The sequence below is a fragment of the Polaribacter pacificus genome (genome assembly GCF_038024035.1).
GTDB classification, from domain to species: Bacteria; Bacteroidota; Bacteroidia; order Flavobacteriales; family Flavobacteriaceae; genus Polaribacter; species Polaribacter pacificus.
Genome location: NZ_CP150664.1, coordinates 403,699 through 461,369, shown reverse-complemented (window position 1 = coordinate 461,369; position 57,671 = coordinate 403,699). Strand labels below are relative to the sequence as shown.

At 32.6% G+C, this 57,671-nt stretch carries 59 protein-coding genes (2 of these 59 only partly in view); 52 read left to right on the top strand and 7 right to left on the bottom strand.

Annotated features, from left to right (window positions below; genetic code table 11):
* From WHC90_RS02050 to WHC90_RS02020, 7 genes are all read left to right on the top strand, one after another.
* Nucleotides 1-154, top strand: partial view of a hypothetical protein gene (locus WHC90_RS02050; RefSeq protein WP_188598661.1) — the 3' portion only. Its footprint begins 32 nt before the window's first position; only the last 154 of its 186 coding nucleotides appear in the window; the start codon falls outside the window, past its left edge; its stop codon occupies nt 152-154.
* Between the two features lie 29 nt (nt 155-183).
* Entirely contained in the window at nt 184-768 is a 585-nt protein-coding gene (locus WHC90_RS02045) for a hypothetical protein (protein ID WP_188598662.1), read from the top strand.
* A gap of 142 nt (nt 769-910) precedes the next feature.
* Complete coding sequence (locus WHC90_RS02040) at nt 911-1,696, top strand: SGNH/GDSL hydrolase family protein (RefSeq protein WP_188598663.1); 786 nt, start codon at nt 911-913, stop codon at nt 1,694-1,696.
* A gap of 162 nt (nt 1,697-1,858) precedes the next feature.
* A complete protein-coding gene (locus WHC90_RS02035; RefSeq protein WP_188598664.1) occupies nt 1,859-3,172 on the top strand; it encodes an APC family permease in 1,314 nt (437 codons plus the stop codon).
* A gap of 117 nt (nt 3,173-3,289) precedes the next feature.
* On the top strand, nt 3,290-3,922 hold the full coding sequence (locus tag WHC90_RS02030) for a LysE family translocator (protein WP_188598665.1): 633 nt from the start codon (nt 3,290-3,292) through the stop codon (nt 3,920-3,922).
* 263 nt (nt 3,923-4,185) lie between these two features.
* Nucleotides 4,186-5,025, top strand: coding sequence for a class I SAM-dependent methyltransferase (locus tag WHC90_RS02025; RefSeq protein WP_188598666.1), 840 nt, complete (start codon nt 4,186-4,188; stop codon nt 5,023-5,025).
* Entirely contained in the window at nt 5,015-5,221 is a 207-nt protein-coding gene (locus WHC90_RS02020; protein WP_188598667.1) for a hypothetical protein, read from the top strand. The genes WHC90_RS02025 and WHC90_RS02020 overlap by 11 nt, the downstream gene beginning before the upstream one ends.
* A gap of 92 nt (nt 5,222-5,313) precedes the next feature.
* Here WHC90_RS02020 and WHC90_RS02015 read toward each other — a convergent pair whose 3' ends face one another.
* Together WHC90_RS02015 and WHC90_RS02010 are read right to left on the bottom strand one after the other, a co-directional pair.
* Complete coding sequence (locus WHC90_RS02015) at nt 5,314-5,874, bottom strand: carboxymuconolactone decarboxylase family protein (RefSeq protein ID WP_188598668.1); 561 nt, start codon at nt 5,872-5,874, stop codon at nt 5,314-5,316.
* A gap of 65 nt (nt 5,875-5,939) precedes the next feature.
* Nucleotides 5,940-6,503: a TetR/AcrR family transcriptional regulator gene (locus WHC90_RS02010; RefSeq protein ID WP_188598669.1), complete on the bottom strand. Its 564-nt coding sequence runs from the start codon at nt 6,501-6,503 to the stop codon at nt 5,940-5,942.
* Between the two features lie 221 nt (nt 6,504-6,724).
* On the opposite strand from WHC90_RS02010, the gene WHC90_RS02005 reads away from it, so the two are divergent.
* The 11 genes from WHC90_RS02005 to WHC90_RS01955 all read left to right on the top strand — a co-directional run bounded on the left by WHC90_RS02005 (nt 6,725) and on the right by WHC90_RS01955 (nt 19,593).
* Nucleotides 6,725-7,069, top strand: coding sequence for a hypothetical protein (locus WHC90_RS02005; RefSeq protein ID WP_188598670.1), 345 nt, complete (start codon nt 6,725-6,727; stop codon nt 7,067-7,069).
* Between the two features lie 85 nt (nt 7,070-7,154).
* Nucleotides 7,155-8,387 (top strand): hypothetical protein, encoded by a 1,233-nt coding sequence (locus tag WHC90_RS02000; RefSeq protein ID WP_188598671.1) that lies wholly within the window; start codon nt 7,155-7,157, stop codon nt 8,385-8,387.
* Between the two features lie 81 nt (nt 8,388-8,468).
* A complete protein-coding gene (locus tag WHC90_RS01995; RefSeq protein ID WP_188598672.1) occupies nt 8,469-8,831 on the top strand; it encodes a bleomycin resistance protein in 363 nt (120 codons plus the stop codon).
* Nucleotides 8,832-9,013: 182 nt separating this feature from the next.
* A complete protein-coding gene (locus WHC90_RS01990) occupies nt 9,014-10,624 on the top strand; it encodes a M28 family metallopeptidase (RefSeq protein ID WP_188598673.1) in 1,611 nt (536 codons plus the stop codon).
* A gap of 71 nt (nt 10,625-10,695) precedes the next feature.
* Nucleotides 10,696-11,742: a serine hydrolase domain-containing protein gene (locus WHC90_RS01985; protein ID WP_188598674.1), complete on the top strand. Its 1,047-nt coding sequence runs from the start codon at nt 10,696-10,698 to the stop codon at nt 11,740-11,742.
* A 46-nt stretch (nt 11,743-11,788) separates the two neighbouring features.
* Complete coding sequence (locus WHC90_RS01980) at nt 11,789-12,754, top strand: DUF3887 domain-containing protein (protein ID WP_188598675.1); 966 nt, start codon at nt 11,789-11,791, stop codon at nt 12,752-12,754.
* A 118-nt stretch (nt 12,755-12,872) separates the two neighbouring features.
* Nucleotides 12,873-13,787, top strand: coding sequence for a glutaminase (locus WHC90_RS01975; protein WP_188598676.1), 915 nt, complete (start codon nt 12,873-12,875; stop codon nt 13,785-13,787).
* Nucleotides 13,788-13,974: 187 nt separating this feature from the next.
* Nucleotides 13,975-14,730, top strand: coding sequence for a glycerophosphodiester phosphodiesterase (locus WHC90_RS01970; RefSeq protein ID WP_229664922.1), 756 nt, complete (start codon nt 13,975-13,977; stop codon nt 14,728-14,730).
* Between the two features lie 193 nt (nt 14,731-14,923).
* The gene (locus WHC90_RS01965; protein ID WP_188598678.1) at nt 14,924-15,799 is read left to right on the top strand and encodes an aldose 1-epimerase family protein; all 876 of its coding nucleotides are present in this window, start codon (nt 14,924-14,926) and stop codon (nt 15,797-15,799) included.
* 87 nt (nt 15,800-15,886) lie between these two features.
* Complete coding sequence (locus WHC90_RS01960) at nt 15,887-17,656, top strand: amidohydrolase (protein ID WP_188598679.1); 1,770 nt, start codon at nt 15,887-15,889, stop codon at nt 17,654-17,656.
* Nucleotides 17,657-17,748: 92 nt separating this feature from the next.
* Nucleotides 17,749-19,593, top strand: coding sequence for a PLP-dependent transferase (locus tag WHC90_RS01955; protein ID WP_188598680.1), 1,845 nt, complete (start codon nt 17,749-17,751; stop codon nt 19,591-19,593).
* Nucleotides 19,594-19,683: 90 nt separating this feature from the next.
* Here the strand turns inward: WHC90_RS01955 and WHC90_RS01950 are convergent, their stop codons facing one another.
* Nucleotides 19,684-20,130, bottom strand: a complete 447-nt coding sequence (locus tag WHC90_RS01950; protein ID WP_188598681.1) for an FKBP-type peptidyl-prolyl cis-trans isomerase — start codon at nt 20,128-20,130, stop codon at nt 19,684-19,686.
* A gap of 508 nt (nt 20,131-20,638) precedes the next feature.
* On the opposite strand from WHC90_RS01950, the gene WHC90_RS01945 reads away from it, so the two are divergent.
* The 33 genes from WHC90_RS01945 to WHC90_RS01785 all read left to right on the top strand — a co-directional run bounded on the left by WHC90_RS01945 (nt 20,639) and on the right by WHC90_RS01785 (nt 52,622).
* Nucleotides 20,639-21,529: a DnaJ C-terminal domain-containing protein gene (locus tag WHC90_RS01945; protein WP_188598682.1), complete on the top strand. Its 891-nt coding sequence runs from the start codon at nt 20,639-20,641 to the stop codon at nt 21,527-21,529.
* Complete coding sequence (locus WHC90_RS01940) at nt 21,526-21,819, top strand: chaperone modulator CbpM (RefSeq protein ID WP_188598683.1); 294 nt, start codon at nt 21,526-21,528, stop codon at nt 21,817-21,819. Before WHC90_RS01945 ends, WHC90_RS01940 begins: the two co-directional genes overlap by 4 nt.
* Before the next feature lie 70 nt (nt 21,820-21,889).
* Nucleotides 21,890-22,447, top strand: a complete 558-nt coding sequence (locus tag WHC90_RS01935; RefSeq protein WP_188598684.1) for a hypothetical protein — start codon at nt 21,890-21,892, stop codon at nt 22,445-22,447.
* 87 nt (nt 22,448-22,534) lie between these two features.
* Nucleotides 22,535-23,137 carry a YkgJ family cysteine cluster protein gene (locus tag WHC90_RS01930; RefSeq protein ID WP_188598685.1) on the top strand — a complete coding sequence of 201 codons (603 nt, stop codon included), beginning with the start codon at nt 22,535-22,537 and terminating at the stop codon, nt 23,135-23,137.
* Between the two features lie 185 nt (nt 23,138-23,322).
* The gene (locus WHC90_RS01925; RefSeq protein ID WP_188598686.1) at nt 23,323-24,087 is read left to right on the top strand and encodes an NYN domain-containing protein; all 765 of its coding nucleotides are present in this window, start codon (nt 23,323-23,325) and stop codon (nt 24,085-24,087) included.
* Between the two features lie 97 nt (nt 24,088-24,184).
* Nucleotides 24,185-25,180 carry a UDP-3-O-(3-hydroxymyristoyl)glucosamine N-acyltransferase gene (gene lpxD / locus WHC90_RS01920; RefSeq protein WP_188598687.1) on the top strand — a complete coding sequence of 332 codons (996 nt, stop codon included), beginning with the start codon at nt 24,185-24,187 and terminating at the stop codon, nt 25,178-25,180.
* Between the two features lie 292 nt (nt 25,181-25,472).
* A complete protein-coding gene (locus WHC90_RS01915; protein WP_188598688.1) occupies nt 25,473-26,339 on the top strand; it encodes a TraB/GumN family protein in 867 nt (288 codons plus the stop codon).
* A gap of 10 nt (nt 26,340-26,349) precedes the next feature.
* Complete coding sequence (locus WHC90_RS01910; RefSeq protein ID WP_188598689.1) at nt 26,350-26,853, top strand: RNA polymerase sigma factor; 504 nt, start codon at nt 26,350-26,352, stop codon at nt 26,851-26,853.
* Nucleotides 26,843-27,466, top strand: coding sequence for a hypothetical protein (locus tag WHC90_RS01905; protein ID WP_188598690.1), 624 nt, complete (start codon nt 26,843-26,845; stop codon nt 27,464-27,466). The genes WHC90_RS01910 and WHC90_RS01905 overlap by 11 nt, the downstream gene beginning before the upstream one ends.
* 279 nt (nt 27,467-27,745) lie before the next feature.
* The gene (locus WHC90_RS01900; RefSeq protein WP_188598691.1) at nt 27,746-29,299 is read left to right on the top strand and encodes a M28 family peptidase; all 1,554 of its coding nucleotides are present in this window, start codon (nt 27,746-27,748) and stop codon (nt 29,297-29,299) included.
* Between the two features lie 231 nt (nt 29,300-29,530).
* The gene (locus WHC90_RS01895) at nt 29,531-30,613 is read left to right on the top strand and encodes an efflux RND transporter periplasmic adaptor subunit (protein ID WP_188598692.1); all 1,083 of its coding nucleotides are present in this window, start codon (nt 29,531-29,533) and stop codon (nt 30,611-30,613) included.
* Nucleotides 30,613-31,872, top strand: a complete 1,260-nt coding sequence (locus WHC90_RS01890; protein WP_188598693.1) for an ABC transporter permease — start codon at nt 30,613-30,615, stop codon at nt 31,870-31,872. The genes WHC90_RS01895 and WHC90_RS01890 overlap by 1 nt, the downstream gene beginning before the upstream one ends.
* Entirely contained in the window at nt 31,873-32,556 is a 684-nt protein-coding gene (locus WHC90_RS01885; RefSeq protein WP_188598694.1) for an ABC transporter ATP-binding protein, read from the top strand.
* 266 nt (nt 32,557-32,822) lie between these two features.
* Nucleotides 32,823-33,044, top strand: coding sequence for a hypothetical protein (locus WHC90_RS01880; protein WP_188598695.1), 222 nt, complete (start codon nt 32,823-32,825; stop codon nt 33,042-33,044).
* A 22-nt stretch (nt 33,045-33,066) separates the two neighbouring features.
* Complete coding sequence (locus WHC90_RS01875; protein ID WP_188598696.1) at nt 33,067-33,447, top strand: hypothetical protein; 381 nt, start codon at nt 33,067-33,069, stop codon at nt 33,445-33,447.
* Between the two features lie 82 nt (nt 33,448-33,529).
* A complete protein-coding gene (locus tag WHC90_RS01870; protein ID WP_188598697.1) occupies nt 33,530-35,002 on the top strand; it encodes a potassium/proton antiporter in 1,473 nt (490 codons plus the stop codon).
* Nucleotides 35,003-35,004: 2 nt separating this feature from the next.
* Entirely contained in the window at nt 35,005-35,382 is a 378-nt protein-coding gene (locus WHC90_RS01865) for a hypothetical protein (RefSeq protein WP_188598698.1), read from the top strand.
* 103 nt (nt 35,383-35,485) lie between these two features.
* On the top strand, nt 35,486-35,965 hold the full coding sequence (locus WHC90_RS01860) for a hypothetical protein (protein WP_188598699.1): 480 nt from the start codon (nt 35,486-35,488) through the stop codon (nt 35,963-35,965).
* A 235-nt stretch (nt 35,966-36,200) separates the two neighbouring features.
* The gene (locus tag WHC90_RS01855; protein WP_188598700.1) at nt 36,201-37,121 is read left to right on the top strand and encodes an AraC family transcriptional regulator; all 921 of its coding nucleotides are present in this window, start codon (nt 36,201-36,203) and stop codon (nt 37,119-37,121) included.
* 71 nt (nt 37,122-37,192) lie between these two features.
* A complete protein-coding gene (locus WHC90_RS01850; RefSeq protein WP_188598701.1) occupies nt 37,193-37,711 on the top strand; it encodes a Crp/Fnr family transcriptional regulator in 519 nt (172 codons plus the stop codon).
* Nucleotides 37,712-37,798: 87 nt separating this feature from the next.
* Nucleotides 37,799-38,209 (top strand): DoxX family protein, encoded by a 411-nt coding sequence (locus WHC90_RS01845; protein ID WP_188598702.1) that lies wholly within the window; start codon nt 37,799-37,801, stop codon nt 38,207-38,209.
* Between the two features lie 43 nt (nt 38,210-38,252).
* The gene (locus WHC90_RS01840; protein ID WP_188598703.1) at nt 38,253-39,131 is read left to right on the top strand and encodes a VOC family protein; all 879 of its coding nucleotides are present in this window, start codon (nt 38,253-38,255) and stop codon (nt 39,129-39,131) included.
* Between the two features lie 216 nt (nt 39,132-39,347).
* Nucleotides 39,348-40,106 carry a YoaK family protein gene (locus WHC90_RS01835; protein ID WP_188598704.1) on the top strand — a complete coding sequence of 253 codons (759 nt, stop codon included), beginning with the start codon at nt 39,348-39,350 and terminating at the stop codon, nt 40,104-40,106.
* A gap of 176 nt (nt 40,107-40,282) precedes the next feature.
* Nucleotides 40,283-41,206, top strand: coding sequence for a mechanosensitive ion channel family protein (locus WHC90_RS01830; protein WP_188598705.1), 924 nt, complete (start codon nt 40,283-40,285; stop codon nt 41,204-41,206).
* Between the two features lie 12 nt (nt 41,207-41,218).
* The gene (locus WHC90_RS01825; protein ID WP_188598706.1) at nt 41,219-41,761 is read left to right on the top strand and encodes a GNAT family N-acetyltransferase; all 543 of its coding nucleotides are present in this window, start codon (nt 41,219-41,221) and stop codon (nt 41,759-41,761) included.
* Nucleotides 41,762-41,782: 21 nt separating this feature from the next.
* Entirely contained in the window at nt 41,783-42,520 is a 738-nt protein-coding gene (locus WHC90_RS01820) for a sulfite exporter TauE/SafE family protein (protein ID WP_188598707.1), read from the top strand.
* A 49-nt stretch (nt 42,521-42,569) separates the two neighbouring features.
* A complete protein-coding gene (locus WHC90_RS01815; protein WP_188598708.1) occupies nt 42,570-43,985 on the top strand; it encodes an SDR family oxidoreductase in 1,416 nt (471 codons plus the stop codon).
* 229 nt (nt 43,986-44,214) lie between these two features.
* On the top strand, nt 44,215-45,747 hold the full coding sequence (locus WHC90_RS01810; protein WP_188598709.1) for a bifunctional GNAT family N-acetyltransferase/carbon-nitrogen hydrolase family protein: 1,533 nt from the start codon (nt 44,215-44,217) through the stop codon (nt 45,745-45,747).
* Entirely contained in the window at nt 45,744-46,193 is a 450-nt protein-coding gene (locus WHC90_RS01805) for a YhcH/YjgK/YiaL family protein (RefSeq protein ID WP_188598710.1), read from the top strand. The genes WHC90_RS01810 and WHC90_RS01805 overlap by 4 nt, the downstream gene beginning before the upstream one ends.
* A gap of 229 nt (nt 46,194-46,422) precedes the next feature.
* Complete coding sequence (locus WHC90_RS01800; protein WP_188598711.1) at nt 46,423-47,310, top strand: dienelactone hydrolase family protein; 888 nt, start codon at nt 46,423-46,425, stop codon at nt 47,308-47,310.
* A 119-nt stretch (nt 47,311-47,429) separates the two neighbouring features.
* Nucleotides 47,430-48,917, top strand: a complete 1,488-nt coding sequence (locus WHC90_RS01795; RefSeq protein WP_188598712.1) for an alpha-L-fucosidase — start codon at nt 47,430-47,432, stop codon at nt 48,915-48,917.
* A 10-nt stretch (nt 48,918-48,927) separates the two neighbouring features.
* A complete protein-coding gene (locus tag WHC90_RS01790) occupies nt 48,928-51,630 on the top strand; it encodes a glycoside hydrolase family 3 C-terminal domain-containing protein (protein WP_188598713.1) in 2,703 nt (900 codons plus the stop codon).
* Between the two features lie 230 nt (nt 51,631-51,860).
* A complete protein-coding gene (locus WHC90_RS01785; RefSeq protein ID WP_188598714.1) occupies nt 51,861-52,622 on the top strand; it encodes a hypothetical protein in 762 nt (253 codons plus the stop codon).
* A gap of 2 nt (nt 52,623-52,624) precedes the next feature.
* Here the strand turns inward: WHC90_RS01785 and WHC90_RS01780 are convergent, their stop codons facing one another.
* From WHC90_RS01780 to WHC90_RS01765, 4 genes are all read right to left on the bottom strand, one after another.
* Entirely contained in the window at nt 52,625-52,996 is a 372-nt protein-coding gene (locus WHC90_RS01780) for a DUF4258 domain-containing protein (protein WP_188598715.1), read from the bottom strand.
* A 40-nt stretch (nt 52,997-53,036) separates the two neighbouring features.
* Nucleotides 53,037-54,233 (bottom strand): alanine dehydrogenase, encoded by a 1,197-nt coding sequence (locus WHC90_RS01775; RefSeq protein WP_188598716.1) that lies wholly within the window; start codon nt 54,231-54,233, stop codon nt 53,037-53,039.
* A complete protein-coding gene (gene tsaE, locus WHC90_RS01770) occupies nt 54,230-54,646 on the bottom strand; it encodes a tRNA (adenosine(37)-N6)-threonylcarbamoyltransferase complex ATPase subunit type 1 TsaE (protein ID WP_188598717.1) in 417 nt (138 codons plus the stop codon). Before tsaE ends, WHC90_RS01775 begins: the two co-directional genes overlap by 4 nt.
* A 70-nt stretch (nt 54,647-54,716) precedes the next feature.
* Nucleotides 54,717-56,264 (bottom strand): response regulator, encoded by a 1,548-nt coding sequence (locus WHC90_RS01765; RefSeq protein WP_188598718.1) that lies wholly within the window; start codon nt 56,262-56,264, stop codon nt 54,717-54,719.
* 166 nt (nt 56,265-56,430) lie between these two features.
* On the opposite strand from WHC90_RS01765, the gene WHC90_RS01760 reads away from it, so the two are divergent.
* Nucleotides 56,431-57,671: the 5' portion of an HD domain-containing protein gene (locus WHC90_RS01760; RefSeq protein WP_188598719.1), read on the top strand. The gene runs 4 nt beyond the window's last position; 1,241 of the gene's 1,245 nt are visible here — the first part of the coding sequence; its start codon is at nt 56,431-56,433; the stop codon falls past the right edge of the window.

Genomic DNA, 57,671 nt, shown 5'->3' with positions numbered 1-57,671 from the left:
AATTCTATTTTCTATAGGATTGTTTGTAATTGCTAGTTCTCAACTACTTTCTCAATTTACAGAAATTACTGATATGATGAAAGGATCACTTATGGGGTTTGCAATCGGATTATTACTTACTTCTTTAATGTTTGGAAACTTTAAGACTGCTTAAGGAACTTAATCTGTTACTAAACAATAACCATGACTAAAATATCAACAATTAAAGCTAGTAGGACCCATAAAATTTTGTTTTTATCCGGCCTCTTTTTCTTCTTAATTGGTCAGCTGCTATTAGCTAAAGGAAATGATTTTGTTTACAGCCAAAAACCTATTGATTTTGCGCATTGGTTTTTATTAATAGGGGTTGTTCTTCTAATTCCACAAACAGTCTCATTCCCTCGTAAGTTTTTTAGTTTGATTGGCACTCCTTTAACACTTATCGGGATTGTCTGTATTATTGGTATGTGTGTCATTGATTTTATTTGGTGGAGTTTTCCTACAGATGAACTGCGAAATGAATTTACCAAGCATATTGGTCAAGTTCCTTCTATTTGGAAGCCTTTTATGAGTATTGGCCCAAGCTCAAAAATATTTAACCTTGGCTTACTTATTTTAAGTTTAAATTATTTTGAAAAAGGAAAGCTTGGAATTCTACTAATTTTAGTAGCAAATCTAATCTTATGGCATCTGATACCATTGCCTTATCGATTGGTTTTTGGGTATGTACTTACACTCATAGGCTTTGCTATCTTACTAACACCTAAAATAGGTAAGTCTATAGACTAAGAGTTGGGTATACCAAACAAAAAGAAGGCTGATGTATATTATAAAAAAGCGAAAGAATTGGAGATAAGTAAAGCAAACTAAATATCGTTAAAACCAAAAGAAAGCCTCCCTAAGAACTAATTTTACTGCATTTAAAGCAAAGATGAACACAAAATATATTTTAGGCGCCCTTATCACATTTCCTCTTTTACCTTTGATGTATTTTCAAGGTAAAAAAATTAAAGCAAGCGTACCAAGATTGCCCGAAGCAACAGGGACAGAAGGTGTTGTATCAGTTGGATCAAATAAAACAATTAGAATGCTTGCCATAGGAGAGAGTACCATTGCGGGTGTTGGCGTTGCTACCCACAAAGAGGGCTTTACCGGAACCTTAGCCACTGAACTCGCAAATACATTTAAAACAAACATAGACTGGAAGGTTTATGCAAAAAGTGGATACACTGCAAAAAGAGTCAATGAAAGGCTGATTGATCAAATAAAGAATACATCTGTTAACCTTATTGTTATTGGTCTTGGCGGAAATGATGCCTTTGAATTAAATTCTCCAAAAAAATGGAATAAACACATAAGGCAACTAATTAAGCACATCCAAGAAAAATTTGTTGGAGTACCCATACTCTTTATCAATATGCCACCCATTAAAGAGTTTCCAGCTTTTACTTCACTTATTAAATTTTCAATCGGTAACCTTGTGATACTATTGGGCAAAGAATTAGAGAAAATAGTAAAAGACTATGATCAGGTGTATTATTATGGACGTCAAATGAACTCTGAGGATCTTATTAAACGGCTAGAGCTTAAGATAGATCCTTCTGATTTTTTTAGTGATGGTGTCCATCCTTCTAAAGTTACTTACCAAGTTTGGGCTAAAGATGTTTCTAATTATATTGCTCAATCTAAAGAGATATTGATGGAATTTAAAATTTAATACAGCTAAATTATTATTTATAGGAAGACTAATAACGCTAGCGATCCTATTGACCTTTTCTAGCTTTTTTTTAAAAAAATTAAAAAGAAGAAGGATGAGTTTCATGTAGTTTCATTAAATTTAATGTAATGAAACATGAACAAATCTTATATAATAAAAAAAATGAGCCAGCATAGAAAAAGGAATAAGAATTTAGGACTTGCAGAACTCATAGCTATAGCCCTTGGTGGCATGGTAGGAGGTGGGATTTTCACGATTCTTGGAATCTCAGTTTCATTAATTGGTAACCTTACACCAATTGCCATAATAATAGGGGGGATTATAGCTTCTTTGGCAGCCTATTCATACGTAAAATTAGGTTTGTTTTACAAAGATGAAGGAGCAACTTATTCTTTTTTTAAAAAAACCTATCCAAAATCCAATTTTTCTGCTTCGGCAATCGGTTGGTTTATTATTTTTGGTTATATAAGTACTTTGGCTCTGTATGCCTATACTTTTTCTTCTTATGCCATTAGCAGTACTGATTTTGCTGATAATATTTGGATTCGAAAAGGAATTGCCATTGGGGTCATCGGTATTTTCACCACGATAAACATTTGGAGTGTAAATGGAATGGGAAAAATTGAAGATATAATGGTGTATACAAAGCTTGTTGTTTTAACGATTATTTCGATTGTATTAATGACTCACGGAACGACTAATTTTAATACGTTTATAGAAAATATGACTTTAGATTTAGAACAATCAAGTGTGTTTTCAATATTGATAGTTTCATCCTTAACCTTTGTTGCTTTTGAAGGTTTTCAATTGGTGATTAACGCTGTTAATGAAATGAGTAACCCTGAAAAAAATATTCCTAGAGCAATTTATAGCGCAATTACTTTAGCTGTAATTATATATGTGGTTATAGCTATGGGGGCTTTGTTTGCAATACCAACTGAAGAAATCATTAAAAATAAAGAATTTGCACTTGCATCAGGGGCAGGTAATATTTTAGGCTCCTTAGGTACAAACTTGGTTATTTTAGGAGCAATTTTAGCTTCAAGTAGTGCCATAAGCGGTACCGTTTTTGGATCTTCTCGTCAAATGTCAGTTATTGCTCAAGATGGTTATTTTCCTCGAATTTTAGCAATTAGAAAAAACAGTAGCCCACAAAATGCAATTGTGGCTATGGCGTTTATTTCTAGTCTTTTGATCACTATTGGAGGATTGGAATTAATTCTTGAGTTTGGAAGTGTTACTTTTCTTTTAGTATCATTACTTATGGCAATTGCTAATTTCAAAATTAGAAAAAAAACCAATTCATCAACCTTTTTAACACTCCTTTCAATAGTTGGATTGAGTATGGGCGGATTTTTAATTCTTTATTACGAGTTGACAAATAATTGGCAACAAATGCTGGCAATTATTGTGATATATATATTACTCGCTCTTGGAGCTTGGAAGTTTTCTTCTGGCAAAATAACTTCTGCATAATATTGCTAGTATTCTTATAGAAAAGAGGAACTTAATATTATTAAATTAACACCTAAAAAAGTTTAAATGTCTTAAATTAACATTTTGTAAATCAATAAAAATAAATTTTAAATAAGAATGTTTGGAATCATAAATTTTGAAACCTTTTTAATCGCTGGATTAATTTTAAACTTGACACCTGGTGCTGATACCATGTATATACTTGGAAGAAGTATAGCACAAGGAAAAAAAGCGGGAATATTATCAGCATTAGGAATCTCAACTGGGGCTGTTTTTCATATCATTTTTGCAACTTTAGGATTATCGATAGTGCTTGCCAAATCTGCAATAGCTTTTGAAATTGTTAAGTATTTAGGAGCTGCCTATCTGGTGTTTTTAGGACTAAAGGCAATTTTTAATAAAGAGGCTGACAAGTTTGAGTTGAATACTGCAAACGATACTACCAATTATAAAAAGATTTACTTTTCTGGAATTCTAACGAATATTTTAAATCCGAAAGTAGCCTTGTTCTTTCTTGCTTTTCTACCACAATTTATAGATCCTAATTATACACAGAGTTCGATTTCTTTTTTAATTCTCGGAATTACATTTTTACTTACAGGAACGATTTGGTGTTTAATTTTAGCCGTATTTGCTTCAAAACTATCTAATAGAATTAGAAAAAATTATAAAATAAAACTGTGGTTAAATAAAATTACCGGCGGTGTTTTTATTGCCCTAGGAATAAAACTTGCACTGATAAAAAAGTAAGTAGGTGATTCTTATTTATAAAAATATTCTATTTTTGTAGTCTGTTATATTAATTTTTACATAGTATCTGAGTCTTACTCAAAGAGACAAGCTCTAGAAAAGAGTTTTAAACGCATGAAATCTTCTGATTTTAAATGCACAGATAAGTACACCCAAATTATTTAAAGAGTTTAAACAAAACACAATTGATTTAAAAATCAATTGGAGGCTGGTATTTTAATGTTTTGCATTTAGAAATACTATCCTATTTTAATGAGAATAGCATGAGTAACAAGCAATTAATAAACAGAAATATAGAGGTGTTTTACAATAAAGCATCCGAAGAAACAAGGCTTAATAAAGGCATGGGTATCTTTGAATTTGAAAGAATTAAGCAGCTTATAGAAAAACATCTTAAATCAACAGCCTCCATAATCATTGATGTTGGAGGGGGTACGGGAAAATATTCAGAATGGTTAGCAAAAAAAGGGCATCAGGTACATCTAGTAGAACCTGTTTTAAAACATATTAAAATAGCACAAAACAGATCAGATAGGTTAAAGAATAAGTTTTCTGTTGCTTTGGGAGAGTCTCGAAACCTTAGTTTTAAAAATAATTTTGCAGATTTAGTAATATTACACGGTCCTTTGTATCATCTCCAAAAAGAAGAAGATAGAGAATTGACTATCCTTGAAGCTAAACGGGTACTTAAAAAAGATGGAATTATTTTGGGCTTTGCTATTAACTATACAGCATCTACCTTGACAGGACTTTTAAATGGTTTGATTCATAAAAATTCCTTTTTTGAAATGTGTAAAGTAGAGTTAAGCACCGGAATACACAATCCGCCTGATGATTTCCCGTGGCTCTTAGTAGAAGCATATTATCATAAACCCGAACAGCTTAAAGATGAATTTATAAGACATAATTTATTTTATTTAAATACCTATGCTGTAGAGGGTATGTCTTGGTTAGATAAGGCTTATTTTGAAAATATGCTCAATGATAAGAAAAAGAAAATATTATTAGAATTGATAAGTATTACAGAGAACGATCCTTATCTTTTGCCCTTTAGTCCACATATGATGATCGCTGTAAAAAAACAAACTAACTATGGAAAATAAAAATAGATATTTAAAAGCTTTGGCCGAAGATAATGGACAGTTGAATGAAATTGATCTTGGTGAAAAATATGGATTAGATGAAGATGAAACACGATCAATACTTGCTCAGCTTTTAGCTGAACACAGCATTGAATATATAGAAAACAAGGCCTGTAATTACAGTCTTATAAAGAATAGAAAAAGGAAAACTATTTAAATCAATAACACCTTATTGGTAGCTGTTTTTTTTGACAATTGATTTAAAGTAGCTAAGTTCAAGCAGCCTGCTTGAACTTAGCTTTTTGTTTATTATGAAACAGTTTCTGCTTTCCAAGCAAATTTTTGAAAAGGTGCATCTACAGGAGTGTTGGCAATATGATTGGTATAGTTGCTAATTACTTTTTGTGATAAGCCTAAAATTATTTCTAACACCTGTCTTTCTTCATAGCCTGCATCGTAAAAGTTAATTAAGTCTTCTTGTGTTACTTGTCCACGATTTCTTACCATTTTTAGTGTAAAATCATGCAAAGCTTGAAGTTTTTCTGTTGGCATTGCAGTGCTGTTTCTCAATGCTTCAGTTAGTGATTCATCTACCTTCATCATGTTTGCTATTCCTGTATGTGCTGGCACACAATAATGGCATTGATGTTCTACATTAATAGTTTGCCAAACTACTGTTAACTCTTCTTTATTAAAAGATGTTTGCGTAAAGAGTTTGTGTAAGGTTTGATAACCTTCTAATAAGCCTGGCGCACCTGCTAATACTCCGTGTAAGCCAGGAATCATTCCATTTGATTTAAGTGATTGCTCTAATAATGCTTTGCTACCTTCTGGTGCAGTTTCGATGTTGTGAATTTTTAATGTTGTCATAATTATAATATTTAGGTACTATTAAATAACTAAACAATCGTTTAGTTATTGATTAAAAAAAAGGATTATAAATTGTGAAAAGTCATTTCTATATAATCTTCTATCTCTTGTTGATTGTTAACTTTTGAAGCAGCGGCTAGACCGTGCTTTGCGATTAATAAATAATTGGCTTGTTGCACTATTGTTTTTTTATCTTTAGAAGTATCCATACTTAACTTTTGGATGAATAGTTCTTTTAGATTATTCATAAAAGAACTCATTTGTTCTTGTATTTGCTGATCTTCTTTTTCTGAAAATTCATTGTAAGTATTGGTAAGCAAACAGCCTTTTTGATTGCCTTTAACAGAACAAAATTTTACAGAATTATAGAAAAAATCTTTAATGTCTTGTAAACCCTGATTTGCTTTTTTAAATTCTTCAAAAATACAGTTTACCTTTTTCTTGTAAGTTTTTAAACTTTCTAGAAAAAGACCGTGTTTGTTTCCAAAACTCGAATAGATAGAAAACTTATTGATGCCCATTTCTTTTTCAAGCATTTGCATTGAAGTGTTTTCATAACCGTTCTTCCAAAAAACAGTCATTGCTTTCTCGATTACAGCCTCTTCTATATATTCTTTTTTTCTTGCCATGATTAACGAGTACAAAACTAAACAATCGGTTAGAAATAAAAAAATATTTTAAAGTAATTTTTAATTAGTTGATTAATTAGTTGATTTACAGTGGTTAATAATTAAATACAAGTAAAGTAGGAGTGTGCCAATTGTGAGAGTTTATAATTATTCACTAAATTGTCATCAGTAAAAACTAAAGAAAAGAGGTACTTTGGACTCGGTTTGTTTAATAAAATAGAATGAAAAGAAAACTATTTATATTGTTTAGAGTTTTGTTGGTCTTAATTTTAATTGGAAAAGTATCCAATTGGTTTTTAAATTACAGTGATGAAACCAACCAGTTTTTAAGTACATCAATGTTCACCTGTATTGGTTTTTCTTACCTAGCAGGAGGGTTTATTTGGGATAATAGACTGACGAATATAATTTTTATTTGCTGTGGTTTATACCTTATAATAATGAATTTTGTTCCAGATTTTTATAGTAAACCCATTATTGGTATTGTCTGTATCTTGACACCCTTGATCATTGCACGATTTACCCCAGAAGAATCAGAAGATGCTTCTTTGATTCAAGACGAATAACATTTTCTTATTTTCAATATTTAATCAGAAGTTTTTATAACTAAAAATTTAGTTATATTTGAATTTCCAAAAATTAGATATTCAGATGAATTCAAAAAAAAAATCAATAATACTGCTAATAGCAAGCTTACTACTTACCTTATTATTCTCGTGTAAAGAATCTAAAATTGAATTCAAAAAAATAGATTTTGTCAGCGATTATAAATTCTCTCATGAGATAGAGGAGAAGCTGTTAAAAGATACCATTCCGTGGAAACATCAATTGTCTGCAGCTGATTATGCAACCAAAGGAGATTATAAAAATGCTTTAGTGCAATGGGATTTGGCTATGGGAGCAAGAGAAAGTAACTATACCTCTAGCCAGATAGACTCGATCAACAACAAGTATACAAAAGTAAATGCTCTTGATTATATTGTAGAGCAGGCTAAAAAAACTCAGGTTGTTATCATTAACGAGGCGCATCACAATTCATATCATCGTGTGTTTACAAAGTCTTTGCTTCAACAATTATATGATAACGGATATACAAATTTAGGCTTAGAAGCCTTAGGAACTGGAGCGTATCTAGATAATGGACTTCAGCAGAGAAAATATCCAATTTTAGAGACAGGTTTTTATACTAAAGACCCTCAGTTTGGCGATATGATTAGAACAGCCTTAGAAATTGGCTATACATTGTTTGCATATGAAGATATGGGAAAAGGTAACGGTAAACCTAGAGAGATTGCACAGGCAAAAAATATTCAAAAAGTAATTGATTCTAAGCCCGGAGAAAAGTTTTTAATTCACTGTGGATTTGATCATGCCTTAGAAGGTGTTCATAGATCTTGGGAAAAAGCGATGGCTGGTCGATTAACAGAATATACAGGAATCAATCCATTAACGATCAATCAGGTTTTGTATAGTGAGAAAAGTGACCCTAAATTTAACCATCCTTTTTTAAAAGCAGTTTCTAACAGTGAATCATCTGTTTTAATCGATCAAAACAATCAAGTATTTAAGTATGATCGAGGAGATGCTTGGTCTGATATCGCTGTTTTTCACCCCAATACTACCTACACTAATAACCGCCCAAATTGGCTCTTTACTACTAGTTCTAGACCAGTTTCTGTTACTTTAAAAGATCTTCAGATTGCTTTTCCTGTGATGGTTTTAGCGTTTAAAAAAGGAGAGGATCTTAATAAGGCAGTTCCTATGGATATTACAGAAGTAGAAAATAAAACAGTTTCTTGGGCTCTTGGATTAAAGGGTGGAGATTATACAATTGTGCTTACAAACGGCGAAGAATCTGTTAAGTTTGAGTACACAGTAAATTAACGTCTATACAACAATTAGTAAGGTAACTAATAAAAGTATCGTTATATTTAAACAAGTTTTAAACGAATAAAAAATAGTCATATGCTTTCTCAAATCTGCCCAAAATTGCCAATGCGTAACAAAAAAATCACAAGAGATTTTTACTTAAACAAACTCGGATTTAAAGAGTTTGGAAGTGATGATTACGAAGGGTATTTAATGCTTGAAAAAGATCAAATCCAAATTCATTTTTTTGAATTTAAGGAGTTAAATCCTAAAGAGAATTATGGGCAAGTGTATATTAGAACAAATTCAATCGAAAAATATTACCAATGGCTCTTGGATAATAAAACAGCTATACATCCTAATGGGCCTTTAGAAACGAAACCTTGGGGGCAAAAAGAATTTGCAATCCTCGACCCTGATAATAATTTATTAACTTTTGGTGAAGCGATAGAGGAATAGAAAAATTCTTCTTAGTTCAAAAAACTTATGAGATAAGACACCTAAAATAGCAAACCTTGACTGCTCTTGTTTTATGTATTCAAAAAATAAATTCAGTTTTTTCTTTGGTTCATTTTCTTTTAGTAATTTAGATGATTGTCTATAGCAGACGAGAAAATCCTGTGATAATTTAAATATCTATTATGAAAAATTACATTAAAATTTTAGTTATCCTCATATTGGTTAGTTGTAAAAACAACAATACAGAACTTGTAGAAGTTAGTCAAACAACCCTTGGTACTCATATTGAACGTTTGGCATCTGATGAGTTTCTAGGCAGAAAACCATTTACAGAAGGAGAGGTAAAAACTGTAGAATATTTAAAAGATGAATTTGAAAAGTTAGGTGTATTACCGGGAAACGGCGATAGCTTTTACCAAAATGTACCGATGGTAGAAATTTTAGGAACTCCATCAGAAAACATGCTTATCTCTGGTAAAAACGGTTCTTTTAAGCTTAAAGCGCTACAAGATTTTGTTGCAACTACAAATAGGGTTCAAGAAAATGTGCAGCTTAAAAACTCAGAACTTGTTTTTGCAGGTTATGGAATCGTTGCTCCAGAATACGGATGGAATGACTATGAAGGAATTGACTGGAAAGGTAAAACAGCTGTGGTGTTAATTAATGACCCTGGGTTTAAATCAGGTGATTCAACATTGTTTAAAGGAAATGAAATGACCTATTATGGTCGTTGGACTTATAAGTATGAAGAAGCTGCAAGGCAAGGTGCTGCTGGATTGATTATCATTCATGATACTGAGCCTGCTTCTTACGGTTGGAATGTGGTAGAATCAGGTTGGAGCGGTGCTCGTTTAACCATAGAAAGTACTGCTCCTAAGTTGCAGGTTGAATCTTGGATAAGTAGTGAAAGTGCTGCAAAAATGTTTAATGCATCTTTAATGAAAGGTCAAGATTACAAAGCCATAGCAAGAAATAAAGGTTTTAAGCCTGTTCCGTTAGCAGTAAATGTATCTGTAGAAATAAAAAACAGCATTAAAAAAGACATTTCTAAAAACGTTGTTGCTATGATTCCTGGAACTGATAAAAAAGATGAGTATATTATTTATTCTGCACATTGGGATCATTTTGGAATTGGAAAAGCAATTGATGGTGATTCTATTTACAACGGTGCTGTAGACAATGCATCAGGTACTGCAGGTTTATTAGCTATTGCTGAGGCTTTTAAGAAAAGTAAAAAGGCTCCAAAACGCTCAATCGTGTTTTTAGCAGTTACAGGTGAAGAACAAGGTTTATTGGGCTCAGCTTATTATGCAGCCTATCCAATTTTTGAACCTAGTAAAACCGTAGCTAATCTTAATATCGACGCTCTTGACAGTCCTGGAGAAATGAAAGATTTAACGATTACAGGCTATGGTCAATCAGAAATGGATGAGTATGCTAAAGAAGCTGCTCTAAAGCAAGGCAGATACATCATTCCTGATCCTGTTGCCGAAAAAGGATATTTCTTTAGATCAGATCATTTTAATTTTGCAAAAATTGGAATCCCTGCTTTGTATGCAAGTGGTTCTTACGAAGGATTTGATAAAAGTATTGAAGAAATTAAAGCCTATAATGCTTTTTACGAAAAAAACAAATATCATCAACCTTCTGACGAATACGATGCTAAGACTACCGAATTAAGGGGTGTACGATTAGATTTACAACTCTTTTTTAATGTGGGTTCTACCTTAGCCAACGAAGATTACTTCCCTAAATGGTATGATGGAAGTGAGTTTAAAGCAGCAAGAGAATAAACATGAGTAGCATGAGTGTTAACATAAATAAAAATAGAGTGTCATTATACCAAATTGAGGGCTAATAATAAATGAAAATTAAACAAATAAAACGAGTCTTAAGAATACTATTTATCATCGCTAGTTTAAGCTCTTTAACACTTGTACCTTGGATTTTGGTCAAAGCTTGGATCTTACCACTTCCAGATACGGTTCAAGAACAGCTAAATGATGTTATTGATTATGGTTTTGATGGTATGGTAGTCTATGTGGATGAAGCAGGCAAGCCTCCAGCATTTTATGCTGCTGGATGGAAGGATCGGAAAAATAAAATACCAGCAGATCCACATGCCTTGTTTAAGATTGCAAGTATTACCAAATTATATGTGGCTGTTGCTGCAACAAAATTGGTTAAAGCCAATCGACTGTCATTAGACAAAACCCTTGCTGATTATTTTCCAGAACTTATCGGCAGAATTGAATATGCCGATGCCATTACTTTAAGAATGATGCTACAACACCGAAGCGGTATCCCAAACTACACAGACCATACGGATTATTGGGTTGATCCTCCTATGGATAGAAAAGTAAAGCTTTCGTATGCACTTGATTTGCCTGCAAGTTTTAAGCCCGATCGGGGATATGAATATTCCAATACTAATTATATGCTAATCTCTGACCTAATAGATAAGGTCTTAGGCTATCCGCATCAGCAATATATAAAAGAAGAGATTCTACTGCCGCTCAACCTTCACAATACCTATGGATCTCTTTATGAAGTTGATCTTGATGATGTGATGAGTGGTTATTATGTTGGTATAGATGAGGATATAAAAACAGATTATTCTGGTTTAATGATTGCTACAGCAGAAGATGTGGGTATTTTTCTAAGGGCATTAAACGATGGTTCTGTTTTTAATGATGGAGAACAAGAGATTTATTCTTCTGTATATGTATATGACCACGGTGGTTTGCTTCCTGGATACCAAAGCCTTGCTAAATATCATAAAGACGCAGACATGGTGGTTGTTCAATTTATGAATACTACTAATTTTGATGGCTATCACTGGAACCTGTCACAAATCTTCTACAATCGAATTGTTAAGATAATTAATAAGACTAACAAACTCAATCCTTAATAGAAAAAGTGTTTTCTTAGCGATCTTAAAAAACAAAATTTATACTATGAAAAAAGCTAGTATCATCATATTATTTATAATACCATTTTTCACCTTTGCTCAGTCAGAAAAACAAGCCTCTAAAAAGATAGCTTCTGAATTTAAAAAGTTCTATAACTTGGAGGCTTACCAAGAGGTTTTCAATTTGTTCTCACCAGAAATGAAAGCAGCTTTGCCTTTAGATAAAACCAATGAATTTTTTAAGGGCATAAAGAGTCAGGCTGGGAAAATTAAGCATTTAGAATTTATAAAATATATAAATGGGAGTTTTGCTTCTTATAAAACAGATTTTGAAAATGGTTTTTTTTCTATAGATATTTCTGTGGATAGTTCTTATAAAATAAATGGTTTTATGGTAAAGCCTTATAAAGAAAATACACATCCTAAATTAGTAAGAAATACCTCGAAATTGATCTTGCCTTTTAAAGGTGAATGGGATGTTGTTTGGGGAGGAGACACCAAAGAGTTAAATTATCATGTAGAGCACCCAGCTCAAAAAAATGCCTTTGATATGGTTATTAGAGACCAACAAGGAAAATCATATAGAACTGATGGTCTCACAAATGAAGATTATTATGCTTTTGGGAAAGAATTAATTGCTCCTACTGATGCAGAAGTAGTTTTGGTTGTTGATGGTATTAAAGACAATATACCAGGTGAGATGAATGCTATTTATATTCCAGGAAATACGGTTATCTTAAAGACAGTAAACAATGAGTATTTGTTTTTTGCTCATTTTAAACAGCATTCTATTGTTGTAAAGCAAGGGCAAAAAATAAAACAAGGAGAGTTGTTGGGTCTTTGTGGCAATTCTGGTAATTCTTCTGAAGCGCATTTGCATTTCCATATTCAGAACACAGAAGATATGAATCATGCTACGGGAGCTAAAAGTTATTTTTCTGATATACTTGTCAATGGTGAACTTAAAAAAGAGTATTCACCCATTCAAGGTCAGAAAGTGAAAAATCAATAAATAGGAAGAGAGCTAAACGTTCTATTAGTACTTATTCTTAATTGATTAGATTTACCGACTGTCATTAATATTAAATACAAATAGATTAGTGCATAACCTGTTGACTTAATTGAATAAAATGAATTTTGAAGAGACAATTAAAGAAATTTACAATAAAATTAAAGATATTGAAGACAACGGTCATTCTGCAACGTATATTCCTCAGTTAGCGAATGTGTCTTCAGAAAATTTCGGAGTATATATTACAACAACAGATGAGCTTGGTTTTGGTCTTGGTAATTGTAATGAAAGGTTTTCTATCCAAAGTATTGCAAAAGTTTTATCTCTTTGCTTGGCCTATCGTATTGTTGGTGAAAAAATTTGGGATAGGTTAGGGGTAGAACCCTCAGGTTCAGCCTTTAATTCTCTCGTTCAACTCGAAACCGATAATGGGATTCCAAGAAATCCTTTTATAAATGCTGGAGCAATTGTTATCTCTGATATACTAATCAGTAATTTAGATAACCCTAAAGAAGACTTTTTAGCTTTTGTTAGAAGTGTTTCTAACAATACTGATTTAAACTACTCCAGTAAAGTCGCAGATTCTGAAAAAGAAGTGGGTTTTAGGAATGTAGCGTTATGTAATTTTATCAAATCATTTGGAAACATCCACAATGATCCTTCAGACGTTCTTGATTTTTATTTTGAACTTTGTTCACTTGAAATGAGTTGTAAAGAACTTTCAGAAGTGTTTTTATTTTTAGCGAATAAGGGACGTAAACCAATTGACAATACTGAAATTTTGACCAAAAGTCAATCAAAAAGAGTTAATGCACTTATGCAGACCTGTGGTTTTTACGATGAATCTGGAGATTTTGCGTTTAAGGTTGGTCTACCAGGAAAAAGCGGTGTCGGTGGAGGCATTATCGCTATTCATCCAAATCAATATTCAATTGCAGTCTGGAGCCCTAAATTAAATAAAAAAGGAAATTCATTTAAAGGGATGAAATTTCTCGAAGAATTTACCACAAAATCAGAATTATCAATATTTTGATATAGAAAGCTTAACTAGGACATCAATATATTACTAAACTTAATGATTCCTTAAAACAGATCGCTAAAACCTATTGCAAATATGTTTTACATTTATTGCTTTAAAAACAGATAGCGTTTGCTATTGAAACGCAATAAAAAAATACATTATGATCTTAAGAACTAGCTGTCTTTTTATACTCGCATTAATGATGAATCCTATATTAACCAATGCCCAAACCAAAATAATTGCACATCGCGGTTTTTCTAGTGCTGCACCAGAGAACACGCTTATTGCCTTTCAAAAAGCAATTGCTTCTAAGGCAGACTATTTTGAGTTGGATATTCATAAAACCAAAAATGATTCTATTGTGGTGATCCATGATTCATCTATCGATAGAACAAATTCAAATGGAGCTAAAGGAAAAATTGCTGCCATGAATTACAGTGATTTAGCCAAGCTTAGCTTTGGGTATCCAGGTAAATTTGGAGATCAATACGCTACAGAAAAACTACCAACTTTAAGAGAAGCTTTACTAGTAGCAAAAGGCAAAATAAAGGTATGTATTGAAATTAAGGTCTTAGGGGCTGAAGAAGCAGTATTAAAAACTGTAAATGATTTAGGGATGAGAGATCAAGTGATTCTCTTTTCATTTCAATATCCTGTATTGGCTAAGATTAGACAATTAGACAAGCAAATTCCTATATTGTACTTAATAAGTAATGCAGATAAAACAACCATAGATTATGCAAAGGTTATCCAAGCAAACGCAATTGGTGTTGGTTATGCTACTAAGCTAACAAAAGACTATCTAAGTTTTGCACATAAAAATGGAATCGAAGTTTGGAAATGGACTGTGGATAAAGAGCGTGAAATGCAACAATTGATTGACCTTCAGATTGATGGACTGATTACTAATTATCCAGATAAGGCTTTAAAAATTCGAACTAAAACACAAAAATAATAGTGTCTATTGTTCTTTCTGTTTAAAAAAAACTTTGGATTAAAGCCTAGTGACTCTTTGTGTCATAAATACATTTAAATCATTAAATTTATCGTTTGTAAATAGTATTGATTTATAATGCTATTAAAAATATAGGTTATTCATACAGAAGTTTTTTTACGATTGTTTTTTAGCTTATACAGATAATTGAAACATGTTACACACTATAGAAAACGATATACTCATCTGTCAAATTGAATCTAACGGAGCTGAAATACGATCCCTTAAGAACAAAATGACAGGGGAAGAATATATTTGGCAAATTGATAAAACGATCTGGGGTAGTAGTTCTCCTGTATTATTCCCTGCTATTGGTAAAATTAAATCAGGTAAAGTTGTTTATAAGGGCAAGTCATATGAAATGCCAAAACATGGAATTGTAAGAAACAACAACAATCTTAGCTTTAAACAACATGGAGTTTCTAAATGTTGTTTTACCTTAAAAAGTTCTGTAACTACTCTAAAACAATACCCTTTTAAGTTTATTTTCTCAATCGAGTATGTGCTTCTTGAGAATCGGTTAAAAATGCTGTATCATATAGAAAATAAAGATATGGTACCAATTTTTTTTGCTTGTGGTGGTCATACAGCGTATGCTTGTCATATAAATGATACTCATAAATTATCTGATTATGTTATTGAGTTTCCCAGTCAATTAAGCCTTAAAGCAAATCAACTAGGTTCTTCAGGATTATTAACTAAAAACAAGAAAAATATAGAAAGTATTGACAATACACTTTCACTTTCTGATACTCTTTTTAATAATGATGCATTGGTGTTTTCAAATCTATCATGTGATTGGATCCGTCTTCGTCAAAAAAATAAAAGAAAAGGAATCAAAATTCATTTTTCAGACTTTCCAAATTTAGCTTTATGGTCAAAACCTTCTGCAGATTTTGTCTGTATTGAACCTTGGTTAGGGCTTCCTGACCAAGAGGATGAGTCTATTGAATTAACAAAAAAAACAAATTATAAATCCATTGAGCCTGACACTTTTTTTTCCATTGCTATAGAAACCGAAATAGAATAATTTTTTTTGATTTTAAAGATATTAAGATCTTAAAAAAAAACACTGTCCATAGGCACATAATCACACGATAAATATTAAGAGCTTATCATGAAAAAAACACTGAAAACAAGTTTATTAATCATTGGTTTGATTTTTATTCTATACACATATCTTTTACGAGATTTTAGAAGGACATTACCTACGCTTTATACTAATGGACACATAATTACATTAAATGAAGAGAATGATTTTGCAGAATCAATGTTTGTTGAGAATGGTAAAATTGTTGATATAGGCACTAATGAACAACTTAAAAAGTACGATTTAAAAAATGTGGACATTGTTGATTTAAAAGGCGCAACAGTAATGCCCGGTTTTATTGATGCTCATACTCATTTTTCTATCAGTATGTTTTTATCTGAAATGCATGATTTATCTGGTTTTAAATTTAAAACAAACAAAGAGGTTTGGGAACGTTTTGAGCAAATTGTTAAAAGCACAAAAAAAGGAGACTGGGTTATCTGTAAAGGGATTGACCCCATTTTAGTACAAGATTTAGTACCTCCGTCTATTGAATATTTAGATAAAATCGCTCCCGATAACCCAGTGCTTTTTTTTAGTCAAAGTTTGCATAATTATTGGGCCAATACCAAAGCTTTTGAGCTTGTCGGGGTTGATGTAAATACCCCAAATCCATCGGCGCATAGTTATTATGGTAAAGACAATAATGGAAACCTAAATGGAGAGATTATTGAACAAGAAGCTGTTAAACCTTTTTTTGATGTTTTAAAAAATGAAGTTTTAACGACAAAAAAACTTGGAGCTGCAGCATCAAAAGTGATGTTAGACTATGCTAAAAATGGCAATACAACTATTGTTTCGGCAGGGATCACAATAGAAGATAGCAAACCGCTACTTTTATTTAAACATTTGTCAAATAACCACCCACAATTACTCGGAAATGTTTTAGCTACAGTAGGTTTGTTTCCAACGCGAAAGCAATACCCTAGACATTTTATGTATATGAGGCATGATATGAGTCATTTAATGCCAGAACGCAAACAAAAAGTCAATGACTTTTATGATATTATTGGTGTAAAGCATTGGTATGATGGTTCTCCTTATACAGGAAGTATGTACTTAAATGAACCTTATTTAAATACAGATCTTACCAGCCTCAAAATGCATATTCCAGTTGAGAGTAGAGGACAAGCACTTGTTAAAATAGACAGTTTAAAGAATTTTATAAGATCGTATCATACCAAAGGATGGCAAATTGCCATTCACACTCAAGGAGATGCCGCCATCAATGAAGTGATTACTGTGTTTGAAGAGCTTTCAACTGAGCTTGATTTTTCTACCTCAAGACATCGATTAGAACATTGTTTATTGTTGCCAAAAGAAAATGTAAATCGACTTAAAAAACTTCATCTTACACCAAGTTTTCATGTAAACCATTTGTATTATTATGGAGATGCTTTACAAACTGATATTTTAGGTACTCAACGTGCAGCAAATATGCTGCCTATTCACACTGTTCAAGAGAGCAATATAAAGTATTCATTACATGCAGATCAGCCAATGTTTGAAAGCAATCCTTTTAGGTTAATTCAAACTGCTGTTGAACGCAAAACGAGTACCGGTGTTGTTTTGGGTAAAGATCAAAGAATAACTGTGCTAGAAGCGATACAATCATTAACGACTTCAGCTGCCTGGCAAATTAATATGGAAGATAAAATCGGTTCTTTAGAAAAAGGAAAATACGCTGATTTTATTATTCTTAACCAAGACCCTTTAAAAACAAAAATAAGTGAATTAAGCAACATTAAGTGTTTGCAAACTTATATCAATGGGAATTTGGTAAATAGGTCACTATAAAAGAGTTTTTTCTTTACTGAATTTAATGCCTTTATAGGCTTTTAAAACAAATCTAAATACTGTAAATTGCGGCCTATTTAGTCTTATACATTATGGAAGAAAATACCCAGTACCCTTATATAGAAAATGTTTTAGAAAATATGCCAGTTGGTTGGTTAAAAACCACAACGCATCGTCTAGATATTTACAATGAAGAGCTTGCTAAAACCCAGTTCTTAGATGAGTTTGAAAACTTGTTTAACAACAATGATTCATCAGAAGCGTCTCTTAATAATTTGCCTACTGCTTATGATTATATTCGGTTAGGACATCCGCTATCATGTGTGCTGGAATGGGCTATTGCTAAGTTATATAGTCTTGAATCAAAAAATGTGATTAGCTTTTCGTCAAAATCGATTCCTGTTTTGGCTATTCTTAGAAAAAATTTATTGGAGAATAAAAAGACGCAAATAGTATACACTGGTAGTTTACCAAGTTTTCTTGACTCCAAACTTCTTCATGATGTTTATGGATACAACTTTGAGTTAAAACAACTAAAAGAAAACGAAACAGTTTCTAAATTTGATGGGAGTACTGTTTTTATTTCACAGGAGGATAAAATTTCCAAAAGTGCACTTTCTACTACGATTGATTTTTACATCAATCTTTACGGACAACTTGGTAGTATATTAATCGTTAACGGAACTAAAAACGATCATTATGTGTCAGATATACAGCATGTAAGAAGAAGAGAGACCATTGCAATGACGCCGGTAAACTCGCTAAGTGTTTTAAAAGCCTTAACGAATAATAATTTAATTGATTTAAAAAACACAACGAGTCAATCGGACAAAAATTTGGTGCTAAAGACCATCAAAGAAATAACCGGTTCTAACACCAAAGCAATTGCAGGTTCAAGTGGACTCTCTGTACAATATGCAATTATGATGGGCTTGGTTCATGATGCCTTAGAAAACCATCAAGGAAAAGCAATTAAATTTATTGTTCCTCCTAACTGTTATGGAGGTACAAATGATCAAGCAAGACGTGTTGCTGCTTGTATTGCTAATGTAGAGGTTGTTGATTTACCAGTTGACGGAGACAATGACATGGTGCAAAGCATTGATAGGGTTTTAACTACAATAGCCAAACAAGATGCTGTGCCGTATATTATAGCAGAAATCCCAACGAATCCTAGGGTAGAAGTCCCTGATTTAATAGCATTGAAAAATGCTTTAAGTGAACAAAGAACTACTGATAGTGGAGAAACAGCTATAGCACCTGTTTTTATTTTGGATCAAACTTTTTGTCCAAACGTGCATTTTTTAGGTGAGGGAGAGATCTTGTCTACCGTAAAAACCATTTCGTATGCAAGTGGGTCTAAATTTCCTAGTGGTGGTAATTGTACTGCTGGTTATGCTATTGGAAATAAAAAAACGACTGATTTGATGGATAAGATTGAATTGCATTTAGAACTTTGTGATAATGAAGCTACGGCACTTCAGTATAAAATTCTAGCTGAGCAATTGCCATCTATGAACCAAAGAATTAAAGATGCCTATATAAACACACGTAGTTTTGTAAACTTTATCCATGAAAATCTACCTGAGGCAAAAATCAATTTTGTTTCAGAAGAGTTGGCTAAGCAAGGTTTTACTCCTTCTGTGTTTTCATTAGATCTTCCAACCAAAGGTAATACTGATGAGGAACGAGAAGCTTATAAAAGAGCATTAAATCTGAAGTTAATCAACTTGATGATTAAAGAAATTCCCAATGAGAGTAAGTACTGTGTGAGTTATGGGCAAGTAAAAGGCTGTTATTGGACCATACCAGCAACGTCTACTCAAGGAACTACTAAAGAAGGCGATAAGGATTATATCGCTCGCGTGGCTTTATCTCCGAGTATGGATCTTGAATTGCATAAAAAAGTCTTTTTAGACTTTGTCAAGCAGATGTAAGCTTGCTAATTTTATAAAAAAAATACCTGAGAAACTTCTTAAATTCGTTTAAGGGAGATTCTCAGGTACTATAATAAGTGTTTGCTATTTTTAGCTTGCTGTTTCTGGATCTTTGATCTCAACAACTTCAAGATCAAAAATTAGATCATGACCTGCTAGAGGGTGATTACCATCAATAACAATGCTTTCTTCTTTTACTTCAACAACACGTAAATTCATTTCTTGTCCATCTGGAGTTTTTGAAACAAGTCCCATACCAACTTCTGGAGCAATATCTTGAGGAAGCTCAGATTTGTTTACTTCTTGAACTAAACCTTCATTTATATCTCCGTATGCTTCTTCTTTAACAACTGTAATGGTTTTTTTCTCATTCAGTTTCATATTGATCAATCCTTTTTCAAAACCTGGGATCAATTGTCCTTGTCCTAATGTAATTTCTAAAGGCTCTTTTCCTTCAGAACTGTCAAATTTTTGCCCATCAGATAGTTTACCGGTATAATTTACTTTAACTGTACTGTTTTCTTTAACTTGATTCATGTTTACTATATTTTAAAAATTTCCTATACGATCATTAACACAATTTTTATGCAGTTGATTGTATACTTTTTGTTTATCACAACTATGGCAACGAAAACCAAGCCAAAAGAGCATCTAAACTAGATAAGTTGATATAAATTACACTATAGACAGGTAGAAAACAATGACTAAATACTGTCTTAGACCTTTAATGATAGGTGAGTGGCTAAATACAAACAACCTCGAAAATAAATTAAACAAACAATAATATAATCGGTTATTATGTCAGTAAAAATATAAAATTATTAAAAAATATGACATTTTTGAAATAAATAAGCAATTTCCGAATCCATACAAGCTAGAGCAAATACGATGAATAAATTTCAATGAACTATTTTTTTTTAGCTTTTAATTTGACTACTTTTATATCACGTAACGAGCACTTTTTGGAGGGCCAAACGCGATCTACATAAATATCATTTTCAACAAAGTGAAAACTAAGATTAATTTATTCTAACTCTATACAGAAATGGCATTTGTCGACTATTATAAAATATTAGAAATCAATAAAAATGCTACTGAAAGCGATATCAAAAAAGCCTATCGAAAATTAGCACGAAAGTATCATCCTGATTTAAATCCCAATGATAAAGAAGCGGAGAAAAAGTTCAAAGAAATAAATGAAGCAAATGAGGTGCTTAGCCATGTAGAAAACCGAAAGAAATATGACAAGTATGGAAAGGATTGGAAACATGCCGAAGAGTTTGAAAAGTCTAAACAGCAGCAACAATCACAAAAAAGCTATCAAAACCAATCCACTGGTGATTTTTCTGACAGTGATTATTCAGACTTTTTTGAGTCGATGTTTGGATCAGCAGGAAAACGTAGCAGTAGAAGTGCAGCCTATAAAGGTCAAGATTACAATACAGAATTGCAACTTGATTTAAAAGATGTTTATACGACCCATAAGCGCACCTTAAACATTAATGGGAAAAATATACGACTAACCATTCCTGCAGGTGTAAAAAATGGGCAAGTTATTAAAATTAAGGGGCAAGGTGGTCCTGGTTTACACGGTGGGCCTAAGGGAGATTTATACATACAGTTTTCTATAAATAACCATTCTAAATTTAAACGAGATAACGACAATTTAATAAGTACTCAGGATATTAGTTTGTACACAGCCTTATTGGGTGGAGAAATCACCGTGGATACTTTTAATGGAAAAGTTAAACTAAAGATAAAACCAGAAACTCAAAACGGGACAAAAGTAAAATTAAAAGGGAAGGGCTTTCCTATATATAAAGAAGAAGGAAAGTTTGGTGACCTTTATATAAGCTATAATGTGGTACTACCAACCAATCTTTCAGAGAAAGAAAAAGAATTGTTTCATCAACTTAATAATTTACAAACATCATGAGTCTAGAAAATTTTATTCCACTCGATCAATTATGTACCCATTATAAGGTTGAAATGTCATTTTTTACAAGTTTAAATGACTATGGTTTGATTGAAATTACAACGATAGAAGAATCTTGTTTTGTACATAAAGAGAAGACAGGTGAAATTGAAAAAATGATTCGAATGCATCAAGAGCTCAATATTAATTTTGAAGGCATTGATACTATTTTTAATTTATTAAAAAAGATAGAAACATTGCAATCTCAATTAATTAACACTCAAAATAGGCTTAGAGTCTACGAGGATTAATAAACATTTTTTAAATAGCTCTTTTCACTTATACAATACGTTATTTCTCATTTTAGCAAAAAACAAAACAATGAAACTATTTTTACCTATTTTATTCTTTTTTCTTACAACTATAAGCATCTACGCTCAAGGAAATAACAATCTTAAAACAGAGAAAGTGTGGAGAGTAAATTTTTTAAATCCAGCTATTGAATTAGAAATCCCTACGGGTACCTATTCTACTTTTTCATCAGCTATTGGGATCGGTTATGGAGGAGGCTACCCAGATTTGACCTTTGCGAATAGTGGATTTATATACATCATTTCTCCTTTTGCTGATTTTCAACAAAAATGGTTCTACAATAGAAACAAGAGAGTTACTAAAAATAAAACTATTGATAATAATTCAGGTAATTTTGTTTCTTTGAGATTAATTACTAGAGGAAGCTCTATCGCAGAAAATGTAAGCAGATCATCTGATTTTGATTTCGCTTTTGGACCCACTTGGGGAATTCAAAGAAAATATGGTAAAAACTTTCACTTACTCTTTGATGTAGGACCTCAATATTATTTTGACACAAACGGTATAGGCAATCTTTGGCCGATTATGTTTCAATTAAACTTAGGCTTTGATCTGAAAGCAAAATAATATTTACTGAAATAGTTTTATAATTTAAAAATACACAAACAAAAGACCGTTTTACGATTATATTAGGGATACCTTCGAAAAAAAACGATGTCGATAGAACGCAGAGTGCAATTGGTAGAAAAGCTTTTCTTTCAATTAGATCAAGAGAGTGTGCACTTTAAAAAAGACTCAGGACTTAGTTGTGTGGTAGGTTGTGGAAGATGTTGTTCAACGCCAACTGTAGAGGCGTCCCCTTTAGAGTTTTTGCCATGGGCATTCCATTTGTTTTTAAATGATGAGGCAAAAAACACACTAGCCCTTCTTAATCAGACCCAAAATAAAACCTGCATTCTTTATAAATCTTTAACGAGTATTCATCAAGGAAAATGTAGTAATTACAAGTATCGTGGTTTAATTTGTAGGCTCTTCGGTTTTGCAGCCAATACAGACAAATATGGAAATTTACGAATGACAACTTGTAAAATAATAAAAGAAGGTCAGCAGAAAGAATATAATTCTACAAGCCAAGCAATTGCAAAAGGATTATATGTCCCAGTATTTACAGACTATTATATGCAATTAAATCAAATAGATTTTCATTTGGGAAACCTTATTCTACCTATAAACAAGGCACTTAAAATGGCACTAGAAGAAGTATTGCAATACTATGCTTACAGACCATCTCCTGATTTAGAAAAAAACTGCGGATAATATATATACCTTTAAAAAGTTCTGAGATCAAATTACAATAAGCAAGGCATCCTATTTTTACAATTCATTAAATGAAAAATGTAGTTATCTTAAAGTTTCTTATATTTAGTCACATTTAAAAATTGAACTCCCTTTAGCAACCAAAAATGTAACCTATATTTTGAAAGTTATTAAGAAGAATCATTATGAAAGAAAAAAAGCTTGCAGTATTAATTGATGCGGACAATGTTCCCTATGCTCATGTAAAAGAAATGCTAAATGAGATTGCTAAATACGGCAATCCAACCATCAAAAGAATTTACGCTGATTGGACAAAGCCGACAGTTTCTGGTTGGAAAAATATTTTGTTAGAAAATGCCATTACACCCATACAGCAATACAGCTATACAACAGGTAAGAACTCTAGTGATAGTGCATTAATTATTGATGCAATGGACTTGTTGTATTCAAAAAAAGTTGATGGCTTTTGTATCGTTTCTAGTGATAGTGATTTTACAAGATTAGCAACTCGACTTCGAGAGGCTGCTATGTTTGTGATTGGTATTGGTGAAAAGAAAACGCCTCAACCTTTTATTACTGCTTGTGATAAATTTATTTATATAGAGATATTGAAAAAAGCAAAAGAGGCAGATTCGGATGGTAAATCAACAAAATCAAAAAACTCTAAAAATGATGCAGAACTAGATGCTGATACTACTTCTGTTAGTAAAATAGACAAGAACCTCATAAAACTAATTAAAGAAAGCATCGATGATGTTTCTGATGAGAATGGTTGGGCATTTCTTGGTACTTTAGGCAATTATATCATTAAAAAGAAAACAGATTTTGATCCTAGGAATTATGGCTTTCCTAAATTATTTCCTTTGATTAAGAAAATCAACAAATTTGAAATTGAAGAAAAAGTAACCGGAGAAAACAACATTCGTCATATCTATATCAAAAACAAATAATTCTTTATAAACACTGATTGGCCATTCATTTTTAAACAAAATGTGTAGCGAATTTAGATTTATTTTCTTTTATTTATAACCAATCAAAAAATCAACAATGACCTCATACTCAATCAGTGAAATCAATACTATTTTAAAAGGACAATTAATAGGGAACACCAATCATTCAATCGAAGGGCCAGAAGAAATACAAAAAGCTTCTAATCATCAAATTACTTTTATCGGAAGCAATAAATACTTAAAATTTTGGAAAACTTCAAAAGCTTGTGCTGCTTTGGTAAGTGAGAATACAGATATAGAACCTGGTGAAAATAGAGCCTTTATAAAAGTAAAGAATGTTGATTTAGCGATGGCTCATATTCTGGAATTGTTTAATCCACCTGCACCGGTTTTTGATGTTGATATACACCCAACAGCTGTAATTCATGAGACTGCTAAAATTGGAAAGGGCTGTAAGATTGGTCCAAATTGCTTTGTAGGTAAAGATGTTGAATTAGCTGATGGCGTTATTTTATATCCAAATGTTTGTGTCTTTGATGAAACAATTATTGGTAAAAACACTATTGTTTGGTCTGGGACAATTATTAGAGAACGTTGTGTTATTGGTAATGACTGTATTTTTCATACAAACGTTAGTATTGGAGCTGACGGTTTTGGGTTTAGACCCAGTGATGATGGTAGAGGCTTAGTTAAAATACCACAGATAGGAAATGTAATTATTGGTCATCAAGTAGAAATAGGGGCTAATTCTTGTGTTGATAGAGCCAAATTTAGTTCTACCATTATAGGCGATGGTTGTAAAATTGACAATCTAGTACAAATAGCTCACAACAGTGTAATGGGACGTTCTTGTATTATGGCAGGTCATAGTGGTCTCGCTGGTTCTGTTACCTTAGGTGATGGTGTTATTATTGGTGGTAGTGCTTCTATAAAAGATCATACAACATTGCATTCAGGTGTAACTGTTGGAGCAGGCTCTGGTGTAATCGGTGATGTTGCAGCTGGCAAAACGGTTTTAGGATATCCTGCTCAAGATGCTAGAGATATGCTAAAACAATGGGTTGCTATCAAGCGCTTTATGAAAAATCAATAAGCATTTTAATCCAACTTACACATTTTTATTGCAAATGCTTTTTTTATCTATTTAAAAAAAAAAACATTTATTCTTAAAGGGTTGCTAGTGGTAAACTAGTCCTAATTGCAGTTTTTAAAGCTTTGGGTATTTATCCAATTAATTGATTGCCAGACTATAGCGTTGTCAATCTTTTCTTGGTTAGTTATGTTTTCTTATTCATAAAAAAGAACAACCTTAAACAGACTTTTTATTTTTTTGTAACATTTTTTTGTTTCTAATACTAACCCTGTAAAATCTAAAAAACAAAAAAATGAAACATCTAAAATTAACAATTATTGTATTGGTCTTTTCACTAAGCTTTAACTTCTCTTATGCTCAGGAAAAGGTCAAACTTGAAAACTCTGTCTTATGGAAAATTGAACATTCTTCACTTCAACAACCATCGTATCTTTTAGGGACTATACACTTAATGTGTGAAAATGATTTCGAAATCTCTAAAAAAGTGAAACGAATTCTACAGAAAGTAGATGGCTTGGTTTTAGAAGTTAATTTATCTGATCCACAAGAATTGCAAACACTACAAGAGTCTATGGCCAATCCAAAGAAAATTTCTGAAGAACTGTCCAAAAAACAATTTAATGAATTGGATAAACTGGTACAACAAGTTATCGGTCAACCCTTAATTAATTTTGATTCTTACGGGCTTTCAACCCTTAATGCAATTATGATAAGTAAGATGTTACCTTGTAGTCAAATAAAATCATTTGAAACTGAATTAGTACAGGAAGCTACAAAAAATCAACTTGCATTGTATAGTTTAGAAAAAGTTTCTGATCAAATGAATTTCTTTAATAAAGCCTATCCAACAGATTATAATTTTAAACAAATAATGTTATTTTATTCGTATAAAAAGGATTTTAACGATGCGATAATTGCGTATAAAAATGAAGATATAACAACCACGGTAGGTCTAATTACGAAAGAGATTTATATGAACAAAAATGCAGTTACATATATGCAAACTTTACGAAACAAAAATTGGGTAGACAAAATGCCAGAAATGATGAAAAAAAGAAGTAATTTATTTGCTGTTGGCGCCGCTCATTTAACAAATAAGCATGGAATCATTTATCTTTTACGACAAAAAGGATATACGATTACACCAGTATTTAATTAGATCAATATTGATGCAACTAACTGAACAAGAATTTTTAACAGCAATTAATAAACACAAAGGTATTCTCTATAAAGTATCTAGGATGTATTTTGATGCGCTAGAAGATCAGCAAGATCTCTTTCAGGAAATTATCCTCCAATTATGGAAGTCTTTAGGCTCTTTTAAAGGTGAAAGCGAGTTTTCTTCATGGATGTACAGAGTAGCATTAAACACAGCTATAGTATTCTTTAAGAAAGAGAAAAGAAAACCAGATAGCTTTGGCTCTACACTTCAGGAACCTGTTGGTTTTGAAGATTATAGCAAAGAAAAAGATGAGCAATTAGATCATTTTTACAAAGCAGTGAAAAAATTAGACAAGGTTGAAAAAGCTTTAATTTTACAATATATAGAAGGGTTTTCTGGAAAAGAAATTGCTAAGAACCTAGGCCTTTCGGAAGCGAATGTTAGAGTGAAAATTAATAGGACAAAAAATAAATTACAAGAAATAATAAAAAAACAAGGATATGGATTTTGAAAATATAAAAAGAAAAATGGATGCCCAAAATATGGATGAAGGTCGGATTCCTAAAACTGTAAAAGAAATAGAGACTAGTAAAATGCCCATCCAAAGAGTAAGGCAAAGTATGAGAAACGAAATGATGACTCAATTGGTTATTATAGTACTCTTTTTTGCTGCTCCATACTATATAGAAATGCATCAGTTAGCCCAGTCAATTTACTATATATTGATGTTTGTAGTTTGTTTAATTACTTTAACATATGTAGCTAAAATGACTTGGTTTTTAAATAAAACCACGAGTATAAACAACAACAGTACAGCAACTGTAATGGATTTTATTTATGATCTTAAATTAACTTTAGAGGTCTACAAAACAGCTATAATTTCTGGAAGTCTGTTATTGCCATTAACACTATTAACCGTTTATTTTGGAAGATTAAAAATGGATGAAGAATTGTTTACAAATCTAATTTTATTGGACGTGCCTATCACAACGTTGTTACTTTATATTTTTGGATATTTAGCTATAGCTATACTGATATATTTGATGACTGTATCTTGGTCAAATAAATTGTACGGGGTGCATATTAAAAATCTTGAACTAACTCTTGATTCACTTAAAGCATAGATTTTATAGCAAAAAACAATAGTTATTTGGCAGTAATCTTAGATTCGTTTTTTGCTTAAACTCTAATTATTGATGCTTTGACAAGAAAACACACAAATATATAATTGATTTTACTAGTACCGAAATGCTAATGGTATTGATTGAGTTTGTTTCTAATATCGACTTTATTAAAAGTTGAGTGAAATTATGTTAAAAAGTGTTAAATGATTCACAGAGAAAGCTACATAAACGTTCTTTTTTGTAATATCGCATTTACTTAAAATATAACAACCAAATAACATGAAAAAAACAGCATTACTATTAAGCGCAATGTTTGTAGTACTTTCTTGTAAAAATGAGGCAACACAAGATGATGTCATCTCTTACGGAAGTACTATTACGCAAGAAGAGTTAAAAGAACATTTATACATTTACGCTTCAGATGAGTTTGAAGGGCGTGATACTGGAGAGCCTGGACAAAAAATGGCTATTGAGTATCTTAAAAAGCAATATGAACAATTAGGGATCAGTCCATTAATTGAAGGTAATTATTTTCAAAATGTACCTTTGAGTATTGCAAAAACTCCTGAGGTTAACATTACTATAAATGGAAAATCATTTACGTATTTTGATGATTTTATTTCTCAAACAGCAGCAGAAACAGGTAATTTATCTGCGTCAGAAGTAGTATATGCTGGTTATGGAATTGATGATGACAAATACTCTGACTATAAAGACCTAGATGTTAAGGGTAAAATAGTTGTTGTAAGAAGTGGTGAGCCAAAAGATAGAGCAGGAAACAACATCCTTAGTGGTGACAAGAAAGCTTCAAAATGGTCTAATGGACGTCAAGCAATTGCTTCTAAAAGAACAGCTGCTAAAGATAACGGAGCAAAAGCTTTGTTTTTCATGGACAATGAATTATTTGATCGTTATTCAAAATTCTATAAGCAACGTGAAGAAAATGGAGGTAGCAACAGCTTGTCTTTACCTAGTAAAGGCGATGGAACTACAGAAATTTACCATTTCTTAATTAGTGAAAAAATGGGTAAAGCTCTTGTAAGTAACATTACTAGATCTACCAAACCAGCTACAGTGAAAACTAAAGTTGACATGAACTTTAAAAGTATTTCTGTATCTCATCCATCAGAAAATGTTGCAGCTTATATAAAAGGTTCTGAAAAGCCAGATGAATACATTATTATCTCTGCGCATTTAGATCACGTTGGAGTTAATGCAAAAGGAGAGATTTTTAACGGTGCAGATGATGATGGATCTGGAACAGTATCTTTATTAGAGGTTGCTGAAGCATTCAAAACTGCTACTGATAACGGACATGGACCAAAGCGTTCTGTTATTTTCTTACATGTTACAGGTGAGGAAAAAGGTTTATTAGGATCTAGATACTACACAGATTATGAGCCATTAGTTCCTTTAGCAAACACTGTTGCTAATTTAAACATTGACATGGTTGGACGTATTGATCCTAAACGTGAAGGTGACAGAAACTATATTTACTTAATTGGAAGTGATAAGTTGAGTACTGAATTACACAATATTTCTGAAGAAGTAAACAAAAACTTTACCAATATTGAATTGGATTATACCTATAATGATGAGAACGATCCAAACCGTTTTTACTACCGTTCTGACCACTATAACTTTGCAAAAAATAATATTCCAATCATTTTCTATTTTAACGGAACTCATGATGATTACCACAGAGCATCAGATACTCCAGACAAAATTAATTATGATTTGTTAGAAAATAGATCTCGTTTGGTTTTCCATACAGCTTGGGAATTAGCTAACCGTGAAAAACGTATTGTTGTAGACAAAGCTCCAGCAAAATAATATAGCTAACAGTTAGTTTAAAGTAAAAAGCCTTCCATATTTGGAAGGCTTTTTTTTGATCCAATTTTTAAAGGCATTCACTTGATGTTATTATTTTTTATTTGCTTAAATTTAATGTCCGTAGCTCTTTGGTTAAATAGCAGCAAATTAACTTGAAACTTTATGACTCAGATTGAAGTGAAATTACATAAAAAATATTTGAATACTAAAAAGAGGTATACAACAAGCAGCATGTTAAGAAGTCCTTTTTTTATGCTTTTTGTATTGTATTTTTTGATTGTGTCCTGTACAAACACAACTCAAACAACCACTCCAGAAGTAAAAAACATAACAGAAAGTGTTTATGCTTCTGGATTTATTAAAAGTAAAAATCAATATAAAGTCTATGGTATTGGCAGCGGTATTGTAAAAAAAGTCTTTGTAACAGAAGGGATGCGAGTAAAAAAAGGAGATCCTATTTTTCAAATGGATGATGAAAATTTAAAAATAGCCACGAAAAACGCCCAACTAACCTCCATAGCGAACGATTACAAAACAAACACAGCTAAGCTAACTGATGCAAAGAAAGCTGTAGAATTAGCTAATAGAAAGCTTCTAAATGATTCTTTACAATATCAACGACAAAAAAACTTGTGGAATAATAAAATTGGCAGTCGGGTAGAATTTGAACAAAAAGAATTGGCTTATGAAAATTCAAAAATAGAATTACACAGATTAAGCACAAATTATGAAGATCTTAAACGTCAACTTAAACTCGTTTCAGAACAAAGCAAAAACAATTTGGAGATTGCTAAGTTAAAAGAAGATGATTATATTATTAGAAGCCAAGTAGATGGCGTGGTTTATAAGCTAAATAAAGAAGAAGGAGAGCTAATTAATATGCAAGAACCCTCTGCTATTATTGGCACCGATATGTTTTTGATTGAATTAAGTATTGATGAGCTTGATATTGTTAAGGTTAAAAAAGGTCAAACAATAATTATCCGCATGGATAGCTATAGCTCTGAAGTTTTTGAAGCTCAGATTATAGCAATTAACCCAATGATGAATAGTAGGACCCGCTCTTTTCAAGCAGATGCAATATTTACAAAGAGTCCAAAAACACTTTTCCCTAACCTGACTGTCGAAGCAAATATTATAATTAACACCAAGCAAGCTGTGTTAACGATTCCTAGAAACTACCTGATTAATGATTCTTTTGTAGCGCTAAAAGGAGGGAAGCTTCAAAAAATAGAAACTGGACTTATGGATTATGATTTGGTAGAGATTAAGAGCGGTATAGATAAAAACACCGTTATTGAATTACAACAATAATGAAAATTAAACACATTACAGAAATTTCTATTGCACTAATGGTTGCCAGGTGGAAACAAACCCTTGTTGCTGCAATAGGAGTTGCATTTAGTATTGCTTTGTTTATCTCCCTTCTTGGGTTTATGGAAGGTTTAAATCAATTGCTTGATGGTCTGGTTTTAAACAGAACTCCTCATGTTCGCCTGTATAATGATATTTTACCATCTAAGCAGCAACCCATTGATTTAAGTGAACGATATCAAAACTATCATAATTTTATAAATTCAGTAAAACCGATTAATGCCCGGAAAGAAATATACAATGCTCAACCAATTATAAACAAGCTTCAAAAGGATGATCGAATTGTGGGTATAGCTCCTAAAATAACCACTCAAGTCTTCTATAATCTTGGTAATATAGATTTAAACGGTATTATTAATGGGATTGATGTTTATCAAGAGGCAAAATTATTTGCATTTAGTGATTATATAACCGCAGGTAATTATCACGAGCTAGAAACGGTTTCTAATAGTATTATTTTAGGACAAGATGCCGCTGAAATAATGAATGCAAAAATTGGAGAAGTTATCACGGTAACTTCTACTCAAGGAGAGCAATTTTCTTTAAAAGTAATTGCTTTTTTTCAATCGGGAATGTCAGAAATTGATAAGGTTCAGAGTTTTACTAGTTTAACTACTGCTAGAAAAATAATGGGAGAGGACAGCAATTATATTAGCGATATTCAAATAAAACTTAAAGATCTAAACAATGCACCAGCTATTGCTTTAGAGTATGAAAAACTATTTAAACTTGATGCAGAAGACATTCAAACGGCCAATGCTCAATTTGAAACTGGAAGCAGCGTTCGTTCTATTATTTCTTATGCCGTTGGAATTACTTTGCTCATTGTTTCTGGCTTTGGTATTTACAATATTCTTAATATGTTAATCTATGAAAAAATGGATACGATTGCCATTTTAAAGGCTATTGGGTATGCTGGGAGTGACATCAAGAAAATTTTTATATCGATTTCTTTAAGCATTGGGGTTTCTGGGGCATTAACAGGCGTCCTTTTCGGGTTTTTAATATCTGTCATTATAGATGCTATTCCATTTAATACGCCTTCATTGCCCACTGTTGATACCTATCCAATTAATTATGGCTTGCAATATTATTCTATAGCCGTTGTTTTTGCCATGGTAACAACGTATTTAGCAGGCTGGATGCCTGCAAGAAAGGCTAGTAAAGTTGATCCAGTAATTATAATAAGAGGAAAGTAAATGGAAGACAAAACAGTACTAGAAGCTCGCTCAATTTATAAATCATTCAAAGATCCAGTAAAGATTGATGTATTAAAGAATGTATCATTTAGTCTTCAACGAGGTGATTATGCATCAATTATAGGTAGATCTGGTAGCGGAAAGTCTACTTTGTTGTACATTTTATCAACCATGGATACAGATTTTACGGGAGAACTGTTGATAGATGGGGTAAACCTAAGTCAGAAATCAGAAAAAGAATTAGCGGTTTTACGAAATGAGAAAATTGGCTTTGTTTTTCAGTTTCATTATTTGCTCAATGAGTTTAGTGTTTTAAAGAATGTCATGTTGCCCGGTTTTAAGCTAGATAAAATTAGCGAGGAAGAACTAGAAAGTAATGCATACAAATATTTAAAAGCCTTAGGAATAGAGAAATTAGCCCTTAAAAAAGCCAATCAATTATCTGGAGGTGAAAAACAACGTGTAGCAATTGCTAGAGCCATGATCAATGATCCATTGATTATTATGTGTGATGAACCTACGGGAAACCTAGATAGCAAAAATGCAGATATTGTATTTAATATATTTAAGGAACTTACAGAGACTTATAATAAAACCTTATTAGTAGTAACTCATGATCTAATTTTTGCAGAAAAAACTGGTCGGGTTATTGAGCTTGATGACGGTAAAATTGTTCGCGTTTAAATAGAAAGGAATAAGCCTACGATTACCATTATTACCTAACTACTTAATAAATAAAAACTTAACAAAGCTATGGATTGGCGTTTATAGTACGTATCTTTGAGTGGAAGCCATCCATACATATTCTTTCTCTAGTAGCTTTTCTGTGTAAACTAGACTTCATAAATTACTTCTAAAACATCAGAAAATAAATCTAAAATGGATAAGAGCTGATTGATTGCTGAATTATTATTCATTATCACTGACTTTAATTTTAAACTACAAAGAAAATGGATACACAAAAAAAATTAAACGACTTAATTTTCTTAGCAACTCAAAAAATTCAAGAAGAGTATCCTGAATTGATTAAATATTTGGATGAATTCCCAGTTCATTTTGTGCCCAACTCAAATCACGGAGTACAAAACAAAGAACTTAAAGATTATTTAGAATCTTTAAATAATTTACTAGTATGGTATGCTATAGAACGCAAAAACAAGAATCAAAATTAATTCTAATTAATTACAACAACGTATGGAAGCAAAAAACAGATTAGGTATTTGGATGGATCACTCAGAGGCTCAACTTATAGAATTAAATTTAAAAGATGATCTACGCACTATAGTATCTCCATTTACAACTAACACAAAACTAGAAGCCTTGAGTAGAAGTGAAGACATTATGCACAATAAGGAACAGCAAATGCATGAAGAATTTTATAAAACAATTTCTTCTGAGATTTTAAAATATCAACATGTTCTTTTATTTGGTCCAACTAATGCAAAAGAAGAGCTCCTTAATTATTTAAATAAAGATCGTCACTTTAAGGATATAAAAATAGAATTAAAGTCAGCGGATAAGATGACAAAAAATGAGAAATTTGCTTTTGTAAAAAAGTTTTTTAAAATTCAATAATAGCTTAAAACAATCTGAATAATTAATTATTTTAATTGATAAATAAACTAAATTTGTGCTTTCAGATTGAAGGACTATAACAATGAATTTAACCATCGAAAACATACTCTTAGTTGGATCCCTATTGCTTTTTATAAGCATCGTTGTAGGGAAGACTTCGTATAGATTTGGGGTTCCAACTTTAATTCTTTTCTTAACAATAGGAATGCTTGCAGGCTCTGAAGGGATTGCAGGAATTCGCTTTAATGATCCAAAAATTGCTCAATTTATAGGAATTGTTTCTCTAAACTTTATCTTATTTTCTGGGGGGCTTGATACCAACTGGAAATCTGTAAAGCCTATTTTAAAAGAAGGAATTATGCTCTCTACGGTAGGGGTGTTATTAACCGCCGTTACACTGGGTACTTTTGTTTGGTTTGTAACCGATTTCACCATCTTTGAAAGCTTATTGCTTGGGTCTATTGTATCCTCAACAGATGCAGCGGCTGTATTTTCTATTTTGCGATCTAAAAACCTAGCGTTAAAAAATAATTTAAGACCAACCTTAGAGTTAGAAAGCGGGAGTAATGACCCAATGGCTTATGTGTTAACCATTTCTTTTTTAACCTTGGTCATTAATCAAGATCAAAATTATGTAACGATCATTTTAATGTTTCTTCAACAGATGGTTTTGGGAGGTATCGCAGGATTTACATTTGGTAAAATAAGCAAGATGACCATCAATAAAATTAAACTTGGGTTTGAAGGTCTTTATCCAGTTTTAGTGATTGCATTGATGTTTATTACCTTTTCTGCCACTGACTTTATTGGTGGTAATGGATTTCTATCAATCTATATTTGTGCCGTATACCTCGGAAATCAAGATTTGATACACAAATCAACCATTTTAAAAATGTTTGATGGAATTGCCTGGCTAATGCAAATAGTACTCTTCCTTACTTTAGGACTGCTTGTGTTTCCATCTGAGATTATACCCTATATGGGGATTGGATTACTAATTTCTGTTTTCTTAATTTTAGTAGCTAGACCAATTAGTGTTTTTATTAGTTTGCTCTTTTTTAAAATGAAGTTGAGACGAAAATTCTATATTTCATGGGTAGGATTAAGAGGTGCTGTACCAATTGTATTTGCAACCTATCCACTTTTAGCTGGTATAGAAAAAGCAAATATGATTTTTAATATTGTTTTCTTTATTTCTGTTACTTCTGTTTTGATTCAAGGAACTACTTTGTCCATTTTTGCTAAATGGTTAAATGTCGCACTGCCAGATGAAGTAAAGCCAATTGCCGAAAATGATCGCTATATTCTGAATTTGCCAAAATCAGCAATGAAAGAAGTTTCAATACCTCCAAATAGTTTTGCTGTAAGTAAGCGAATTATTGATTTGCATTTTCCAAAATCAGCATTTATTATCATGATCAAAAGAGACGGTAAATTTGTTCGACCAGGCGGATCTACTATTATTGAAGCAGATGATATATTGGTGGTGCTATTAGATAATGAGGATAGTTTAGCCGAAGTTAATGAGGTTTTAGAACAAACTTCAATGATCTAGCTATGAAAGACTTTAAAAAGCTATTAAAATCACTGGTTCTTGTATGCATCTATTGTTTTGGGTTATTTGTTTCGTTAAGTGCAGTGTCCTTTTCAGGAAAAGTCGCTCAAAATGAAATTAATAAAGAAGCAGCTGTTTATGCAAGCACATCAAAAATAATAAATCTTCATACCCAACAATCTGAATTAGCTGTTTCTGAGGTCTCAGATTACTCCATACCTAATTTAAAGTTAAGCTATCAAGATGTTAACTTTGATAAATCTATTTTAAATGATTGTCTGTTAAACGCACAGTTTAAACAGTACAGCAATCACTTTACAAATTTATTGATTCGACATAGAAAGTCTAATCTCATCTTTCCTTTCCATAGTTTTTGGTAATACGGCCAACGTTTTAGAGGCTTTAGCTAGCTTAACAAACATCAATATATAATGTCTTCATTATATATAAATAACCGTATAACAATCATTAAACAATATTAAAATGGATTTAGGAATCGCCTTAATAGGCATATTCTGTCTTGCTGTATGTATCATACCTTTTGTAATCACTAGCAAAAACAGAAAAACAGCAGAGAAAAAAATAGTAGTAGCGCTTCATAATTTAGCGCAAAAAAACAATTGCAATATCAATCAATCAGAAATTTGTGGCAATTACGCCATTGGTATTGATGAAAACAAAAGAACACTTTTTTTTGTCCTCAAGAATGAAACAAAGCTAACAGAACAGTTTATAGACCTTGCAAAGATTAAAAAATGCGAGCAGATTAACCAAAGTAGAGAAAACCCAAATAAAACTAAAACAATTGAAAAGTTGTATTTGAAACTAATTTCCATCGATAAAAACAAACCTGCGATAGTTTTAGATTTTTACGATGAAGAAATAAACTATCAGTTTAACGGCGAAATTGATTCGATATATAAATGGCATCAATTGATTAGCAATTTGCTGATTCACAAATAGTACGTGTTTATAGGTATGAGCAATGGCAGTAAGTAAAATACTTAACGGGTTCATTACTGCTATTGCAGCATACTTATTTAGTTGCGAAATTATCCTTGCGCATCAATTTTACAAGCAGAAACTCTTTCTCTAAAAAATGATTGGAGCCTAGTATAATTTTTTAATTAAATTTACAGCAGAACTTTAATAACAGTATAGGCCAACATAGGCTAGATAAACACCGTCTTCAAAACGAATGATCTCAGAAACCGAAAAACAAACAGATTACAAACACCGAATTCACCGAGTTTTCCGATTTATAGACCAACATATAAGTGCCAACTTAAGCTTAGAAACGGTTTCAAAAGAAGCTTATTTTTCACCCTATCATTTTCATCGCGTATTTAAATATATAACCGGAGAAACCTTAAATACCTATATCAATAGGCATCGTATAGAGAAATCAGCCTTGGCCTTAATTCATACCAACGATAGCATTACAGAAATTTCTCTTAGTTGTGGCTTTTCATCAAATTCTTCATTTACAAGAGCCTTTAAGAAATTTTACGGAGCTAGTCCCACAGTATTTAGAAAGGAACACCCTAATAAATTTAGCAAGATTCGTCAACTAGAAAGCAAGAATGGTCAAGACTATCCTACCTATGAAAACTACATTTGCATCATTGATCACTTAAAAAAATGGATACATATGAATGCAAAAATTGAAATTAGAAAAACAAACACCATAACTGCTGCTGCTATTAACCATGTAGGTGTTAATGGAATTGAAAAAGCCTTTGAAAAACTTGTCAAGTGGGGGAATGCTAAAGGTGTTTTAGGGCAACCTGAAACAAAAATGGGGAGGGTTTTTTATGATAGTTTTAAAGTAACTTCTCCAGATAAAGTTCGAATGAGTGTTTTTTTAACCAGCAATGAACCTATTGAAAACACTACAGATATTGATTCTCTTAGTCTAGAAAAAGGAACCTATATTGTGGGGCGTTTTGAAATTGCTCCAAGCGAATTTGAAAAATCTTGGACAGGTCTATTTATTTGGATGGATGAAAACGGGTATAAAAAAGCAAATGCACAGCCTTTTGAAATATATCACAATGATTTTAGAACACATCCTGAAAATAAATTTATAGTAGATTTATACATTCCTATTGAAGCTTAAATTTTTTGAAGGCTTTTAACCCCATAACAATGCGTAAACATAATATTACGAGCTGCTAGAACAATTTAAAAATGAAAAATTTTAAATTTGACACCCCAAAAATCATTACAAAAGGAACCATACTTTTAAGACAAGGTGAAATCGTAAAGTATGGATATCTAGTTCAGAAAGGCTGCCTTAAGAGCTATGCGATAGATCCTGCCGGTAAAAAACATATTTTGCAATTTGCACCCGAATCATGGATGATTTCTGATCTGGATAGTTTTACCAATCAAGTGCCTTCACTAGTGTATATTGAAGCCATAGAAAACTCTGAAGTTTTATTAATTTCTAAATCTGATTTTAAAGGAATTGACACATTAGAAAAAGATTTTGTGGTCGATATTGCAATTAAGTTTAGAAATAATTTAATCGCCTCAAACAAGCGTATTATTGGCTTATTAAGTTCAACTGCAGAACAACGTTACATCGATTTTACAGTAACCTATCCAACACTTGTCCAAAGACTTCCGTTAAAATTAATTGCGGCCTATATTGGAGTTACCCCTGAGTACTTGAGCGATATAAGACGTAAAATATTGAAAAAATAAATTCTGTAAATTTCTTAAGGTATCTTATTTTTATTTAGACTGTATTGATTCAACTTTGCAGTATTCTAATTATAAATATTTAAAGAAATGACAGAACAAAAGAACAACAAGGCTATTCATATTACACTATGGATTACTCAAGGATTATTAGGAATCATGTTTTTAATGGCAGGTTTAATGAAAGTTTCACAACCTATAGATGCACTAGCAGCATCTTTACCATGGGTAACAGACACATCTGCTGGATTGGTGCGATTTATTGGAATTAGTGAGTTTTTAGGAGGCTTAGGCCTGTTTTTGCCTTCAATACTAAGAATTAAACCTTTGTTAACAGTTTGGGCAGCTTTAGGCTTGGCTACAGTGATGATTTTTGCGCTGGTTTTTCACGCAGTAAGAGGAGAGTTTTCTGCGATCGGTATGAATTTGATACTCTTTGGGATTGCCATTTTTATTGCATGGGGAAGAAGTAGGAAAGCCCCAATTCATTCAAAAAAATAGCACAAATTAAAACCTATTTTCATTAAAACACACACAAAGAAGTATGGGTCAAGAATATATAGATTCAGGTAAATTTGCCTCTTTTGGGGCAATTCACCTGAATAATACAAGTTTAGAAAAGTCAAGATTGTTTTGGACAAAAATAATTGGAATGGAATTAAAAGAAATTTCAGAGACTGTTGCAAAATTTGGCACAGCAACTCAAGTTTTGGTTGTGGTGCATCAAACAGCAGAAACTTCTTTTCAAAAGGGGTATAGTGGTCTTTACCATTTTGCAGTTCATGTATCTAAGTTGTCTGAATTTGCCGGAATGATACAGCGACTGATTGATAATAATTATCCGTTTTCACCAGTAGATCACACCATGTCTAAATCAATTTATCTTGAAGATCCAGATGGAATCAATATTGAGCTAACCATAGAAACTCCAGAGAGATTCAAAAGAGTTGTCGCTAAAAATGGTTTGAGAATTGAAGATTCAGAAGGCAATTTAAAAAATGCATCTGAACATCTTGTTGTGTCTAAGGTTTTGGAGTTTCTAGAATTTAATACGACTCCGAAAAAGCTCTCTAAAGATGCACATATTGGTCATTTACATTTGTATGCAAATAGTATTGAGGATTCAAATCAGTTTTACAAGAAAATTGGATTTATACCTTTTAACTACCTACCACAATATTTGTATGCTGATCTAGGTGCAGGTGGACACTACAAGCACCGTATCGCGTTAAATTGTTGGCATGGAGTAAATAGGCCCTTAGCACCAAATAAAAATGCAGGAATGAGATATTTTCAAATTAATTTTAGCACCCAAGAAAAATTAACAACCGCATTGAAAAATGTTTCTGAGTATACAGAAACTAATGGAACTTTTTGGACGCACGACTCCATTGGAAACCAAATAGCCTTTACAAGTCTTTAGGTTTAATATCGCTATTTAAAATGCAGTTAAATAGCCTAACTCGATTGCGCATATGACTCCTTAAATTACAGAAAAAAAATAATTCCAATACTTTGATTTTAATGGCTTAAAAATTGAACAAATTGGCTTTATTTGCTTAATTTTATACTCAAATGGAGTTGTAAATAGATATCTTCAAATTGACTTCAAAATTAAATTAAATTAAACAAAAATAGCATGTTTAGGCATCAAGGCAAAAGCAGAACTCTTAAGCACAATTTGCAAATTGCCACTATTTTGTCTTTTGTAGCTGGGATAGTTAATGTTACTGGTTTTTTAGCATTTAAACAGTTAACTACCAATGTAACAGGGCACTTTGCTTTGTTTATAAATGATGTTGCTGATTTTGATTTTTGGAAAGGAACTATCTATTTTCTGTATATTTTTTCATTTTTGGTGGGTTCTTTTGTGTCTAGTTTTCTTATTGAAAAATATAAGAAAAGCAAACAGTTAAATATTTTTTTACTGCCAACAATTATTGAAAGTTGTATTTTAATTTCTATTGCCCTATCAAATCATATCTATAATGGGATATCAGCAGACGTGATAGTTTGTTTATTGTTATTTGCCATGGGGCTTCAAAATTCTTTTGTGACCAAAATTTCAAAAGCGGTTGTTCGAACCACTCACTTAACGGGGCTTTTTACCGATTTAGGGATAGACTTAGCTCAGTTGTGTTTTCCGAAAATACATCACAATAGAGAAAAACTGAAAGCAAACATCAAACTAAGGATCTTTATTATTTTATTCTTTTTTGCAGGAGGTTTAATCGGTGGATTTTTATATTCTAAACTCAACTTAAAACTAGACACCTTAATCTTAGGTGCATTAATATTAATAGGAAGTTTATTTTATGATGATTTTAGATACAAACTCATCAAAACAAAAAGAAAATACGACCAAAAAAGAAGTAATGGTCATTTACACCAGCGCTAAGATATATATAAAACAAGACAGACAAAATAAACTAAAGGTACAGGTAGTATTTTTTAAATTTATACAGATTCTTATCTAAAATTCGAGCAGAAATAGTATCTTAGGTTGGTAAATATAGCGGTACTTTTATCGCAAACAAGTCAATTAATCGTTTTAATCTTAAAAATAGTACACACTTGTTAGAAGAATTAAACAATTGGATTACGGCACATCCCATTAGCACAAATATTTTAAAGTATTTGGTTTGGATACTCCTAGTTTTTATACTCATTACCTGGTTGCGAAAAGCGCTTAAGAAAAATCTTCCAAACAATACAGTTAAATACAAAACTCAAAAGGCTGTAGAAATTATTGGTTATATTTTAGTAGTTCTTGTCACCATTACCTATTTTACAGGAAGCATTAAAGATTTCGGACTCGCAGTAGGTTTACTGACCGCGGGTATTACCATCACCTTGCAAGAAATTATCTTGAGTATAGCAGGATCCTTCTATATCTTTTTTGTAAAGGTCTACAAACCCGGTGATCGAATAGAGATCAACGGTATTAAAGGAGATGTGATTGATATCGACAGCATCTATACAACCATGATGGAAATAGGAGAGTGGATCTCTAGTGACAATTATAGTGGACGTATCGTAAAATTAAGCAATGCCTTTGTTTTTAAAGGTCCTGTCTATAATTATTCTCAAGATTTTCCTTTTGTTTGGGATGAGTTTAATTTGCCTATCAGATATGGATCAGATATTGAGTTGGCTAAATCAATAGTAATTTCTATTGCTCAAGAACGATTGTCAGAATACGTACAAGCATCCCTAGCTGATTGGAAAGAAGTGGTGTCTAAATACTATATAGAAGACGCGCAAGTTGATCCTACATTAGCCATTACACTTACAGACAATTGGATCCAATTAAACCTAAGGTATATTGTCGATTATAAAAAAAGACGCTTTACAAAAAACATCCTTCATCAAGAAATTGGTAAAAAAATTGAGGAAACAAAGGGTAAGGTGTTGCTTGCGTCTGCAACTTTTGAAATCGTAAAGATTCCTACAGTCGACTGGAATAATGTAGACAAACAAGAAGATAGTTTAAAATAATAAGGAATTTTAATGAGTAAATCATTTCCTGTTTTAGAGTCAAAAAGGCTTTTATTAAGGCAGATTGTTGCTACAGATCAGGAAGCAGTTTTTAAAGGCTTATCTGACCCAGAAGTAATTAAGTATTATGGAGTCTCTTTTGATAGTTTAGAAGCTACCGAAGAGCAAATGATTTGGTTTTCTGAACTTGAGAACACTAAGGCAGGAGTCTGGTGGGCAATTTGCACTAAAGATGACAATCAATTTTTGGGAGCTGCTGGCATTAATGACTTTGACAAAAAAAAACGCAAAGCAGAAATTGGGTTTTGGTTATATCCAAAAAACTGGGGACAAGGCTATGTGTTTGAAGCACTATCACTGATTCTAGAACAGGTGTTTAACAACATGGAACTAGACAAATTAGAAGCCTTTGTAGAAACCAAAAACACCGCTAGTGTAAAAACTCTTAAAAAATTAGGCTTTTATTTAGAGACGACACTTCTTAATTGTGAACTTAAAAATGGCATTCCAATTAGTCTGCATGTTTTTATAAAAAAAAGTATTGATGCTCAATAACACGATGCATTGCTAATTTTAATGGAAAAGTTAAACTACATATTTATCCTTCTCGCTCTTTTTGCAGAAATAATTGGTACTATTGGAGGTTTTGGATCCTCTGTTTTTTTTGTACCTATTGGCAATTTTTATTTTGATTTTTATTCTGTATTAGGATTAACGGCAATTTTTCATTTATCGAGCAATATCAGTAAAATTATGCTGTTTAAAAAAGGGATCGATAAAAAGCTTTTAATCAATATTGGTATTCCTGCTGTCTTATTTGTTATTGTTGGAGGTGTTCTAAGTAAATACCTAAATACACTTGTACTAGAGGTTTTTTTGGCCTTGTTCCTCATTGCTTTGAGTCTCTTGTTTTTGGTAAAAAAAGATCTGATTATTAGATCGACTAAAAAGAATGCAATTACAGGCGGTGTATTATCTGGGTTTTCTGCTGGATTACTAGGTACAGGTGGTGCAATTAGAGGTTTAACCATGGCCGCATTTAATTTAGAAAAAAGTGTTTTTATCGCGACTTCTGCTTTTATTGATTTTTTTATTGATTTGGTAAGAAGTGTGGTGTATTATAAAAATGGTTATATTCATCAACACGATTTAATATATGTTCCTTTTCTATTAATTATTGGGATTTTAGGAACCTATATAGGTAAACGAATATTAAAACACATTCCACAAAATAAATTTAAGCGAATTTCACTATTCCTTATTCTACTTATTGGAGTGGTGACGCTTTCTAATATTTTTATACAGCGCGTTTAACAGGTATAAACTTTTTCTGCCTGTAATTTTATAAATAAAATCTACAGTTATGAAAATACTACTTACAGGAGCTACAGGTTATATTGGAAAGAGATTACTCCCTGTTTTGATAGAACAAGGACACCATGTGGTTTGTTGTGTAAGAGATCAAACCCGATTTAATCCAAGTGCATCACTAAAAGCACATATTAGTATCATAGAAATAGATCTATTAGATTCAAATTCACTTACAAAAATACCTCAAGATATAACTGTTGCATACTATTTGGTTCATTCGATGTCTTCTGAAAAAGACTACGAATCTCTAGAGAAAACATCAGCAATAAATTTTAGGAATGCGCTTAATCAAACACAGGTTAAGCAAGTACTCTATTTAAGTGGTATCGTCAATGAAACAATTCTCTCAAAACATTTAACGTCAAGGAAAACCGTTGAAGATGAACTTCAAAAAGGGAGCTATCATTTTACCTGTCTTAGAGCAGGGATCATTATTGGATCTGGGAGCGCTTCTTTTGAAATTATTAGAGATTTGGTAGAAAAACTTCCAATCATGATTACTCCAAAATGGCTGCTCACCAAATGTCAACCTATTGGGATATCTGATGTGATTTTATTTTTATCCAAAAGCCTATTAAATTCTAAAACATTTGATAAAAACTTTGACATTGGATGCAAAGACGTACTGAGTTATAAAGAAATGCTCATGGGCTATGCTCAGGTGCGTACATTAAAAAGACATATTTGGATAGTCCCAGTGATGACTCCAAAACTATCTTCTTATTGGCTGTATTTTGTAACATCTACTTCGTACCGCCTGGCTGTTTCTTTAGTCGATAGTATGAAAGTAGAAGTAGTCTGTAGAAATTCAGATCTCAACAAGATATTAGAAATAGAGCCGATTTCTTATCAAGAATCACTAGAACGCGCCTTTAAAAAAATTGACAATAATGAAATTGTCTCTAGTTGGAAAGATGCTTATGTAAGTAGTGGTTTTAAGATAAATATTTCTGAGTTTATTAAGGTTCCTACTCATGGGTGTTTTATTGATCAGCAAATTAAACCTGTAGTAAATACAAAACGTTGTATTGATAATATCTGGAATATTGGAGGCGATAAGGGTTGGTATTACGGAAATTGGTTGTGGAAACTCCGTGGGTTTATAGATAAACTTTTTGGTGGAGTTGGATTGCGCAGAGGAAGAACCAATCAAAATACCATAGCTACTGGTGACTCTTTGGATTTTTGGCGAGTTTTATACGCAAATAAACAAGAGGGAAGACTGTTGTTGTTTGCAGAGATGAAGCTTCCTGGAGAGGCTTGGTTAGAGTTTAAACTCGAAGGAGGTCAGTTGTATCAAACGGCTACGTTTAGACCGCTAGGTATCGCTGGAAGGCTTTATTGGTATGCAGTATATCCTTTTCATGGATTTATTTTTAAAGGGATGATTACTAAAATAACTTCTTAATAATAGTAATTTCTACGATGCTTGTGAGTTAAAAAAACACTGGGATGAGTACTGCTATTTATAGGGGATAAAAAAAGTGTTTTTTTTATATAAAAATTTAAAAATAAGCATTGTTAGCAAACTTCCTTTTGTGTAAATTTACATACATGTACAGCAATTGATATTTTTATTTTGTTCATCATTACTGACATGAAAACACAAGGTCATTACCATAGTTAAACACATATAAATGATAGAGCAAATAGAAAATATTGAGCTTCAATATTTAACCATTGATGATTATAAGGCGCTAAAAGCAGCCATGATTCAGGTGTATTCAAACATTCCAAACTCTTATTGGAGTGAGGCACATATTAAGTCCTTAATTGATAAATTTCCAGAAGGGCAGGTGGTGATTAAAGTAAACAATGAGCTTGCAGGCTGTGCTTTGTCTATCATGGTAGATTATGACAGTTTTGACGAGCATCATACCTATAAAGAGATTACAGGAAATTACACCTTTGACACCCATCGCAAAGATGGAGATGTCTTGTATGGTATTGATGTGTTTATAAAAACAGAGTACAGAGGCCTTAGATTGGGACGTCGTCTGTACGATTACAGAAAAGAATTAGCAGAAAAACTGAACCTTAAAGGTATTGCCTTTGGAGGTAGAATTCCTAATTACCACAAGTATTCTGAGCAAGTTTCACCAAAGGAATATATAGAAAAAGTAAAACGCAAAGAGATTCATGATCCAGTTTTAAACTTTCAAATCTCTAATGATTTTCATCCCTCAAAAATATTAAAAGGCTATTTAGAAGGCGATGAAGCTTCTAATGAGTTTGCAGTTTTGCTTGAATGGGATAATATTTATTATGAAAAGGCAAACAAAAAGGCCTTTACTAAGAAAAAGATAATCAGACTAGGCTTGATTCAGTGGCAAATGCGATTGTATAAAGACTTAGAAGAGCTAATGCAGCAGGCCGAATATTTTATAGACGCTGTCTCTGCATACCGATCAGATTTTGCGCTTTTCCCTGAGTTTTTTAATGCGCCTTTGATGGCGGATAACAACCATCTTCCAGAATCACAAGCCATTCGTGAATTGGCCAAATTTACACCTCAAATTGTACAGCGTTTTTCTGAACTAGCTATTACCTACAACATCAATGTTATTACAGGTAGTATGCCAGAGATAAGAGACGAACTCTTGTACAATGTTGGGTACATCTGTAAGCGCGATGGTACCACAGAGCGTTATGAAAAACTGCATGTAACACCTGATGAAGCAAAAGTATGGGGGATGCAAGGTGGTCATGAATTGAAAACCTATGATACTGACTGTGGTAAGATTGGGGTATTGATTTGTTATGACTCTGAGTTTCCAGAATTGAGTCGCTTGTTGGCTGATGAAGGCATGGACATCTTGTTTATTCCATTTTTAACAGATACTCAAAACGGCTATTCTAGAGTACGGCACTGTGCCCAAGCAAGAGCTATCGAAAATGAATGTTACGTTGCTATAGCGGGTAGTGTTGGGAATCTACCAAAGGTTCATAATATGGACATTCAATTTGCTCAGTCGATGGTGTTTACACCCTGTGATTTTTCATTCCCAGCCAATGGTATAAAAGCAGAAGCGACCACCAACACAGAAATGATCTTAATTGCAGATGTTGATATAGACTTGTTGCGCGAATTGAATCAATTTGGAAGTGTACGAAACTTAAAGGACCGTAGAACTGATCTTTTTGAACTTAAAAAAAGAAAGCAAACATGATTTTAGATAAAATTGAGAACCAACATTTATATACAGGCTTAGGGACTAAGTTTTTAAAAGCCTTTGAGTTTCTAAACACCACAAATCTTAAAGAAATTGCTTCTGGTGAATACCCAATAGATGGAGATCAATTGTTTGCGATTGTTATGGAATACGAAACCACAGCAAAAAGTGAAAACAGCTTTGAAGGACATCAAAAATATATTGATTTACAATATGTAGTAACTGGGACAGAACAGGTTGGTGTAGTGTCACGTATAAATCAGACACCCTTTGAAGTACATAAAGAAGATGATTATGATTTGTATCATAGTAATCAGGCTGCCTTTTTTACTTTAGACAAAGGGATGTTTATGATCTTTTTTCCGGATGATTTGCACATGCCTAGTGTTTATGATGATCAGCCTTCAACAGTAAAAAAAGTAGTTATTAAAATCGCTGTTTAAGTACTTAACTGAATTCATCAAAAATGATGCAGAAAAGATGAATTAGAGTTAGCAAATTAACTTGATTGCTCTATGCTAAATAATTTTACTAAATAATAATGTGCATTTTTTTTGAAACTTACTGGATTTTAGTAACTTAGCGATGCTATGTAGTTATTATACTCTTTCTTAAATCATAGAAAGGATTGATGAAATAATCTATAAGCTAATTTTAAATTAAGGAATAGTTATGAAACCAATCAAGAAAGAAGACATTAAGCAAGACATATTTGACCTATATGATGATTATGCGCATAATAAAATAGATCGTAGAAGTTTTATTGAAAAACTATCATTATATGCCGTAGGAGGACTAACAGTTGGTTCCTTACTTAGTTTTGTGTCACCAAATTATACAGACACCTTATTGGTTCCAAAAGACGATCTCCGATTAAGTTCAGAATATATAAGATATCGATCTCCGAAAAGAGGAGGAACTATTAAGGGGCTTTTATCACAGCCAGCAAATAACACTAAGAAATTACCAGGTGTTATTGTAGTTCATGAAAACCGTGGATTAAATCCGTATATAGAAGATGTAGGAAGAAGAACCGCTTTGGAAGGTTTCATCAGTTTGGCACCAGATGCTCTAAGTCCTCTTGGTGGATACCCTGGAAATGATGATGAAGGAAGAGCTATGCAAAGAAAAAGAGATAAAAATGAGATGTTAGACGACTTTATTGCAGCGTATACTTATTTAATAAACCATCCAAAGTGTACCGGTAAAATAGGAGTTGTAGGTTTTTGTTTTGGGGGATGGATTGCAAATATGATGGCTGTAAAAATACCTAATCTATTAGCTGCTGTTCCTTTTTACGGAGGACAGCCATCTGCAGAAGAAACGGCACAAATTAACGCGGCTATGTTAATTGAATATGCAGGATTAGACACACGTGTAAATGCTGGTTGGCCTGATTATGAGAACTCTTTAAAATCAAATAATATTGATTATACCGTCCACTTTTACCCAGAGGTAAATCATGGATTCCACAACAATACAACACCTAGATTTGATAAAAAGGCTGCAGATTTGGCCTGGTCTAGAACTATTCAATTTTTTACAGAAAAATTAGTATAGTCGTGTAAAAATTTCTTAGACAAATAAAACTTGTTCTTACAAGTTAGTTATTATGCCAATTAATCTCATAATTTTTAATTTTTGTATCTTCTCAGATTCTATTACACAAAAATTTTATCATGAGAAAAATCACTTGCTTTTTATTATTATTTTTTTGTACTCAACTGGCATATAATCAAGAGTTACATGAAGAAGAACGTTATGTAGCAGAAACTGATCCATTAGTGCTTTCTAAAGTAAAAGAATGGCAAAACATTAAGTTTGGCCTATTAATGCATTGGGGCGCTTATAGTCAGTGGGGAATTGTAGAGTCTTGGTCTATTTGCCCAGAAGAATATGAGTGGTGTGAGCGAACTATGAGCTCAAATCCAGAAGATTACGCAACCTATAAAAAAGAGTATGAAGCTTTAATTAAAACCTTTAATCCTGTAAAATTTAACCCAGAAAAATGGGCTGCAGCAGCTAAAAATGCCGGGATGAAATATGTGATATTCACAACCAAGCATCACGATGGTTTTAGCATGTTTGATTCTAAGTACACTGATTATAAAATTACATCTCCAGAAAGCCCTTTCTCTACACACCCAAGGAAAAACATTACCAAAGAAATTTTTGATGCCTTCAGAAAAGAAGATATGTGGGCTGGTGCTTATTTTTCAAAACCTGATTGGCATGTAGATAGCTATTGGGATCCCAAATACCCACCAAGAGATAGAAATGTAAATTACGATCCAGAAAGCAATCCAGAACGATGGAACGAGTTTGTAAATTTTACTCACAATCAAATGTTAGAACTGCTAACAGATTATGGTAAAATTGATATCCTTTGGTTAGATGGTGGTTGGGTAGCCAAAGAATCGAAAGAAAAGATAACCAGTTGGTATGATGCGCAATTAAAAGACAATCCAACAGGTTATCTAAAAAACAGAATTGTAAATCAGGATATAAAAATTGATGAATTTGTTGTTAAAGCTAGAGAGAAACAACCTGGTTTAATTGTTGTAGACAGAGCTGTTCCTGGTAAAAATCAAAACTATTTAACTCCAGAGAATAGAATTCCAGAGAAACCTTTGGCATATCCATGGGAGTCTTGCATTATTTCTGGGGGTGCTTGGTCACATACAAAAGATGCCAAATACATGTCTGGTAGAGAAGGAATTCAAACCCTGGTTGACATTGTAGCTAAAGGAGGTAATTTGTTGTTAAATATAGCCCCTACACCCGAAGGGGAATGGCAACAAGGTGCCTATGACTTATTAGAAGAGTTTGGCTCTTGGATGCAAATAAATAGTGAAGGGATATACAATAGTAAGGTGTTAGCTCCTTATAAAGAAAATAATATTTGTATGACCCAACAAGAAAATGGCAATGCATACTTTTTTTATATGGCCAAGGAAGGTGAGACAAGTATTCCAAAAGAGATTACCGTACAATCTCATCAACCAGATAAAGGAGCAAAAGTCTATTTACTTGGTTATGAAAAACCACTCCGATGGATAACTGATGGAAAAGGGTTTCGTGTTCAGATTCCTAAGGGTTTGCAAAAAAAATCTCCTAGCAAGTATGTTTTTACGATTAAAGTAACAAGATTAAAAAGTCAACAATAACAAAACTCATATGGATTACAACAATAACAACGACACTACAAGTCTATTTAAGCACTTGTTATTTGTTTTTACACTTTTTTTATTGTCTTGCGCAGATAATGATATAAAAATCTATAAAGATGCCTCACAACCTATTGAGAGTCGTGTTGATGATTTATTAGGACGAATGACTTTAGAAGAAAAATTTTGGCAGTTATTTATGATTCCAGGAGATTTATCTGACGGAAGAGAAAAGTACAAGCACGGTATTTTTGGATTTCAAATAGCCACTAAAGGAAAGTCATCTGGTAATGCTGAACAATTACTTGATTATTCAGAGGGTGGTACTGCTAAAGAAACAGCTATTTTAATCAACGATATTCAAAAGTATTTTATAGAAGAAACCAGATTAGGTATTCCGATTATTCCATTTGACGAAGCCTTGCATGGCTTAATTAGAGAAGGCGCAACCACATTTCCACAATCCATCGGTTTAGCAGCAAGTTTTAATACCCCTTTAATGAGTGAAGTAGCTAAAGCTATAGCCATGGAAACCAAAACACGTGGGATTCGTCAAGTTTTATCACCTGTAATTAACATTGCAAGAGATGTTCGATGGGGTAGAACTGAAGAAACTTATGGAGAAGATCCGTTTTTAACAAGTGAAATGGCAGTTGCTTATATAAGTCCTTTTGAAAAACTAGGAGTCTTGACTACTCCAAAACATTTTGTTTCTAACGTAGGTGACGGAGGTAGAGATAGTTACCCAATTCACTTCAATGATCGGTTGATGGAGGAAATTTATTTTCCAGCCTTTAAAGCAAGTGTTCAAAAAGCAAAAGCTTGGTCTATTATGACCTCTTATAATTCATATGATGGAACGCAAGCCACTGCAAACAACTGGTTGTTAAATACCGTGTTAAAAAAAGATTGGGGGTTTGATGGTTTTGTGATTTCAGATGCAGGAGCTACAGGAGGTGCCAACGTCTTGCATTTTACAGCAAAAAATTATGAGGAGTCTACTCAGCAAGCAATAGAAGCTGGCCTTGATGTGATTTTTCAAACCTCTTACAAACATTATCCTTTATTTTACAAAGCTTTTGAGACAGGAATGATAAAGCAAACAGCCATTGATGAAGCTGTAAGGAGAGTTCTTCGAGCAAAATTTAAACTAGGATTGTTTGAAGACCCATATATCAACCCTGAAGACGCTAGTAAATGGAATGCAAACAAAGAACATCGACTTTTAGCAAGAAAGGCAGCACATGAATCTGTAGTACTGTTAAAAAACGAAGCGCAAACCTTGCCTTTTTCTAAAGATATTAAATCTATAGCGGTGATTGGAACTGACGCGATAGAAGCAAGACTTGGTGGTTATTCAGGTCCAGGAAATGAATCTATTTCTATTTTAAAAGGGCTGCAAAATAAATTTAAAAAAGGTGTAAACATCAAATATGTTGCTGGCCCAGGAAGATCTTCTGATAATTTTCAAACAATTCCTTCTGAGTATCTATACACCTTAAAAAATGGAGAAAAAAAACAAGGTTTGGAAGGTCGGTATTACAATAATATTAAGCTTAGCGGTACACCTGATTTAATTCGAGTTGATTCTAAAATTGATTTTAGATGGACTTTATTTTCACCCGATCAAGAAAAAATAAATTATGATTACTATTCAGTTCAATGGAATGGAAATATCAGATCTCCAAAAACAGGAATGATTGATATTGGCATTAAAGGTGATGATGGATATCGACTCTATATTAACAATAAATTGATTTTAGACAATTGGAAAAAACAAAGTGTTCAGCAACTTACTGTTCCTTATTATTTTGAAAAAGGGAAATCGTATGCTATTAAAATTGAGTACTATGAAACCATCGGAAATGTATGGTTTAAACTAATTTGGAATGCAGAACTATCTAACTCTTGGCAAGAAAAAATCAACAAAGCTGTTGCTATAGCAAAAAACAGTGATGTAGCAGTAGTCTGTGTAGGGATTGAAGAAGGAGAGTTTAAAGATAGAGCCTATTTATCATTACCGGGGCATCAAGAATCCTTAATTAAGGCTGTTGCAGCAACTGGTAAACCTATGGTGGTTGTATTGGTTGGAGGAAGTGCAATTACAATGGATGCATGGAGCAATCATGCTCAGGCTATTGTAGATGTTTGGTACCCTGGAGATGAAGGTGGATCTGCAATTGCTGATGTTTTGTTTGGCGATTATAACCCTGCAGGTAGATTACCTATAACATTTCCTGTACACGAAGCCCAATTACCTCTTTATTACAATCATAAACCTACAGGAAGGGGAGATGATTATATCAACTTAACAGGCAAGCCTTTATTTCCGTTTGGATTTGGGTTGAGTTATACATCGTTTGATTACAGCGATATTCAATTAGAAAACCAGACAATAAATACTGGTGAAAAAACACGTGTTACTTGTAAGGTTACAAATACAGGAAATTATGACGGTGACGAAGTTGTACAACTATATATAAAAGATCTTTTTGCAACTGTTGCAAGGCCTATTATTGAGTTAAAAGGCTTTCAAAGAATTCATCTAAAAAAAGGAGAAACCAAAGAAGTTACTTTTGATATAGATTCAGAAACTCTTAAAATGCTTAACAAAGAAATGAAATGGGTTGTTGAACCTGGCGACTTTAGAGTACTTATAGGTACTTCTTCTAATAATATCCAATTGAGAACAACTCTAAAAGTAGTAAAATAAGGTACTTGTTTCTTGTGTGTCGTTTTTAATCTATGGCATAACTTTTGAGCTATTATATAAGTATCAATGTATGTTATTGTAAGGTTTGATCACTATTTTGTTAGGGTTAAATAAATGTGAATTTTTATACTTTTAAATGACTAGCACCTTTGTTTTTGCTACTATTGTAGTAAATTTATGTGGTAATGACTATCAATACACAAACCATTGATTAGAAGTAAATCAAATTTATGAAAGAAAAAACCTTTATAGTATTTTTATTCTGTTGTTTAACAGCAATCTATGCACAAGAAACGCATAAGGAACAGAATTGGAAAAAATTCGATAAAAACGGAAAGCTGACAGAAATTGGTATTGTGACTGATACTGTAACTACTTATAAAAAATTCTATCCAAACGGAAAAGAGAGTGAATTGGGTAAAATATATGATTTTGGAGCCACTCAAACTTGGGAAAAGTTTGATAAAAACGGGAATTTAATAGAAACCGGAAAGCTTTCTAAAGGTGTCACAAACTATATACTTTTTTACACTGATGGAAAAGAAAGCGAGAGTGGGACTATATCAGACAAAGGAAAAACAAAAGAATGGAGAAAGCTTGACAAAGAAGGTCGCCTTTTAGAAACAGGCTCATTAAAAGATGGTGTACAACAGTACCGCAAATACTCTGACAATGGTAAGCATATAGAAATTGGTAAAATTACTAGTGATGGTAAATCTAAAGAGTGGCAGTATTTTGATAAAAATGGGATTCTGACAGAAATTAAAAAACGGGCTGAAGGAATTACTAGCTATACTAAATTTTACAAAACTGGTAAGAAAAGTGAATCTGGAACCATCAATAATGAAAATGGAAAAAAAGAGTGGAAAAAATTTGATAAAAATGGTATATTAACTGAAAGCGGGACTGTTACGAATGGTGTTTTAGAATATACAAAATACAACGCTCAAGGAGAAGTCACTGGAACTGGCCGGGTTGTTAACTATCAATAATTTTATTTTACCAACACTTTTTCAATTGTTGAAGTAGAATCACAGCGAACGATAATCAAATCAATTAATTTATCTTGAAATTCACCTTCTATATAATAAGTTGCGCAAGGTTTTGCTCGTTGATCACTTTTGCTAAAATTAACATCTCCATTCTGTAGAATATAATTTATTGCAGTGGTGTCTAAGCGATTGAGTTTAAGTGTTTGGTTTGCATCATCAGAGTAGATTTTTTCACGTATTCTGATTGTTTTAAGAGTTCTTGCATCTGGACCATAATCAAAAGAGACTTCCTTACCTGTCCAAATAAAATAGACAACAATACTACCTAAAGTAAATCCAATTAAATAATACCAAACTCGTTTAAACCAAACCATTTATCTCTATTTTGATTGCAAAAATAAGCAATTCTAACGATTAAATAATCAATAAGTTGATATCTCTAAAAGGCAAATCAAACCAATCTGCTACTGTTCTGTTTGTCAGTATCCCATGATAAAAATACATGCCATTTCTAAGTGTTTTATCAAATCTAGCAGCATTTTCAAAACCACCTTCTTCTGCAATTTCCAATAGGTAAGGGGTAAAAATATTACTGATTGATACAGATGCTGTTCTAGCGTATCTCGATGGAATATTTGGCACACAATAATGAATTACGCCATGTTTTTGAAAAGTAGGTTTGCTATGTGAAGTTAGCATAGAACTTTCAAAACAACCACCTCTATCAATGCTTACATCAACAATTACAGCTCCTTCTTTCATTTGCTCAATCATTTCTTCTGATACAATGACAGGAGAACGATTTTTTCCTCGAATAGCACCGATAGCAACATCACAGCGCATAAGTGCTTTAGAAAGTGTTTTTGGTTGTATGGTAGACGTATAAATAGGCATGTTTAAAGCATGCTGTAATTTTCTTAATTTGGTAATAGAGTTGTCAAAAACTTTAACTCGTGCACCCATACCAATGGCAGAACGAGCTGCGTACTCTCCAACGGTTCCTGCTCCTAAGATAACAACATCAGTAGGTGCGACACCCCCAATATTACCAAACAACAAACCATTTCCTTTACTAACACCACTCATTAATTCACCAGCAATTAAAATAGCGGCAGTTCCTGCTATTTCACTTAGAGATTTTACTATTGGGTACACACCGTGCTCATCTTTAATATAATCAAAAGCAACGGCAGTAATTCTTTTTTTGGCAAGGCACTCAAAATACTTTTTAGTTTGAGTTTTTAATTGCAATGCAGAAATTAAAACACTTTGAGGATTGATATACTCAATTTCATTTTCGGTTGGAGGTGCTACTTTAAGTATAATATTACAACCAAAAGCTTCTTTTGGATCATAGCTAATCTTTGCACCAGCTTCAGAGTATTCACTATCGGTAAAATTGGCGTTGTTTCCTGCTCCAGTCTCAACGACCACTCGATGTCCATGAGCAACCAAGGCCCCAACGGCATCTGGGGTTAAGCAAACTCTTTTTTCTTCTGTAAAAGTTTCTTTAGGAAGTCCTATCAGAAGCTCTCCTTTTTGCTTTTTAATTTCGAGCATTTCTTCTTGAGGTAAAAGATCTGCTTTACTAAATGGTGAATAATGACTCATGCTTTGTTTTTTAATTGAATACTGCGCAAACCATTTTCCAACATCTCTATATGAACTTCGGCAGCATCTAAAGGTAGTAAATTTTCAATATGTTCTGGCCATTCTACAAAACACCAGGCATTGCTATAAAAATATTCTTCGATTCCCATGTCATAGGCCTCAGTTTCGTCTTCAATTCTATAAAAATCAAAATGATAGACTAATTCATCAGCTTTTGTTCTGTATTCATTTACCAAAGAAAAAGTAGGGGAGTTGGCCACATCTTGTATGCCTAGTTCTTTACAGAGTTCTTTAATGAGGGTGGTTTTTCCTACACCCATAGCACCAAAGAACAACAGGGTTTTTGAAGAGCTCTTGTCTATAAGCTCCTTAGCAACACTTTTAAGTTCAGTGAGGTTGTAATCTCTTTTCATAAACTCAAAGATAGTTTGAAAAAGACAAACCTCAAAGAAGAAACGAAAGATAAACCAGCCTTATTTTAACTTATTTTGGACTGTAAATTGCGAAAGGTATTATTAACTCTTCTAAAGAGATTCCACCGTGTTGATAGGTGTTCTTATAGTATTTAACGTAGTGATTGTAATTGTTTTGATAGGCTAAGAAAACATCTTCTTTTGCAAAAATATAAGAACTATTCATAGCTGAACTTGGAAGTGAAATTTCTTTTGGATCTTTTACAGCATAGACATCTTTGGCGTTATAGGTTAAGCTTCTACCTGTCTTATAACGCAAATTACTGCTGGCATCACGATCACCAATCACTTTACTCGGTCTTTTACAATTTATCGTTCCATGATCGGTGGTAATTATTAATTGTTGACCTAATTTTTGTGCTTTTTGTATGATTTCGAACAGGGGAGAATTCTGGAACCAACTGGCAGTTAAGGAGCGATATGCTTTATCATCTCCGGAGAGTTCTTTAATTAGGTCCATCTCTGTTTTTGCATGTGAAAGCATGTCAACAAAATTATACACCACAACGGTTAGATCATTTTGTTTTGTGGCTTGATAATTATCAGCCAGCTCTTTCCCGTTTTTTAAATTGGTGATTTTAAAATACTGATGCGAAATATTTAAATTTAAACGTTTGATTTGTGCGGTTAAAAATTCATTTTCAAAAAGATTTTTCCCGCCTTCATCAGTGTCATTTTTCCAATAATTCGGAAACTTTTTCTCCATATCAGAAGGCATTAGCCCAGAGAAAATGGCATTTCTAGCATACTGAGTTGCAGAAGGTAGGATGCTAAAATAACTGTGCTCAATTTGCTTTTTGTAAAAGTTAGCAAACAGAGGCTCTAGCACTCTAAATTGATCATAACGCAAATTATCAATGACAACCAAAAGAGTTCCGTTTTCTTTTGATAGTGAAGGGAATGCATATTCTTTTAATAACTGATGTGAAAATACAGGACCTTCTTTATCTGTTAGAAAATCAGCATAATTTTGTTTTATAAATTTAAAAAACAGATTGTTTGCTTCTGCTTTCTGACCCTCAAGAATTCCTAACATAGCACTATCATCAATCTGCTCTAACAATAGCTCCCAATGAGTAAGCTTTTTATAAACATCTATCCAGCCTTGATAGCTATTAACCAGAGCCAAATCCATGCTGATTTTTCTAAATTCTTGCTGATAGGTCGATGTGGTTTTGACACTCACTAATTTTGAATGGTCTAAGTTTTTTTTAAGACTTAATAAAATTTGATGCGGATTAACAGGTTTTATTAAATAGTCGGCAATTTTAGAGCCGATGGCTTCTTCCATAATAGCTTCTTCTTCACTTTTTGTGATCATGATGACAGGAAGGTTAGGCTGAAGCTGTTTTATTTCTGTAAGGGTTTCCAAGCCAGTCATACCAGGCATATGCTCATCAAGAAAGACAATGTCAAAATTGTTTTTTGAAACCAAATCAATAGCATCAATACCATTGGTACAGGTGGTTGTATGATAATTTTTTTGCTCTAAAAAAAGCACATGAGCTTTTAGTAGATCTATCTCATCATCAACCCATAAAATCTCTATTTTTTTCATTAAAAAGTTTAAAAGTATACTTGCTAAAATAATCCAAAACCGACTGATACCCCCTAATTTATTAATAAAATTTCGTTAATTAAAAGAAAGCATGTACTTTTAAGTTCAGATGTTATAGTCATCCTTAGAACTATAGTATATTTGTATTGTTTTAAACAAGCTACTTTTGAATACTACACGCACCAATAAATTAAAAATACTAAACGATCCTATTTACGGATTTATAAGCATTCCAAACAGTCTAATTTTTGACATTATAGAACATCCCTATTTTCAGAGACTCCGCAGAGTTACGCAAATGGGTTTTTCTAGCTTGGTCTATCCAGGTGCTCATCACACTCGATTCCACCATGCAATTGGCTGTATGCATTTGATGCAAAAAGCCGTTAGAGTACTACGCTTTAAAGGAGTTGACATCTCTGATGAAGAGGCCAACGCATTGTATATTGCAATTTTGTTACACGATATTGGTCACGGAGCTTTTTCACACGCTCTAGAAAACAGTATTGTTAATGGAATTACTCATGAGGAGATTTCTTTAAAGTTTATGAAAGCTCTTAATAAGACTTTTGACGGACAGCTAACACTTGCAATACAGATTTTTGAAGGTAAATACGACAGAGGTTTTTTTAATCAATTAATCTCAAGTCAACTAGATATTGATCGACTTGATTATTTAAAGAGAGATAGCTTTTTTACAGGTGTTGCCGAAGGAAACATTAGCTCAGATCGATTAATAGCTATGATGCATGTACAGGATGATGAGCTTGTTATCGAAAAGAAAGGAATCTATTCTGTAGAGAATTTTTTAATTGCACGTAGATTGATGTATTGGCAAGTATATCTACACAAAACAGGCTTGGTTGCAGAAAATATGTTGGTCAATATTTTAAAACGCGCTAAATATTTAGCAAGTCAGCAAATCGATTTACCAGCAACCAAAACTTTACAATATTTTTTATACCATCAAATCTCCGCCCAAAACTTTGATGATCACACATTACTTATGTTTTCTAAGCTTGATGATTATGATGTGTTATCAGCAATAAAAGAATGGACACTGCATCCAGATCCTGTTCTTTCTAAATTGTCACAAATGATAATGGATCGTAATTTGTTGAAAATAAAAATGCAGAATAATCCTTTTAATCCAAAAGATCTCAAGAAAATTAAAAATGATTTTATAGAGCAGAGTGATTTTACAGAAGAGGAGTTAAACTATTTTATTTTTGAAAACTCTGTTAGTAATCTCGCATACAACACAAAACGCCCCATAAAAATTGTGTACGGAAAAGGAAAGACAGAAGACATCGCTTTGGCATCAGATCAACTTAATCTACAAGCACTCACAAAAGCTGTAGTAAAACACTACATCTGTTATCCAAAGAAAATGTTTTTAAAGGATTC

What these genes read in the sequence shown, in the direction of transcription:
- WHC90_RS02045 (WP_188598662.1), top strand. Translation starts at nt 184, where the DNA reads ATGACTAAAATATCAACAATTAAAGCTAGTAGGACCCATAAAATTTTG.
- WHC90_RS02040 (WP_188598663.1), top strand. Translation starts at nt 911, where the DNA reads ATGAACACAAAATATATTTTAGGCGCCCTTATCACATTTCCTCTTTTA.
- WHC90_RS02035 (WP_188598664.1), top strand. Translation starts at nt 1,859, where the DNA reads ATGAGCCAGCATAGAAAAAGGAATAAGAATTTAGGACTTGCAGAACTC.
- WHC90_RS02030 (WP_188598665.1), top strand. Translation starts at nt 3,290, where the DNA reads ATGTTTGGAATCATAAATTTTGAAACCTTTTTAATCGCTGGATTAATT.
- WHC90_RS02025 (WP_188598666.1), top strand. Translation starts at nt 4,186, where the DNA reads ATGAGTAACAAGCAATTAATAAACAGAAATATAGAGGTGTTTTACAAT.
- WHC90_RS02020 (WP_188598667.1), top strand. Translation starts at nt 5,015, where the DNA reads ATGGAAAATAAAAATAGATATTTAAAAGCTTTGGCCGAAGATAATGGA.
- WHC90_RS02015 (WP_188598668.1), bottom strand. Translation starts at nt 5,874, where the DNA reads ATGACAACATTAAAAATTCACAACATCGAAACTGCACCAGAAGGTAGC.
- WHC90_RS02010 (WP_188598669.1), bottom strand. Translation starts at nt 6,503, where the DNA reads ATGGCAAGAAAAAAAGAATATATAGAAGAGGCTGTAATCGAGAAAGCA.
- WHC90_RS02005 (WP_188598670.1), top strand. Translation starts at nt 6,725, where the DNA reads ATGAAAAGAAAACTATTTATATTGTTTAGAGTTTTGTTGGTCTTAATT.
- WHC90_RS02000 (WP_188598671.1), top strand. Translation starts at nt 7,155, where the DNA reads ATGAATTCAAAAAAAAAATCAATAATACTGCTAATAGCAAGCTTACTA.
- WHC90_RS01995 (WP_188598672.1), top strand. Translation starts at nt 8,469, where the DNA reads ATGCTTTCTCAAATCTGCCCAAAATTGCCAATGCGTAACAAAAAAATC.
- WHC90_RS01990 (WP_188598673.1), top strand. Translation starts at nt 9,014, where the DNA reads ATGAAAAATTACATTAAAATTTTAGTTATCCTCATATTGGTTAGTTGT.
- WHC90_RS01985 (WP_188598674.1), top strand. Translation starts at nt 10,696, where the DNA reads ATGAAAATTAAACAAATAAAACGAGTCTTAAGAATACTATTTATCATC.
- WHC90_RS01980 (WP_188598675.1), top strand. Translation starts at nt 11,789, where the DNA reads ATGAAAAAAGCTAGTATCATCATATTATTTATAATACCATTTTTCACC.
- WHC90_RS01975 (WP_188598676.1), top strand. Translation starts at nt 12,873, where the DNA reads ATGAATTTTGAAGAGACAATTAAAGAAATTTACAATAAAATTAAAGAT.
- WHC90_RS01970 (WP_229664922.1), top strand. Translation starts at nt 13,975, where the DNA reads ATGATGAATCCTATATTAACCAATGCCCAAACCAAAATAATTGCACAT.
- WHC90_RS01965 (WP_188598678.1), top strand. Translation starts at nt 14,924, where the DNA reads ATGTTACACACTATAGAAAACGATATACTCATCTGTCAAATTGAATCT.
- WHC90_RS01960 (WP_188598679.1), top strand. Translation starts at nt 15,887, where the DNA reads ATGAAAAAAACACTGAAAACAAGTTTATTAATCATTGGTTTGATTTTT.
- WHC90_RS01955 (WP_188598680.1), top strand. Translation starts at nt 17,749, where the DNA reads ATGGAAGAAAATACCCAGTACCCTTATATAGAAAATGTTTTAGAAAAT.
- WHC90_RS01950 (WP_188598681.1), bottom strand. Translation starts at nt 20,130, where the DNA reads ATGAATCAAGTTAAAGAAAACAGTACAGTTAAAGTAAATTATACCGGT.
- WHC90_RS01945 (WP_188598682.1), top strand. Translation starts at nt 20,639, where the DNA reads ATGGCATTTGTCGACTATTATAAAATATTAGAAATCAATAAAAATGCT.
- WHC90_RS01940 (WP_188598683.1), top strand. Translation starts at nt 21,526, where the DNA reads ATGAGTCTAGAAAATTTTATTCCACTCGATCAATTATGTACCCATTAT.
- WHC90_RS01935 (WP_188598684.1), top strand. Translation starts at nt 21,890, where the DNA reads ATGAAACTATTTTTACCTATTTTATTCTTTTTTCTTACAACTATAAGC.
- WHC90_RS01930 (WP_188598685.1), top strand. Translation starts at nt 22,535, where the DNA reads ATGTCGATAGAACGCAGAGTGCAATTGGTAGAAAAGCTTTTCTTTCAA.
- WHC90_RS01925 (WP_188598686.1), top strand. Translation starts at nt 23,323, where the DNA reads ATGAAAGAAAAAAAGCTTGCAGTATTAATTGATGCGGACAATGTTCCC.
- lpxD (WP_188598687.1), top strand. Translation starts at nt 24,185, where the DNA reads ATGACCTCATACTCAATCAGTGAAATCAATACTATTTTAAAAGGACAA.
- WHC90_RS01915 (WP_188598688.1), top strand. Translation starts at nt 25,473, where the DNA reads ATGAAACATCTAAAATTAACAATTATTGTATTGGTCTTTTCACTAAGC.
- WHC90_RS01910 (WP_188598689.1), top strand. Translation starts at nt 26,350, where the DNA reads ATGCAACTAACTGAACAAGAATTTTTAACAGCAATTAATAAACACAAA.
- WHC90_RS01905 (WP_188598690.1), top strand. Translation starts at nt 26,843, where the DNA reads ATGGATTTTGAAAATATAAAAAGAAAAATGGATGCCCAAAATATGGAT.
- WHC90_RS01900 (WP_188598691.1), top strand. Translation starts at nt 27,746, where the DNA reads ATGAAAAAAACAGCATTACTATTAAGCGCAATGTTTGTAGTACTTTCT.
- WHC90_RS01895 (WP_188598692.1), top strand. Translation starts at nt 29,531, where the DNA reads ATGTTAAGAAGTCCTTTTTTTATGCTTTTTGTATTGTATTTTTTGATT.
- WHC90_RS01890 (WP_188598693.1), top strand. Translation starts at nt 30,613, where the DNA reads ATGAAAATTAAACACATTACAGAAATTTCTATTGCACTAATGGTTGCC.
- WHC90_RS01885 (WP_188598694.1), top strand. Translation starts at nt 31,873, where the DNA reads ATGGAAGACAAAACAGTACTAGAAGCTCGCTCAATTTATAAATCATTC.
- WHC90_RS01880 (WP_188598695.1), top strand. Translation starts at nt 32,823, where the DNA reads ATGGATACACAAAAAAAATTAAACGACTTAATTTTCTTAGCAACTCAA.
- WHC90_RS01875 (WP_188598696.1), top strand. Translation starts at nt 33,067, where the DNA reads ATGGAAGCAAAAAACAGATTAGGTATTTGGATGGATCACTCAGAGGCT.
- WHC90_RS01870 (WP_188598697.1), top strand. Translation starts at nt 33,530, where the DNA reads ATGAATTTAACCATCGAAAACATACTCTTAGTTGGATCCCTATTGCTT.
- WHC90_RS01865 (WP_188598698.1), top strand. Translation starts at nt 35,005, where the DNA reads ATGAAAGACTTTAAAAAGCTATTAAAATCACTGGTTCTTGTATGCATC.
- WHC90_RS01860 (WP_188598699.1), top strand. Translation starts at nt 35,486, where the DNA reads ATGGATTTAGGAATCGCCTTAATAGGCATATTCTGTCTTGCTGTATGT.
- WHC90_RS01855 (WP_188598700.1), top strand. Translation starts at nt 36,201, where the DNA reads ATGATCTCAGAAACCGAAAAACAAACAGATTACAAACACCGAATTCAC.
- WHC90_RS01850 (WP_188598701.1), top strand. Translation starts at nt 37,193, where the DNA reads ATGAAAAATTTTAAATTTGACACCCCAAAAATCATTACAAAAGGAACC.
- WHC90_RS01845 (WP_188598702.1), top strand. Translation starts at nt 37,799, where the DNA reads ATGACAGAACAAAAGAACAACAAGGCTATTCATATTACACTATGGATT.
- WHC90_RS01840 (WP_188598703.1), top strand. Translation starts at nt 38,253, where the DNA reads ATGGGTCAAGAATATATAGATTCAGGTAAATTTGCCTCTTTTGGGGCA.
- WHC90_RS01835 (WP_188598704.1), top strand. Translation starts at nt 39,348, where the DNA reads ATGTTTAGGCATCAAGGCAAAAGCAGAACTCTTAAGCACAATTTGCAA.
- WHC90_RS01825 (WP_188598706.1), top strand. Translation starts at nt 41,219, where the DNA reads ATGAGTAAATCATTTCCTGTTTTAGAGTCAAAAAGGCTTTTATTAAGG.
- WHC90_RS01820 (WP_188598707.1), top strand. Translation starts at nt 41,783, where the DNA reads ATGGAAAAGTTAAACTACATATTTATCCTTCTCGCTCTTTTTGCAGAA.
- WHC90_RS01815 (WP_188598708.1), top strand. Translation starts at nt 42,570, where the DNA reads ATGAAAATACTACTTACAGGAGCTACAGGTTATATTGGAAAGAGATTA.
- WHC90_RS01810 (WP_188598709.1), top strand. Translation starts at nt 44,215, where the DNA reads ATGATAGAGCAAATAGAAAATATTGAGCTTCAATATTTAACCATTGAT.
- WHC90_RS01805 (WP_188598710.1), top strand. Translation starts at nt 45,744, where the DNA reads ATGATTTTAGATAAAATTGAGAACCAACATTTATATACAGGCTTAGGG.
- WHC90_RS01800 (WP_188598711.1), top strand. Translation starts at nt 46,423, where the DNA reads ATGAAACCAATCAAGAAAGAAGACATTAAGCAAGACATATTTGACCTA.
- WHC90_RS01795 (WP_188598712.1), top strand. Translation starts at nt 47,430, where the DNA reads ATGAGAAAAATCACTTGCTTTTTATTATTATTTTTTTGTACTCAACTG.
- WHC90_RS01790 (WP_188598713.1), top strand. Translation starts at nt 48,928, where the DNA reads ATGGATTACAACAATAACAACGACACTACAAGTCTATTTAAGCACTTG.
- WHC90_RS01785 (WP_188598714.1), top strand. Translation starts at nt 51,861, where the DNA reads ATGAAAGAAAAAACCTTTATAGTATTTTTATTCTGTTGTTTAACAGCA.
- WHC90_RS01780 (WP_188598715.1), bottom strand. Translation starts at nt 52,996, where the DNA reads ATGGTTTGGTTTAAACGAGTTTGGTATTATTTAATTGGATTTACTTTA.
- WHC90_RS01775 (WP_188598716.1), bottom strand. Translation starts at nt 54,233, where the DNA reads ATGAGTCATTATTCACCATTTAGTAAAGCAGATCTTTTACCTCAAGAA.
- tsaE (WP_188598717.1), bottom strand. Translation starts at nt 54,646, where the DNA reads ATGAAAAGAGATTACAACCTCACTGAACTTAAAAGTGTTGCTAAGGAG.
- WHC90_RS01765 (WP_188598718.1), bottom strand. Translation starts at nt 56,264, where the DNA reads ATGAAAAAAATAGAGATTTTATGGGTTGATGATGAGATAGATCTACTA.